Consider the following 55496-nt stretch of genomic DNA (forward strand, 5'->3'; position numbering starts at 1 on the left):
CGGTCACCGGACACTCCGTTCGTTGATCACCCCTCCGCGCCAAGCTAACCAGGTCCGGCCCCTGCCGCACGGTTGCATCGGCGGGTCCGAGGAAGTTGGCTGAGGGGCGTGCGGCACAACGCAGAGGTCTCACCGACGGTGGTCGGCCGGGTGCTTGGCGTGCTCGATGCCTTCAGCGCAGAGCACCCCGCCCTCACGCTGTCCGAGCTGAGCCGCCGTGCGGGGCTGCCGCTGTCGACCACGCACCGGCTGGTGCGCGAGCTCACCGAGCGCGGCGCCCTCGAACGCGACGCCGACGGCCGCTACCGCATCGGCCTGTGGCTGTGGGAGGTCGCCTCGCTCGCCCCGCACGGCGCGGGCCTGCGGGAGAGCGCGATGCCGTTCCTGGAGGACCTGTACGAGGCCACCCACCAGCACGTGCAGCTCGCGGTGCTCGACGGGGCCGAGGTCGTGTACGTGGAGCGCATCTCCGGCCGCAACGCGGTCAGGATCCAATCGCGGGTCGGCGGCAGGCTGCCCGTGCACGCCACGGGCGTCGGGCTGGTGCTTCTCGCGTTCGCCGCGCCCGACTGGCAGGAACGGGTGCTCGCCTCGCCGCTCCAACGGTTCTCGCCGAGAACGATCGCGTCACCCGCCGAGCTGCGGCGCGCGCTCGCCAACGTCCGCCGCGACGGTTACGCGATCAGCGACGGCCAGATAGAGCCGGAGGTGCTGTCGGTCGCGGCTCCCGTCTACGGAGAGCACGACACCGTGGTGGCCGCGCTGTCGATCGTCGTGCCGTCGGAGGGCACCGATCCGCGCACGCTCGTGCCCGCGGTCCGCGCCGCCGCGCGGGGCATCTCGCGGGCGCTCGGGGCGCCGAGCGCGGTCCGGGTCTCGGACGGCGCGCATTGGCAGACCCTCTGAAAGGCTTCCGCTCAGTGGAAGCCCTGGTGGCTCCGAGCCGGGTGCACGGCGCACGCTTGGTCGCGGCAACGGCAATGACGACGTGGAGGCATCGGTGACGGACACGCAGGTGGGCATCATCGGAGCGGGACCGGCCGGCCTGGTCCTGTCATACCTGCTGCACCTCGAAGGCATCGACGCGGTGGTGCTCGAGGCACGCAGCCGCGAGTACGTGGAGAAGCGGGTGCGGGCAGGCGTGTGCGAGCAGCCGACCGTCGAACTGCTGCGGGAGATCGGCGTCGGCGAGCGCATGGCCGCGGAGGGTCTCCCGCACCACGGCCTTTCGCTGCGCTTCGACGGCGCCGACCACCGCATCGACCTCACCGCACTCACCGGCAAGGCGATCACCGTCTACGGCCAGCAGGAGATCGTCAAGGACCTCATCGCTGCACACGCGGGCAAAGGGTTGCCGATCGAGTTCGAAGTGTCCGATGTGGAACTGCACGACCTGGACACCGAGTCGCCGCGCGTGACCTACCGCGACGCCGAGGGCAACGCGCGCGAGCTCGACTGCGCGGTGATCGCCGGCTGCGACGGCTTCCACGGCGTGTCGAGGCCGTCGATCCCGGGCGTCGAACTGATCGCCTACGACCACCAGTACCCGTTCGCCTGGCTCGGCGTGCTCGCGCGGACGCCGCCCTCGCACGAGGAGCTGATCTACACCCACCACGAACGCGGGTTCGCGCTGCACAGCATGCGCTCGCCCGAGATCACGCGGCTCTACCTGCAGGTCGATCCTGCCGAGCGGATCGAGAACTGGTCCGACGACCGGATCTGGGCCGAGCTGGAACAGCGGCTGGAGACGAAGGAGGGCTTCTCGCTGCGCGAGGGTCCGGTGCTGGAGAAGAGCATCACGCCGATGCGCAGCTTCGTGGTGGAGCCCATGCGGTACGGCAGGCTGTTCCTCGCGGGCGACGCCGCGCACATCGTGCCGCCGACCGGCGCCAAGGGCATGAACCTCGCGATCGCCGACGTCCGCAACCTCTCCCGCGCGCTCAAGGCACTGCTGCGGGACAAGGACGGCGAGCTCGCGGCGTCCTACTCGGACCGCTGCCTGCGCCGCGTGTGGCGGGCCGAGCACTTCTCCTGGTACATGACGTCGATGCTGCACACCGACCCGAACGCCGACGCGTTCCAGCGCCGGCTCCAGCTGTCGCAGCTGCGGTACACGGCGTCGTCCACCGCGGCCGCGACGAGCCTCGCCGAGAACTACGTCGGCCTGCCCTTCGAGTGAGCCCCGCCCTTTTTGCCCGGATGCAGTGAAGGCCACCATCACTGCGTTGAATCAACACAGCGGCGCGCAGCGTCTCCGTTTGGGTGGCGGTGGGAGACGGGTGGGCGCAGGCATGGTGGCCTTCACTGCATGTGTGGGGCCCCGGGTGGGGTGCGCCTCAGGCGGGGCGCTCCGCGCGGGCCTCGGTGGCCCACTCGGTGTGGAAGGAGCCCTCGCCGTCGACGCGGCGGTAGGTGTGCGCGCCGAAGTAGTCCCGCTGGCCCTGCACGAGCGCGGCGGGCAGGCGGTCGGCCCGCAGCCCGTCGTAGTAGGCGAGCGCCGTGGAGAAGCCCGGCGTCGGGATGCCGAGCCGCACCGCGGTCGAGACCACCGAGCGCCACGCGTCCTGCGCGTCCTCGACGGCCTTGCGGAAGTCGCCGCTCGTGAGCAGCGTCGGCAGCTCCGGCCCGGCCTCGAAGGCGGCGCGGATGTCGTCGAGGAACTTCGCGCGGATGATGCAGCCGCCACGCCAGAGCGAGGCGACCGAGCCGAGGTCGACGTTCCAGCCGTACTCGGCGCTGCCTGCCTGGATCTGGTTGAAGCCCTGCGCGTAGGCGACCACCTTCGACGCGTACAGCGCCTGCTCCACGTCGTCGGCGAAGCGCTCGGCCTCGCTGCCCGACAGCGGGGTGCGCGACGGCCCGCCGAGCCCCTTGGTCGCGGCGCGCAGGTTCGCGTGGCCGGAAAGGGAACGCGCGAAGGTCGCCTCCGCGATGCCCGTGATCGGGATGCCGAGGTCGAGTCCGATTTGGACCGTCCAACGGCCGGTGCCCTTCTGCTCCGCCTGGTCGAGCACCACGTCGACGAACGGCTTGCCGGTGGCGGCGTCGGTGTGGGCGAGCACCTCGGCGGTGATCTCGATGAGGTAGGAGTCGAGCCGCCCGGTGTTCCAGGTGCGGAAGATCTCGGCGATCCGCGCGGGCTCGTAGCCGAGCGCGCCGCGCAGGAGGTCGAAGGACTCGGCGATCAGCTGCATGTCGGCGTACTCGATGCCGTTGTGCACCATCTTCACGAAGTGCCCTGCGCCGTCGGGTCCGATGTGGGCGCAGCACGGCGTGCCGTCGACCTTCGCCGCGATGTCCTCCAGCAGCGGGCCCAGCGACTCGTAGGACTCCTTCGAACCGCCCGGCATGATGCTCGGCCCGTGCAGCGCGCCCTCCTCGCCGCCGGAGACGCCGGTGCCGACGAAGTGCAGCCCGCGCTCGCGCAGCGCCGCCTCGCGCCTGCGGGTGTCGGCGAAGTGCGCGTTGCCGGCGTCGACGATCACGTCGCCGGGCTCCAGCAGCTCCGCGAACTCGTCGATCACGGCGTCGGTGGGTGCGCCTGCCTTGACCATCACGACCACCTGGCGGGGCCGCTCCAGCGCGTTGACGAACTCCCTCGCCGAGTACGCCGGGATGAAGTCGCCCTCGGAGCCGAACTGTTCCGCCAGCTCACGGGTGCGTTGCTCCGAACGGTTGTGCAGCGCGACGGTGTGCCCGTGCCGGGCCAGGTTCCGCGCCAGGTTGCGGCCCATCACCGCGAGGCCGGTGACGCCGATGCTCGCCTTCTTCGTCATGACCTGCACCCTACGCCGGAGAGGCGATTTCGAGTTGAGCGCCGAAAACGGTAACGTCGAGGCGCCATGGCCAGTACCGTCACGTCCCGAAGAAAGCAGCTCGGCAACGAGCTGCGGCACGCGCGCAACTCCGCGGGCCTCACGCAGCAGCGCGTGGCCGAGATCCTCGGTTGTACCCAGGGCAAGGTCAACAAGATCGAGTCGGGCGCCGTGGGGGTCAAGCTCGGCGACGTCAGGGCGATGCTCGACGCGTTCGGCATCGAGGGCGAGGAGGCCGACACCCTGCTCAACCTGGCGCGGGCCGCGGCAGGGCAGCGTGGGCATTGGTCGGGTTACCGATCCGTTGTGCCGCACTGGTTCCGCACGTTCACGGACCTGGAGCCGGCAGCCGCGGAGATCATGACGTGGCACGGTGAGCGCATTCCGGGGCCGTTGCAGTCCGAGCACTACATGCTCAAGCAGTTCACCGAGTTCGGAGCGACGGACGTCACATCGCTGGTCCGCAACCGGCTCGACCGCAAAGCGGTCTTCGACCAGCAGCAGCCGCCGTACTACCGCTTCATCCTCAGCGAGTCGGCGTTGCGCAGGGCTCCCGGCGGGCGGTCACCGGCCGTGATGCTGGACCAGCTTGAGCACATGCTCGAGCTGGAGAAGCGGGCGAGGGTCTATCTGCACGTGCTGCCGTTCGACGCGAAGCTGGCCTCGGTCCCCAACGACTTCACGATCATGCGTTTTCCCGACCGCACCCGGGACTTCGTGTACATCGAGCACTCGGCGGGCGGGATCTATCTCGACGACGTCAAGGACTTCCAGATCTTCGTGGACTCGTGGGACCGCCTGCGCGGCGCGGCGCTGGAGCGGCAGGAGACGCGGCAGTTCTTCAAGGAGCTGGCCGAGCACTACCGCGAGGAGCTGAACCGTCAGACGCGGCAGTAGCGCACCGCGAAGTTCGGCTCGAGGAGCCGGAGCGGGCGCGGCGGCCACACCCGGACGAAGCCGAGATCGAAACGGCGGGCGGGCTGTTCGGTGGGCGGCAGGTCGTCGTCCGTCGCGGGACCGGTCCGCTCGACACCGCTCGGTTCCAGGTCCAGTCGTACCGCCATGTCGTGCTCCATCCCCAGTCTTGCCTGTGTTGCCGATCTCTCACGTGACGGCCCCCGGATTGCGCCGGGCGCGGCCCCTATGGATAGTAATAATCCTAGTCTCAGATTAATCACACTGTCGACCAGATCGGCCGAACATCGCACGAATGGCGGCACCGGCCGGTGGGGATCGACTCTGGGGCATCGGGAAGGTGTGACGTTGCGCACTCCTTCGCCGGTGTCCTTCGACCGGGCACGGAGGTAACGCCATGGCCGATTACGCCGCTCGAGCGGATTATTACGACCCTTCCACGGCCGTGAGCATGTTCGATGCCGCCGGCTGGCAGAAGTCGTTCGCGAGCGAGCCCAACGGCGGCAGCTGTGTCGAGGTCAACCTGGGAGCGGACAAGGTCGGGGTGCGGGACACCAAGCTCGCCGACAGTCCGGTGTTCGTGTTCAACACACGCGAGTGGGAGGCGTTCCTGATCGCCGTCAAGGCAGGCCAGTTCGACCTCCCCGCGTAGGAGCCGTCAGTTCGTCCCGCCGGGGCCGCCCTGCTGTCCCGGCGGTCGACCCTGCGGGCCGCCGGGGAAACCTCCCTCGCCACTCGTGATGCTCGTGGCCGTCGCGGTGTCCCCGGAGACCGTCGCGAGCACGGTCACCGTGTCACCCCGCTCCGCGGTGTCCCCAGCGCCCGCGCCGAGTTCGTAGGTCTGGGTGTAGCCGTCGTCGCTCTCGACGGTCAGTGAGTCGTCGTCGATCGCCGCGACCTCGCCGGTCTGCATGCGCTGCGTCTCGTAACCTCCGCTGCCGTCGGAGACCACGAAGTCGCCGTGCAGCGCGTTGAACAGGCCCGGCATCGCGCCCGCCGGACCGCCCATCCTGACGTTCTGCGACGGCTCGCCGCTCGTGCCCGCGTACACGACGGCTCCGCCCGCGACGGCGATGCCCGCCGCGATCGCGACCGCCACCGCGGTCCGGCGAGCGGTCCAGCGCGGCCTGTCCTGCCGCGGCGGTTGCGGATCGCCCCAGTTCTGCTCGGCCGCGGGGGCCGGGACTTCGGTGCTCATGCCGTGAGCGTCCCCGCCCGAGCTGTGTTCGCGCTGTGCGCCGCATGGGTCCGCGCTGTGTCCTCGCGCTTCACAGCCAACGCACAGGCAGGCCACAGCGAGCACCTACCCTCGCGCGCGACACTGCGATCATGACCAGCGCAAACACCGATCCCGGCCGGGTCGGGCCCCGGCGCGCCGACGGCTCGCCGGTCCGGGTGCTCGTCGTCGACGACGAGTCCAGCATCGCGGAGCTCGTGTCGCTGGCTTTGCGCATGGAGGGCTGGGAGATCCGCACGGCCGGCGACGGCGCGGGCGCCATCCGCGAGGCCCGAGGGTTCCGTCCTGACGCGGTCGTGCTGGACGTGATGCTGCCCGACCTCGACGGGCTCGAGGTGCTGCGCAGGTTGCGCGCCGACACCCCGTACCTGCCCGTGCTGCTGCTCACCGCGAAGGACGCCGTCGAGGACCGCATCGCCGGGCTCACCGCGGGTGGGGACGACTACGTGACCAAGCCGTTCAGCCTCGAGGAGCTAGCCCTGCGGCTGCGGGCATTGCTACGCAGGGCGAGGGTGGTGGCCGCCTCGGAGGGATCGACGCTCGTGGTCGGCGACCTGACGCTGGACGAGGAGAGCCGCGAGGTGCACCGGGGCGGCGAGCCGGTGTCGCTCACCGCGACCGAGTTCGAGCTGCTGCGCTACCTCATGCGCAACCCCAAGCGGGTGCTGTCGAAGGCCCAGATCCTCGACCGGGTGTGGAGCTACGACTTCGGTGGGCAGGCCAACATCGTCGAGCTCTACATTTCGTACCTGCGGAAGAAGATTGACGCGGACAGAAAGCCGATGATCCACACCATGCGTGGCGCGGGGTATGTCCTCAAACCCGCGTAGGCGTGCCTGGTCGCTGCGGGGCAAGCTCGTCGCGCAGCTCATCGGGTTGCTCGCCGTGGTGTGCGTGCTGGTCGGCGTGGTCACCGAGCTGGCGCTGGACGCGTTCCTGGTCGACAAGCTCGACGAGCAGCTCAGGCAGGCCAGCGACCGGGCGCTCGCGGTCAGCCGGGGTCCGGACCGCCCGCCGCCCGCTGGCGTGCCCACGGGCCCATTGGCCTCGCTCGAGGCGCCGGGGCAGGGCATCGACACGCTCAACGCCGTGCTCAGCGGCGGCGACGTGGTGCGGGCGGAGCGGCTCTCCGGACCGGAGGCCGAGCGCGAGCTGCTGCCCGCGAGTTCCTACGACATCCTCACGAGCCTGCCCGTCGACGGCCGCGCCTACAGCCGCGATCTCGGCGACTTCGGCGCCTACCGGCTCTCGGCCGTGCGCACCGACGACGGGCACGTGCTCGTCACCGGGCTCCCACTGTCGCAAGTGGACGACACGCTGTGGAGTGTCGGGCTGATCCTCGGCGGGGTCGCGCTCGGCGCCGTGACCATCACCGGGCTCGCCGGGGCGTGGACGGTCCGCCGCACGCTGCGCCCCCTCGACCGGCTCGCCGCCACCGCCGGCAGGGTCACCGAACTGCCGCTGGACAAGGGTGAGGTCGCGCTGCCGGTGCGCGTGCCCGAATCCGACACCGACACCCGCACCGAGGTCGGCAAGGTCGGCCTCGCGCTCAACCAGATGCTCGGCCACGTGGCCGACGCGCTCGACGCGCGGCAGCGCAGCGAGAGCAGGGTCCGCCGGTTCGTCGCCGACGCCAGCCACGAGCTGCGCACCCCGCTCGCGGCGATCAAGGGCTACGCGGAGCTGGTCGGCAGGCACGGTGACGCGGTGCCGCGGGACGTCCGGTTCGCCTTCTCCCGCGTGGAGTCGGAGTCGGCGCGGATGACCAACCTCGTCGAGGAGCTGCTGCTCCTCGCGCGGCTCGACTCCGGTCGCGCGCGGGTGCACGAGCCGGTGGACCTCTCGCGGCTCGTGGCCGACGCCGTCGCCGACGCCCACGTCGCAGGGCCAGGCCACCGGTGGGTGCTCGACGCGCCCGCGGAGCCGATCACCGTGCTCGGCGACGCCGAGCAGGTGCATCAGGTGGTCGCGAACCTGCTCGGCAACGCCCGCGCACACACCCCCGCGGGCACGCGCGTGGACGTGGTTCTCGGCGAGCGCGGGAACGAGGCGGTGCTGCGCGTGCGCGACGACGGCCCCGGCATTCCCGGCGACCTGCTGCCCGAGGTGTTCGAGCGGTTCGCGCGTGGCGACACCTCCCGCTCCCGCTCGGCGGGCAGCACCGGACTGGGGCTCGCGATCGTCGCCGCGGTGGTGGCCGCGCACCACGGGCATGTGGGCGTGACCAGCGAACCCGGAGCCACCGAGTTCACGGTGACACTCCCCGTGTCGGCGCCCGGCGGAGCCGTCGCCTAGACTGGGCGGCGGACCCCCGCGGCGTCCACCCTGTGAACCTCCCCAGGGCCGGAAGGCAGCAAGGATAAGCAGGCTCTGACGGGTGCGGGGGTCCCCTTTTGTCCCCGGACGGCCGGGAGGGGCCGGTGTCGGAGACTGCCGGTACCCTCGCCTCGTGGCTCTCGCGCTGTACCGAAAGTACCGGCCGTCAACCTTCGCCGAGGTGGTCGGGCAGGACCACGTCACCGAGCCCCTGCGCACCGCGCTCGCGGCGGGCCGGATCAACCACGCCTACCTGTTCTCGGGGCCGCGTGGCTGCGGCAAGACGTCCAGCGCGCGCATCATGGCGCGCTCGCTCAACTGCGTCGAGGGCCCCACGCCGGATCCGTGCGGCAAGTGCGGCCCGTGCCTCGCGCTCGCACCGGAGGGGCCGGGCAGCGTCGACGTCACCGAGCTCGACGCCGCCAGCCACGGTGGTGTGGACGACGCGCGTGAGCTGCGCGACCGCGCGTTCTACGCGCCCGCGGAGTCCCGCTACCGGGTGTTCATCATCGACGAGGCGCACATGGTCACCACGCAGGGCTTCAACGCCCTGCTGAAGATCGTGGAGGAGCCGCCGGAGCACCTGATCTTCATCTTCGCGACCACCGAGCCGGACAAGGTGCTGCCCACCATCCGCTCGCGGACGCACCACTACCCCTTCCGGCTGATCCCGCCGAGTTCCATGCGGGAGCTGCTGGAGCGCAACGTCGCGGCCGAGGGCGTGCAGGTGGAGCCCGCTGTCTACCCGCTGGTGATCAGGGCGGGCGGCGGCTCCGCTCGCGACACCCAGTCGGTGCTCGACCAGCTGCTGGCCGGTGCGGGCCCCGACGGTGTCACCTACGCGCGCGCGGTGTCGCTGCTCGGCGTCACCGACGTCGCGCTGATCGACGCGATGGTGGACGCGCTGTCGGCCGACGACCACAAGGCCGTGTTCGGCACAGTGGACCAGCTCGCCGAGGCGGGCCACGACCCGCGCCGATTCGCGACCGACCTGCTCGACCGGCTGCGTGACCTCATCCTGCTGCGCTCGGTGCCCGACGCGGCGAGCGCGGGCATGGTGTCGGCGCCAGAGGAGCAGCTGAACCGGATGGTCGCGCAGGCCGAACGCCTGCAGCCCGGCACGCTCACGCGGTACGCCGAGATCATCCACAATGGACTCCTCGAGATGCGCGGGGCCACGGCGCCCCGGCTGCTGCTCGAGCTGCTGTGCGCACGGATGCTGCTGCCGGAGGTGGCGGGCGACGAGGCCGCCACGCTTCAGCGGCTCGAACGGCTGGAGCGCCGGTTCACGGCGGGCGGTCCTGCCCCTGCCGCACCCGCTGCCGAGCCCGCGTCCGCCCCGGCGCCGGAGCGGACGTTCGAGCGGCCGTCGCAGCGTGCCGCGGCCCCCGCGGCTCCCGCGAAGAAGGAACCGGAGCCCGCGGCAGCCCCGGCGCCGAAGCCGGCTCCGGCGACGCCCCCACCTTCGCCGCCCGCGCCGCCCGCCGTGGCGGAACCGGTGGCCGAGGCGGCGCCCGTCGCCGGGTCGGAGCCGGGCCAGATCGACGCGGCCGCGCTGCGCCAGTACTGGCCGCAGCTGCTGGCTGCCGTCCGCAAGCTCAGCCGCAGCACGGAGGCCATGCTCACGAATGCCACCGTGCACAGCGTCGAGGGCTCGACCGTGGTGCTCACGCACTCCGCGGAGCCGCTCGCGCGGCGCCTGTCGGAGCCCCGCAACGCCGACTGCATCGCGACGGCGCTCGGTCAGGTGCTGTCGGGACAGTGGACGGTCCGCTGTGTTCACGCGGGCGCGGTGCAGGCGAGTGCGGCGGCCCCGGCGAGGCAGACGCAGGCCGCGCCCGCCCGCCAGGCTCCGCCGCAGCCCACCCGGCAGCAGCCGCCGTCGGCCGAGCAGCAACGGTCCTTCCAGCGGCCGTCGGCAACGGAGCCGCCGCGCCGGGCGGTGCCCACCACGACCGAGCCGGACATCCCGCTGCCCCCGGAACCCGAGGACGAGGACGACCCCTACCCGGCGGGCCCCGACGCCGGCGGTCCCGCTGCCGCGCCCGCTCCGGAGCCGGTCGACCCCGAGGCCATCGCCCACAAGCTCCTCTCCGACCACCTCGGCGCCCGTCCGATCGACTGACGCCAACCGCAGTGAAGGCCACCTTCACTGCGTTGAACGCAGGCAAGGTGGCCTTCACTGCGGTCGGTCACCGCGGTCGGGCGGCTACCTCCGCAGGTACGCCAGGATTCCCGCGCTGATCGCGTCGGCGTAGCGCTGACGGCCCTCCGGGGTCGACATCGCCGCCGCCTCGCGCGCGTTGCGCATGTTGCCGCATTCGACGAGCACGGCCGGGCGCTCGGAGAGGTTCAGCCCCGCCAGGTCGTCGCGGCCGGAGAGGCCGCCCTCGCCGATGTAGTCGGCCACCGGGAACTCCGCGGCCATGCTCGCCAGCATCGCGCCTGCCAGGCGTTGCGCCGGTTCGCCCTGCGCCTCGTTGAGCGGCGGATCCGAGTAGGCGACGTGGAAGCCGCTGCCCTGCGCCGAGGAGCCGTCCGCGTGGATCGACACCACGGCGTCCGCGAGCGCCTCGTTGCCGATCGCCGCGCGCCGGTCGACGCAGGGGCCGACGCCGTCGTCGCTTTCGCGCGTGTAGACCACGCGCACGGCCTGCGCCGCGAGCACGTCGCCCACCCGCCTCGCGACGTCGAGGTTGAACGCGTGCTCGGGGTAGCCCGCGTCGGTGGCGGTGCCGGTGGTGTTGCACGGCTTCATCCGCCCGCGTCCTGCCGGTACCTGCCGGTTGATCTCGGCGAGTGCGGTCGCGTTGCCGCCGTTGTGGCCGGGGTCGAGCACCACCACCGGGGCCTCGGCCTGGCGGGTGGTCGTCGCAGGTGCGGGGGGACGGCTCTGTGAGGTCTCCGGGCCTGCCGAGGGCCGGGGAGACGCGACGGTACCCCCACCGTCCCCGCAGGCGCTCAGCACCAGGCCCACCACCAGCAGCACGACACCGCGACAACGCACGGCTCACACGGTGCCACAGCCGCTGCGACTAGGCTGGAGAGCACGTCACGCAAGCTACGAAAGCGGGAATCCGAATCATGGTGCAGCCCGGCGGCGGAATGCCCGACATGCAGCAGATCCTGCAGCAGGCCCAGAAGATGCAGGAACAGCTGGTCACGGCTCAGCAGGAACTGGCGGCGGCCGAGGTCACCGGCACCTCCGGTGGTGGCCTGGTGACGGCCACGGTCACCGGCGGCATGGAACTCAAGAACCTCGTGATCGACCCGAAGATCGTGGATCCCGAGGACACGGAGACCCTCGCGGACCTGGTGGTCGCCGCGGTGCGCGACGCGACCCACAACGCTCAGCGGCTCACCGAGGAGAAGCTCGGCCCGCTCGCCGGCGGCTTCGGCGGTGGCGGCGGCATGCCCGACCTCGGCGGTCTCGGCAACCTCGGCCTGCCCGGACAGTAACTTTGTACGAAGGCGTAGTTCAGGACCTCATCGACGAGCTGGGCCGCCTGCCCGGCATCGGTCCCAAGAGCGCGCAGCGCATCGCCTTCCACCTGCTCGCCTGCGATCCCGTCGACATCGGCAGGCTGCAGGACGTGCTGGGCAAGGTCAAGGAAGGCGTGCGGTTCTGCGACGTCTGCGGCAACGTCTCCGAGGAGGAGCGCTGCCGCATCTGCCGGGACGCCCGGCGCGACCCGGCGCTGATCTGTGTGGTCGAGGAGCCCAAGGACGTACTCGCCGTGGAGCGCACGCGGGAGTTCCGCGGCCGCTACCACGTGCTCGGCGGCGCGCTCGACCCGCTCTCCGGCATCGGCCCCGACCAGCTCCGCATCAAGGAGCTGCTCGCCAGGATCGGTGCGGAGGAGGTGACCGAGGTGATCATCGCGACCGACCCCAACACCGAGGGGGAGGCCACGGCGACCTACCTCGTCCGCATGCTGCGTGACTTCCCCGGCCTCACCGTCACCCGGCTCGCCTCCGGCCTGCCGATGGGCGGCGACCTGGAGTTCGCCGACGAGCTGACGCTCGGCCGGGCCCTCTCCGGCCGCCGCGCGCTCTGACGGCCACCGTGCACGACGTCGGGGAGCTGGGGCGGGTCGTCGCGGAGCGGGTGCTGCGCGCCGAGCCGAGGCTCGGCGACGTGCGGGTGCTCGCGATCGACGGCCCCTCCGGCTCCGGAAAGTCGACCCTCGCCGCGGCCGTTGTCGCCGCCCTGCGCGAGCGCGGCGTGCCGACGGCGCTCGTCAGCACCGACGACTTCGCCACGTGGGACGACCCGGTTTCGTGGTGGCCACGCCTGCGGGAGGGCGTCCTCGACCGGCTGGCCCTCGGCCTGCCCGGCCACTACCGCCGCATGGACTGGACCACCGGGCGGCCGGAACCCGGCCCCTTGGTGGACGTGCCCGTGCCGGATGTGCTCGTGCTCGAAGGGGTGTCGGCGGGCCGAGCGTCGGTGCGGCCGAGGCTGTCGTACCTCTGCTGGGTGGAGGATCCGGATCCCGCGGCCCGCCTCGAACGGGCCGTCGCTCGCGATGGCGAGACGTCCAGACCACGCCTGATCGCCTGGCAGCGCTTCGAGTACGGGTGGTTCTCGGCCGACCGCACACAGCCGCACGCCGATGCGTCGGTCGGTCTAACAGGAGCCGACCAAAGCAGGTAGCGCGTAGTCGATCGATCACCCAGCGTGGTGATTTCGCGACTGTTCGGGACTTTTTCACCTTCTGCGTAGCCCGATCGTAACCTCAGGTCCTTAAGTAACCGGCCTCACACCCGCTAGGGTCAGCGACCATCGCGGACGCGAAATTCGTGCCCGCGAACCGAACTGATGTTTCCTCAAGGGGTGCCAAAATGCTCCAACTGCGGGTGGCCCGAACGCGACGCACGGCCCTGATCGGGCTGGCAGCCGCGCTCGCGGTGTCCTTGACCGCCTGTGCCGAGTCCGAACGCGAGAGCGGCGGTGGCCAGGAAGGAGGCACGCTGGTCTTCGGGGCCACCGGAGCCCCGTCGAACTTCGACCCGTTCTACGCGTCCGACGGCGAGACCTTCCGGGTGACGCGGCAGCTGTTCGAGAACCTCGTCGGCATCAAGCCCGGTACCGCCGAGCTGGAACCCGAGCTCGCCACCAAATGGGAGTCGAGCCCCGACGGCAAGACCTGGACGTTCACCCTTCGCGAGGGCGTGAACTTCCACGACGGCACTCCGTTCAACGCCGACGCCGTGTGCAAGAACTTCGAGCGCATGTACGGCCAGACCGGCGCGGGCGCCACCGCGGCTCTCTCCTACTACTGGATCGAGAACTTCGGCGGCTTCAGCGACGGGGCCAACCCCTCGCTCTACAAGTCCTGCTCCGCCGAGAACCCCACCACCGCCAAGCTGGAGCTGACTCGCTTCACCGCGACGTTCCCGACGATGCTGTCCCAGGACTCCTTCGCCATGCAGAGCCCGAAGGCGATGGACGAATTCCAGGCCAACAACGTCAAGGCGCAGGGCGACAGCTTCGTCTTCTCCGAGTACGCACGCCTCCACCCGACGGGCACCGGGCCGTTCAAGTTCACCTCCTACGACGAGGCGAACGGCACCATCGAGCTCGCCCGCAACGACCAGTACTGGGGCGACAAGGCCAAGCTCAACAAGCTGATCTTCCGGGTGATCGAGGACGAGACCGCCCGCAAGCAGGCGCTCGAGGCAGGCGACATCGACGGCTACGACTTCCCGGCCCCCGCCGACTGGGACTCGCTGAAGGCCGACGGCTTCAACCTGCAGATCCGGGACCCGTTCAACATCCTGTACCTGGGCATCACGCAGAAGAACAACCCGGCGCTCAAGAACCTCAAGGTGCGTCAGGCGCTGGCCTACGCGATCGACCGCGAGAGCCTCGTCAAGTCGGTCATGCCGGAGAACTCCGAGGTCGCGACACAGTTCTACCCGGCGTCGGTCGACGGCTACGCCGACGACGTGCAGAAGTACTCCTACGACCCGGAGCGCGCCAAGCAGCTGCTGCGCGAGGCCGGGCAGCCGAACCTCACGGTCGAGCTGTGGTGGCCGAGCCAGGTCACGCGGCCCTACATGCCGAACCCGCAGGCGATCTTCGGTGCCATCAAGGAGGACCTCGAGGGCGCCGGCATCATCGTGAAGCCGATCAGCAAGCCGTGGGCCGGCGGGTACCTCGACCAGGTCGAGGTCGCCGACGCGCAGCTGTTCCTGCTCGGCTGGACGGGTGACTACAACTCGCCGGAGAACTTCATCGGCACCTTCTTCGGCACCACGGAAAACCAGTTCTGGACCTCGGGCTCGCCGTGGGGCCAGCAGCTGGCCACCGCGATCGAGGACGCCGACTCCACAGTGGACGCCGCCGAGCGCGAGGCGAAGTACCAGCAGATCAACCGAGACCTGATGTCGAAGTACCTCCCGGCGATCCCGCTGTCGCACTCCCCGCCCGCGATCGTCGTCTCCCCCGAGGTGCAGGGGCTGGTGCCGAGCCCGCTGACCAAGGAAGAGTTCGCTGCGGTCTCGGTCTCGTCACCCGAATAAGCGAGAACCGTGCTCCGATACACGATTCGGCGCGTGCTGCAACTCGCACTCGTCGTGGTAGTGCTCTCGGTGCTGATCTTCGGCTGGCTGCGGATGCTCCCGGGAGGGCCGGTCTCGGCCCTCCTGGGGGACCGCGGCACAGCCGAGAGCCGCGCCGAACTGACCGAGGCCCTCGGGCTGAACGATCCGATCTTCGTCCAGTACTTCGCGTTCCTCGGCCGGGCGATCACCGGTGACTTCGGTACCTCCACCGGGGTCTCGCCGGGCAAGCCCGCGATGGAACTGTTCCTCGAACGGTTCCCCGCGACCATCGAGCTCAGCATCGCGGCGATCCTCATCGCCCTGATCGGTGCGATCCCGCTCGGTTACCTGGCGGCCCGTCGCCGGGGCGGCTGGCTGGACAACGCCGGCGTGGTCGGCTCGATGATCGGCATCTCGATCCCGATCTTCTTCCTCGCGTTCCTGCTCAAGTACTTCCTGTCGATCAAGCTCGGCTGGCTGCCGACCGGCGGCAGGCAGAGCCCGGACATCGACGCCACGCGCGTCACCGGGTTCTTCGTGCTCGACGGCCTGCTGACGCGGGAATGGGACGCGGCGTGGGACGCGCTGAAGCATCTGCTGCTCCCGGCGCTGGCGCTGGCGTCGATCCCGTTCGCGGTGATCTTCCGGATCACCAGGGCCTCGGTGCTCGACGTCATGGACGAGGACTACGTGCGCACGGCGCGTTCGAAGGGGCTGACCCGGCGGATCATCCGGGACCGGCACATCCTCCGCAACGCGATGCTGCCGGTGGTGACGACGGTCGGTCTGCAGACCGGCGCGCTGTTGTCGGGTGCCGTGCTCACCGAGACCGTGTTCTCGTGGCAGGGCGTCGGGCAGGCGCTGGCGATCGGGTTCGAGCGCAAGGACTTCCCCGTGCTGCAGGTGGTGATCATCGCGGCCGCGATGGCCTACGTACTGGTCAACCTCCTGGTCGACCTCTCGTATGCGGTGATCGACCCCCGCATCCGCACGGCGCAGAAAGTGAGCTAGCTATGACGTCGTCTCGTGCGACGAAGATCGACCGGCTCGCCAGTGTGGCCGCGCGGGGCCCGGAGTACGAGGTCGGTCCCGAGGGCCGGGGTTCGGAGAACGGCCACGACGCCGGGGTCAGCCTCGCCGCGTCGGCGTGGCGACGGCTGCGGCGCAACCCGGTGTTCATCGTCGGCGCCGTGGTGATCGGGCTGTTCGTGCTGCTGGCCGTGCTGGCGCCGTTCATCGCGCCGCACGACCCGGCGCTGCGGCTGCTCGAGGACCAGGTCTCCCGGGCCAACAACGAGATCCCGCCACCACAGGACGGCTACCCGCTCGGCGGCGACCAGTACGGCCGCGACCTGTTCTCGCGAATGCTGCTCGGCTCGCAGCAGACGCTGCTGGTGGCCGCGCTGGCGACGGTGATCGGGCTCGGCGGGGGGCTCGTGCTCGGCACGCTGGCCGGTGCGTTCGGCGGCTGGGTCGACTCGGTCGTCATGCGGATCGTGGACGTGCTGCTCTCGATCCCGTCGCTGCTGCTGGCGGTGTCGATCGGCGCGCTGTTCGCGGATCAGTCGCAGTTCACGGTGATCCTCGCGGTGGCGATCGTGCAGATCCCGATCTTCGCGCGGCTGTTGCGCGGAACGATGCTGAGCGTGCGCGAGAGCGATCACGTGCTCGCCGCGAAGGCGCTCGGCGTGAAGAGAAGGGCCATCGTGTTCCGGCACATCCTGCCGAACTCGCTCGGCCCGGTGATCGTGCAGTCGACGCTCGTGCTCGCCATCGCGGTGCTCGACGCGGCCGCACTGTCGTTCCTCGGCCTCGGCGCCGCGGACGACTCGACTCCGGAATGGGGCCAGATGCTCGGCAACGCACAGGACTTCTTCGACAGCCAGCCGCACCTCGCGTTCTGGCCCGCCGGGTGCATCATCGTGGTGGCACTGGGCTTCACGCTCGTCGGCGAGTCGATGCGTGAGGCGCTCGACCCACGGCAGCGGCGGTGATGGGAATGGCTCTGCTGGAAGTGCGTGACCTCTCGGTGGTGTTCCGCCGCAGGGGCGAGGAGCCGACCATCGCGGTCGACAACATCAGCTTCGACGTCGAGCCGGGCCAGACGGTGGGCCTGGTCGGCGAGTCGGGCTGCGGCAAGTCGGTGACGTCGCTGGCGATCATGGGCCTGCTGCCGTCGCGGGGCGCCGAGGTGTCGGGCTCGGTGACGTTCGAGGGCAAGGAGCTGCTCGGCCTGTCCCAGCGGCAGCTCGACGAGCGGCGGGGGCGGGACCTCGGCATGGTCTTCCAGGACCCGCTGTCGTCGCTCAACCCCGTGGTTCCCATCGGCGTGCAGATCGCGGAAGTGCTGGAGCGGCACCGGAAGCTGTCGCGCAAGGACGCCAATGCGGAGGCCGCGGAGCTGCTCAACCGGGTCGGCATTCCCGACCCGAACCGGCGGCTCGACGAGTACCCGCACCAGCTCTCCGGCGGCATGCGCCAGCGTGCGCTGATCGCCATCGCACTCGCGTGCAGGCCGAGGCTGCTCATCGCGGACGAGCCGACGACCGCGCTCGACGTGACCATCCAGGCCCAGATCCTGAGCCTGCTCGCGGAGCTGGTGTCGGGCACCGACACGGCGCTCATCATGATCACGCACGACCTCGGCGTGGTCGCCGGGCTCTGCGACGAGGTGAACGTGATGTACGGCGGCCGGATCGTGGAGCGCGCGCAGCGGCACGCGCTCTTCGCTGAGCCGAGGCACCCGTACACGCACGGTCTGCTGGCCTCCATTCCGCGGCTCGATGCGCCGCGCGGCGAGAAGCTCGTGCCGATCCGGGGGTCCGTTGTGGACAACATCGCGTGGTCGCGCGGGTGCGCGTTCGCCCCGAGGTGTCCCAACCAGCTGGAGCAGTGCTGGACCGATCCGCCGGAGCTGGTCGAGGACCGTGGCGGCATGCTGCGCTGCCACAACCCGGTGGAGGTCGCGCCGCTGGCCGCGGAGGGAGCACGATGAGCGACGCGCTGGTCACGATCGAGGACCTCAAGATCCACTTCCCGATCAAGCGGGGGATCGTGCTCGACCGCACCATCGGCTACGTCTACGCCGTCGACGGCGTGGACCTGCGGATCGAACGGGGCGCGACCTACGGCCTCGTCGGCGAGTCAGGGTGCGGCAAGACCACGCTCGGGCGGGGCCTGCTGCGGCTCGTGGAGCCAACGGGCGGGCGGGTCGTGTTCGACGGCACCGACCTCTCCACGCTCAAGGGCGAGCAGCTGCGGACCATACGCCGTCGGATGCAGATGGTGTTCCAGGACCCGCTGTCCAGTTTGGACCCGCGGCAGTCGGTGGAGTCGCTGCTCGTCGAGGGCATGCGCGCACACGGACTCGACAAGGGCAAGCAACAGACCCACCAGCGGCTCAAGGAGCTGCTCGCCGCGGTGGGCCTGCCCGAGAACGCGCTGCGCAAGTACCCGCACGAGTTCTCCGGCGGGCAGCGCCAGCGCATCGGCATCGCGAGGGCGCTCGCGGTGGAGCCGGACCTGATCGTGGCCGACGAGCCGGTGTCGGCGCTAGACGTCTCGGTGCAGGCGCAGGTGCTCAACCTGCTGGAGGAACTGCAGGACGAGTTCGGCCTCACCTACCTCGTGATCGCCCACGACCTCGCGGTGGTGCGGCACATCTCCGACCGGATCGGCGTGATGTACCTCGGCTCGCTGGTCGAGGAGGCGAGCTCCGACGAGCTGTACCAGGAGCCGCTGCACCCGTACACGAAGGCGTTGCTCTCGGCGATCCCGGTGCCGGACCCGGTGGTGGAGGACAACCGCGAGCAGATCCTGCTCGCCGGCGACCTGCCCTCACCCGCCGCGCCGCCGAGTGGGTGCCGGTTCCACACGCGCTGCCCGTGGCGGCAGGAGACGCTGTGCGACACCGACCGGCCCGCGCTGCGGGAGATCGGCGAGGGCCACCGCGTCGCCTGCCACTACGCGGAGGACATCCTCGCCGGGCGGATCTCGCCGCACGAGGTGGAACCCGAGGTGGTGCAGCCCGACATCGTCGTGTCCTGACGCCTGCGGCGGCGTACCGAGCCGAGCAGGACGCCGCCGACCACCACGGCGCTCGCGACGATCTCGACCACGGTCGGGCGCTCATCGAGCAGCAGGAACGCGAGCGTCAGCCCGACGACGGGCACGAGCATGGAGAACGGCGCGACCGTGCTGGCCGGGTTGCGGCGCATGAGGGCGCTCCAGATGCCGGAGCCCACTACGGTGCCGAGCACGGCGGTATAGGCCATCCCGGCCAGCGCGGGCAGGTGGAACGTGCTCAGGCTCTGCCACTGCGCGGCGGGTCCCTCGAAGATCAGCGAAAGACCCCACATGGGCAGCGGCGGCACCACCGACATCCACAGCGTGAAGCGCAGCGGGTGCTGCGGCTCGGCCTTGCGCAGGCACAGGTTCCCGCAGGCCCAGCTCAGTGCACCGAGCAGGGTGAGCAGCAGCGGCAGGAGCGCGGCGTACTCGGCGCGCTGCCAGCCGATGGCGCTCATCCCGGCGACGGCGAGCACGATCCCGGCGACCTGCCACGCGGTGAGGCGCTCCCGCAGGAAGACGGCGCTGAGCAGCACCGTGAACGGCGCCGAAGCCTGGAGCACCAGCGACGCGAGGCCGGTCGGCATACCCGCCTTCATGCCCACGAAGAGGAACGCGAACTGGAGGGTGCCGAAGCCGATGCCGTAGCCGATCAGCCAGCGCAACTTCACCTTCGGCCACGGTACGAGCAGCATCGTCGGGATCGCGATCACCACGAACCGCAGTGCGCCGGCGAACAGCGGCGGGAAGTGCGTGAGGGTGGCGTGGATCGCGAGGAAGTTGCAGCCCCAGAGCAGGGCGGTGAACGCGGCGAGAAAGCGGTCACGACCAGGCACTCTCCAAGCTTGCGCCTGCTAACAATGAAGGACCAGCGAGTTTGTGTTCAATGACCTTGTAGCTGTGCTTCACTAAGGTGGTGGACCTGGGCAGACTGCGGACACTGCGGGAGTTCGCCGACCGGGGCAGTGTGACCGCGGCCGCACGCGCGCTGCACTGCACGCCGTCGGCGGTGTCGCAGCAGCTGCGGGCGCTGCAGGCGGAGGTGGGGCTCGCGCTGACCGAGCCCGCGGGGCGGGGGCTGCGGCTCACCGACGCCGGCAGGGCGCTCGTGGCGAGGGCCGACGAGGTGCTCTCCGCGCTGGACCGCGCGGAGGCCGAGCTGGACGCCTACCGGCGCTCGCCGAGGGGCCGCGTGCGGCTGGCGATCTTCCCTTCGGCGGGGCTGCTGTTGCTGCCGGGGCTGCTGCCGCGGTTCGCCGCGCGCGACGGCCTCGACGTGGACGTTCGCGACGTCGACATGACGCCTCCGGAGGTGCCGGGGCTGCTCGCCGACCATGACGTGGTGGTGACCCATCGTGACGAGCACGCGCCGCCGTTCGCCGGTGAGCGCATCGACGTGGTGCCGCTGCTGAGGGAGCCCCTCGACGTGGCGCTGCCGCCGGGGCATCCGCTCGGCGACCGGGCGCACGTCGAGCTGACCGATCTGGCGACGGAGCGGTGGATCAGCGTCGACGTGGGGTTCCCCGTCGACGACGTCCTGCTCTCGCTGGCGACGCGAACGGGCGTCCGACCGCGAGTGGCCCACCGCTTCAACGACTTCCGCATCACCGAGGCCCTCGTCGCCTCCGGCCACGGCATAGCCCTGTTGCCGAGGTACACGATGGACACCCGCCGGGTGCTGCGCAGGCCCTTGGCGGGGATCCGCGCCGCGCGGGTGGTGGAGGCGGTGTTGCGAGCGGGCACCCGGCGTCCCGCCGTGACGGCGGTCCTCGACGCCCTGCGCGCCGAAGCCGCCCAGGTGGGAGCCGACCCACCCACCTGACGCGAGTCGTGCGTTCCCGCTCGCGAGTCGTGCGTTCCCGACGCTGAGTTGTGCGTTCCCGACGCTGAGTTGTGCGTTCCGGACAGGGAAGTCTCCGACCGGAGCGGGGGACTCGCGTGCCTGAGGGCACGACTCGCGTGCTGGAGCGTACGACTCGCGGCCCTGGGCGTACGACTCGCGCGCCTGAGTGCACGACTCGCGTGCCCGAGTGCACAACTCGCGTGCTGGAGCGTACGACTCGCGGCCCTGGGCGTACGACTCGCGCACAAAGCGGGTCCAACCATGACGGGAACTGACAGGGTTCGGCGGCATCGTCGGATGCATGGGTAACGAACTGGCAGGGAAGGTGGCCGTCGTCGCGGGAGGAACCCGCGGGGCGAGCAGGGGGATCGCGATCGAGCTGGGCAGGCGCGGTGCGTTCGTCTACGTCACGGGGAGGACGTCGGGACAGGAGCGGTCCGAAGTGGACCGGCCGGAGACCATCGAGGGCACCGTCGGGAAGATCGCCGACGCGGGCGGCGAAGGGGCCGCCGTGCGGGTGGACCACCTCGACTCAGCGCAGGTCGCCGCGCTCGCCGAGCGCATCGACCGCGAGCACGGCCGGATCGACATCCTGGTGGACGGCATCTGGGGCGGCGACGAGTACATCGGGTGGGGCAAGCCGGTGTGGGAGCTGCCGCTCGACGGCACCCTGCGCATGATCCGCCTCGGCATCGACGCACACGTGATCACCAGCCACCACCTCCTCCCGCTGGTGATCCGCCGGCCGGGCGGCCTGGTGGTGGAGATGACCGACGGCACGGCGGAGTACAACGCCAAGTTCCGGGTGGGCACGTCGCTCGGGTTCTACGTCGCGAAGGCCGCCGCTCACCACGTCGCGCTGGCCGAGGCGCACGAGCTGCGTGAGCACGGCTGCACCGCGGTCGCCATGACGCCGGGCTGGTTGCGGTCGGAGGCCATGCTCGAGCACTACGGCGTCACCGAGGAGAACTGGCGGGACGCACTGGTGAGGGAGCCGCATTTCTGCATCTCCGAGTCGCCCGTCTTCGTCGGCCGGGCGGTCGCCGAGCTGGCCGCCGACCCGGACCGGCACCGTTTCACGGGGCAGACGCTCAACAGCGGGCAGCTCGCGAAGATCTACGACGTCGACGACGTCGACGGCAGCAGGCCCGACGCCTGGCGCTACATCGACGAGGTGCAGGACCCCGGCAAGGCCGCGGACGCCACCAGCTACCGGTGACGGTCGGCCATCCGCTGTGCGGCGTCGGCGAACGCCGCCCGCACGGCGGGTGGTTCCAGCACCTCCACCCCGGTACCGAGGCCGAGCAGCTGCCCGGCCGCGATGTCGCCCTCCTCCAGCGGAAGCTCCACCTCGGTCCAGCCGTCGGCGTCGGGAGGCCCCGCGGCCTCCAGCGCGGTGAGGGCTACATCGGGCTCGACGCACCGCGGCAGCGCGCGCCGCCCACCCCTGCTCAACCGCACCCGCACGCGTTGCCGCCGCAGCGAACGCTCGAACTCCGCTGACGACCGCTGCCACCAGCCGGCGAGGTCGAAGTCGGCAGGCCGCTCGAACTTCTCGTCCAGCGGCTCCGACTCGGCCACCCGGCTGACGCGGTAGGTGCGGACGGCGTCGCCGACCCTGGCGACGAGGTACCAGACGCCCGCCTTGAGCACGAGGCCGAGCGGGTCCAGCACCCGTTCGATCACCTCGTCGCCGCGCCGGTAACTGACTCTGGTCCTGCGCTGTTCCCACACGGCCTGCGCGATCGTCGCGAGGTGCTCGGCGTCGTCCTCCTCGCGGAACCAGCCCGGTGCGTCGAGGTGGAACCGCTGTGCGAGGTGCTGGGCCTGTTCCCGCAGCGGGGCGGGCAGTGTCGCCGACACCTTCGCGTGCGCCGCCGAGACGGCGGTGCCGAGGCCGAGTTCGGCGAGCGCTCGGGGCACGCCCATCGCGAAGATCGCCGCCGCTTCGCGGGAGGTGAGGCCGTCGAGCCTGGTCCGCCAGCCCTCGACGAGGCGCACCCCGCCGTAGCGGCCGGGCTCGGTCCACAGCGGAACCCCCGACGCCTGCAGCGTGGCGATGTCGCGGTGCATGGTTCGTTCGGAGACGCCGAGTGCCTCGGCGAGTTCGGCGACGGTGGCGCTACGCCTGCTCTGCAGGGTGAACAGCAGGGCCACCAGACGTTCCGCGCGCATAGTCCAGATCATGCCCGGTCCGGCGCCGCCACACCGTGGCGACCAGTGCGGCGAGCACGACGGCGACGCCGAGCGACAGCAGCAGGCTCACGAACGACTCGTCGACCATCGTGCCGCCGAGGTAGCCGAGCAGGACGGCGTAGGTGGACCAGAGGGTCACGCCGATGAGGGACGCGGCGAGAAACACCGCGCGCGGCCAGCGCAGCGATCCGGCGAGCAGCGAGCCCGCCGTGCCGCCCGCGGGCAGCCAGCGCGCGATCACGAGCACGGCGACGGGCCGCCGTTCCAGCCGGGTCGTGAGCCAGCGGACGGTCGCGTCGGCGCTGCGCCGCCTGCGCACGCGGGCCAGCGCGCGCGACCCACCCCGCCTGCCGGTGACGTAGAGCAGGTAGTCGCAGAGCAGGCAGCCCGCGGAGGCGACGAGGATGATCGGCGCGATCGGACCGTCCTGCGCCGCGGCGACGACGCCCATGCCGATCAGCGTCACCTCGGTCGGGGCCAGCGGCACCGCCGCGATGACGAACAGCGCGAGCAGCGAGAGCGTCGAGACGTCCACGTACCGCTCAACGCAGGTCAGTCTGAGAACCCCTCAGCGTTGCCTCCAGAGGTGAGCAAGGGAGCTTTACTCCCGCAAAACGAGAGCAAAGCTCCCTTGCTCCCCTGTTGCCGGATGCACCGAAGGCCACCTTTGCTGCGTTGAGCGCAACAAAGGTGGCCTTGGGGGCCGGTGGCCGAAAAGGTCAGCGGTGCGCTCGGTTCACCGCGGAGACGACGGCACGCAGGGAGGCGGTGACGATCGACGGGTCGATGCCGACGCCCCAGTACACCTTGTCGTCGATGGCGCACTCGATGTACGAGGCGGCCTTCGCGTCGTCGCCCGGCGTGAGCGTGTGCTCGCTGTAGTCCATGAGCCGCAGGTCGTAGCCCACCGTGCTCAGCGCGTCGAAGAACGCCGCGATCGGGCCGTTGCCACGCCCGGTGATCTCCTGCTCCTCGCCGTCGACGCGGACCGTGGCGGTGAGGTCGTACTCACCGTTGGCGGTCACGTGCTGGCGCACCAGCTCCAGCGGCGTCTTCGGCTCGAGGTACTCGGCGGAGAACGCGCTCCACATCGTCTCCGGGTCCACCTCGCCGCCCTCGGAGTCGGTGTGCCGCTGGATGGTCTGCGAGAACTCGATCTGCAGCCTGCGTGGCAGGTCCAGCTGGTGCTCGGTCTTCATGATGTAGGCGATGCCGCCCTTGCCGGACTGCGAGTTCACGCGGATCACGGCCTCGTAGGTGCGGCCGATGTCCTTCGGGTCGATCGGCAGGTACGGGACTTCCCACGGGAAGTCCTCCACCGGCACGCCCGCCTTGCCCGCCGCGGCGTTCAGCGCGTCGAAGCCCTTGTTGATCGCGTCCTGATGGGAGCCGGAGAACGCGGTGAACACCAGATCGCCCGCCCACGGGCTGCGCTCGGGCACCGGCAGCTGGTTGCAGTACTCGACGGTCCGCTTGATCTCGTCCATGTCGGAGAAGTCGATCTGCGGGTCGATGCCCTGGCTGAACAGGTTCATGCCCAGCGCCACCAGGTCGACGTTGCCGGTGCGCTCACCGTTGCCGAACAGGCAGCCCTCGATGCGGTCGGCGCCGGCCTGGTAGCCGAGCTCGGCGGCGGCGATGCCGGTGCCCCGGTCGTTGTGCGGGTGCAGCGAGAGGATCACGCCGTCGCGGCGGTCCAGGTTGCGGTTCATCCACTCGATGGAGTCGGCGTAGACGTTCGGGGTCGCCATCTCCACGGTCGCGGGCAGGTTCATGATCACCGGCCGCTCCGGCGTCGGCTGCCAGATGTCGGAGACGGCGTTGCACACCTCGGCCGCGTAGGACAGCTCCGTGCCGGTGTACGACTCGGGCGAGTACTGGAACCGGAAGTCGGTGTCGGAGTACTTCGAGGCGTACTCGACCACCAGGTCGGCGGCCTGCAGCGCGATCTTCTTGATGCCCTCGCGCTCCTCGCGGAACACGACCCGGCGCTGCAGGATCGACGTCGAGTTGTAGATGTGCACGATCGCCCTCGGCGCGCCCTCCAGCGAGGCGAAGGTGCGCTCGATCAGCTCGGGGCGGCACTGCGTCAGCACCTGGATGCGGACGTCGTCCGGGATCGCGCCGTCCTCGATGATCTCGCGGACGAAGTCGAAGTCGGTCTGGCTCGCGGCGGGGAAGCCGACCTCGATCTCCTTGAAGCCCATGCGCACCAGCAGGTCGAAGAACTTGCGTTTGCGGGCGGGCGACATCGGGTCGATCAGGGCCTGGTTGCCGTCGCGCAGGTCGACGGCGCACCACAGCGGGGCGCGTTCGATGCGCTTGTCCGGCCACGTGCGGTCGGGCAGCTGGATGTCCTCGACCAGGCGGTACCACGGCTGGTAGCGGTGGACCGGCATCGACGAGCCGCGCTGGGTGTTCCACACCGGCTGGTCACCGGGCGCGGGCCGGGACGGGGTGCGGATGCGGCTGGCGGGCGTTACCGAAGGTTCGGGGGTGCTCATGTCTGGAAATGCTCCTGCTCGGTTGTGGGCTCGGTTACGACCGGCGGCACCACGGAGCCCCGCGACGGGGAGCCGGTCTGATCAGGCCCCGTCGCGGCAGCGAAGCAGGAGAGCACGTGCCACGTCGGCCAGCTTAACCACGGCGTGATCGCGTTGAAAAGGCGGGGCGAGGCCGAACCGTTATCGCCCGTCCCCTTCCAGTGGGTTACTGGCGCGTAGCTTTTCGCCGGGAGCCGTGGGAAACTGCGGGGCATGGCTGAGCACGCCGAGAGGAAAGAGCAGGGCAGTGACGCCGATGCGACGCAGGCGCTCCCGCCCAGCCCTTCCGTGTCGACCTTCCGCAACTCCGCCGACGAGCAGGAGCCTGCGCCGAAGCGCAAGACGGACTGGAAGGCGGTCCGCGACCAGGTCGTCGGCCTACTGGCCGGCGTGGTCCGCTGGGTCGGCCTGCTGTTCGCGCTCGTACTCGTCCTGCACGTGATCTTCGTGATCGGCGAGGCCAACCCGGACAACGGCATCGTGTCGTGGGTCGCCGACTGGTCCGAGGGACTCTCCCTGGGCTTCAAGGACCTCTTCACGCCAGACGACCCGAAGCTCGCGGTGCTGGTGAACTACGGCATCGCCGCGATCTTCTGGCTCGTGGTGTCCTCGATCGTGGCCCGCATCATCCGCAGGGTGGGCGGCGCCTCCTGAGTGAAAGGCCGGTCCGAGCCCGCGTGGCTTTGTCATAATCGGGCGGCGCATTCGCCCGAATGACGCCGAGCCGCGCCGCACGGGGGTAATCGATGTCCGCCCACATGGATCAGCTGATCGCCCAGTTCGAGAGTTTCCGGAGCAAGATCCGGCAGGCGGAGGCCGACTTCGCCGGCGTAGGCGAGATGCAGGAGCGCATCGCGGAGATCGAGAGCACCGCGACCTCACCGGACGGCACCGTCACCGTGGTCGCCGGCGCCGGCGGGACCGTCACCGACCTGCGGCTCACCCCCGGCGCCTTGCGGCAGGACGCCGGGCAGCTCTCGGCGACGATCATGAGCACGATGCGCCAGGCGGTCGCGGGTGCCGTCCGGCGGCAGGCCGGCATCGTGGACGACGCGTTCGGGGACACGTTCGGCGTCAACACCTCGGAGCAGGTCCGGCAGGCACAGGCCGAGGCGTTCGGAACCCCGGAGGAAGAACCTGCGTCGCAGCAACAGTCGCCGCGGCAGGAGCCGCCGTCGACGCGGCGGTCCGGTCCGGCGGACGACGACAACGACGACTACTTCGACCAAGGCTCGATCCTGCGCTGACCGATCCCGACCGAGGGGGCCCGATGCCCGACGGCATACAGACCAACATCGAGGCGATCTCCGCCTACGCCCGGCAGCTCCCGCACTACGAGGGCGAGGCCGACAAGTTCGGCAACCTCATCGACGCCGCCGACGTGACCAACGAGGCCTGGGGCGTCATCGGGATCTTCGCCAAGCAGGGCTACACCGACCGCCTCGCCGAGCTGCGCTCGCTGCTGGACGACATGAAGGACGGCGTGGACGGCTTCATCACCAAGCTGAACAAGGCCGCGGAGATGTACCAGGACGCCGAGGACGCCGGGAAGATCACCTTCGGCCGGCACCAGGCGCAGATCGACGCGGCGGGAGGGCAGGGCTCGTGACCGAACGCGAGAGCATCGCCGACACGCTGAACGTCCAGGCGTACGACGAGAGCACGGGCGCGAACATCGACCGCGCGGTGGGGCACGTGCCGGTGGTCGGCACCGTCTACGACTCCGGCAAGTCGATCGCCGCGCACGCCCAGCAGGCGGCACAGGCGGACAACCCGCAGGAGCTGGCCTCCGCGGGAGCGGCGCTCGTCGGCGACGGCGCGGCCTTCGTCGGCGCCGCGGCCGGCGACATCGTCACCTTCGCCATGGACCCCATCGGCTGGCTGGTCGGCCACGGGCTCAACATGCTGCTCGAGCTGGTCCAGCCGCTTCAGGACGCGCTGCACCAGGTCACCGGCGACGGCCCGGCCATCGGGCACGCGTCCGACAATTTCGTCACCATCGCGCAGGGCTTCGTCGCGCTCGCCGACGACTTCGAGCAGGCGGGCGACACCGCGCTGGCCGAGTGGGTGGACGAGGCGGGCAACGCCGCGAAGGAGGCGCTCGGCGACTTCTCCTCCGGCATCCGAGGCATCGGCTCGGCGGCCGGCTCGGTCGCCGAGGTGCTGCAGATGTGGTCGATGGTCATGCAGGTCATCGAAGAGGTGATCAAGGCGATCATCACCGAGCTCGTGTCGTGGCTGATCACCATCTGGCTGCCCGCGCTGGCCGCGTCGGTGATCAGCTTCGGCAGCTCGGTCGCCGCCGCGATGACCGCCTCCATCGCCAAGGCCGCCAGCGTGCTCAAGAAGGTCACCGGCTACCTCGGCAAGTTCGGCAAGCTGCTCGACACCTTCATCGACTTCCTGGCGAAGTACTCGACGAAGGTCATGGAGATGACCAGGAAGTTCCGCATCGGCCGCTTCGCGGGTGAGTCGAGGTTCGGCCTCGACGTGCTGGAGGACACGGCCGGCGCCGCGCTCACCCCGAGCAACCGGGTGCTCTCCACGATGTTCGGAACCTCTGTCGGGGCTGGTCCCCTGCTCGCCGGTGCCGGAGCCAAAGCCGGTGTCGCGGCGGGCCGGACGGCCTACGGCGAGGGCACGGAAGACGTCAGCGTTGGAGGGGACGAGCCGTGGTTCGACAAGAGCGAGATCGGCGGGGATCAGAGCGCGCAGGAGACCCGAGGGAACCTGGACATCTAACCGGCACGCCGGAGGAGCTGATCGCCCAGACACCCACCGAGGCGAGGCGGGGGGCGGCGGAGAAAATCTTCGCTCACGAGGAGCGGCTCGACGCGAAGCGCGACAGGACGCTGGTCCGCCCCGGTTTCCGCGAACGGATCGAGGAGCTGCTTCGCGGGCAGTGGGGTGAGCCGGTGATCGTGCTGCGGCTGAGCGACAACACGCTCGCGTTCGACGTTCCCGGCAGGCGCCTGGATGGCACGGTCAAGGGCAAGAAGCTGATCCGGCGCTTCTTCTGGAACATCGTGCGCGGCATCGGCACCGCGGTGGGCTACGTCCTCTACCTGGCGCACAACTCGGCGGGTGGCAAGGCCTCGACCGAGCGCGTCGCGCAGGTGAAGGGTCCCGAGAACGCGATGGTGCTCGACCTGGTGGACCGGCTCCGCGGGGCGAAGGGACCGTGGCTGGCCTGTTCGCCCTCGTCGCTGGCGATCGTGGACACCGGATCGACCTTCACCGATCCCGCCGACGCGCCGCCGCCGCGGATCCTGTGGCAGGCCCGGCGGCCGCAGGCGCCGGAGGTCGACCTCCGTGGGCGGACCATCACCTGGCCCGACGGATCGACGTTCGAGTTCCCCCTGCACGGTCGCACCGAGGACCGGCACCTCCGGACGTTTCTCGGGCCGCAGGGCACGATCAACTGGACCTAGAACGCGGGGGTGCCCCAGCTGCCCGTGAAGGCGAAGTCCTCGAGGGGCACGCGTTTGCGCGGGGCGCTCTCCCTGGCGATGTCGCGCTCCTCGCCGAGCACCTCGGGCTCGGCGAGACCACCGACGGCGATGGCGACGAGCGGGCGGACGTCGCCGGGCAGCTCGAACTCGCGGCTCACGGCCTCGTGGTCGAAGCCCGCCATCTGGTGCGCGACGAGCCCCTCGGCCACGGCCTGCAGCACGAGGTTCTCCGCCGAGAGTCCGGCGCCGTACTCGGCGTAGGGGATCTCACCCTTCTCGTTGCGGGTCAGCGCGAGCACCACGAGCAGCGCGCCCGCGCGGTGCGCCCAGGACTGGTTGCGGTGCGTGAGCGTGCCGAGGATGCGGTCGTAGGTGTCCTCGCCCCGCCTGCCGACGAGGAACCTCGCCGGCTGGGTGTTGCCGAACGACGGCGCCCACCGCGCGGCCTCCAGCAGCGCCCGGAGTTGGTCGGCTGTGACATCGGCCATGTCGTCGAGCGCCCTCGGGCTCCAGCGGCGCGCGATCAGCTCGTGCACCGGGGCGCTCGTCTCGGCTTCCTTGTCACTCATGGGCTCACTGTAGGTCAGCGCCGTAGCACGCGCGGCGCCCGGCGAGTGGCCGGGGCCACAAAGCGAGATGTCCTCGGTGCACACCCCCGGTACGCTGTCCCGAAGGTATGGAGCGGGCCCTTCGCAACAGAACCGTGAGGTGTGCTCGCTCCGGCGAGGAGGTTCGGCAAGTGGCGCTCGTGGTCCAGAAGTACGGCGGTTCGTCGTTGGAGAGCGCAGACCGGATCAAGCGCGTTGCCGAGCGGATCGTTGCCACCAAGAAGGCGGGCAACGAGGTCGTGGTGGTGTGCTCGGCGATGGGTGACACCACCGACGAACTGCTCGATCTCGCGGAACAGGTGAACCCGGTTCCCCCGGAACGCGAGATGGACATGCTGCTCACGGCGGGAGAGCGGATCTCCAACGCGCTTGTCGCGATGGCGATCTCGGCGCACGGCGCCGAGGCGTGGTCGTTCACCGGTTCGCAGGCGGGTGTCGTCACCACGTCGGTGCACGGCAACGCACGCATCATCGATGTCACGCCCAGTCGCGTGACGGACGCGCTGGAGCAGGGCTACATCGCACTGGTGGCCGGGTTCCAGGGCGTCTCCCAGGACACCAAGGACATCACCACGCTCGGTCGGGGTGGCTCGGACACCACCGCGGTGGCGCTCGCCGCCGCGCTGAACGCCGACGTGTGCGAGATCTACTCCGATGTGGACGGTGTGTACACCGCCGACCCGCGGATCGTGCCGAACGCACGCAAGCTCGACACGGTGCCGTACGAGGAGATGCTCGAGCTCGCCGCGAGCGGCTCGAAGATCCTGCATCTGCGCTCGGTGGAGTACGCCCGCCGCTACGGCGTGCCGATCCGGGTCCGTTCTTCCTACAGTGACAAGCCGGGCACGACCGTGGCCGGTTCGATTGAGGAGCTCCCCGTGGAACAAGCGTTGATCACCGGTGTGGCCCACGACCGCTCGGAGGCCAAGATCACGGTCACCGGGGTCCCGGACCACGCGGGTGCGGCGGCGAGGATCTTCCGCACCGTTGCGGACGCGGAGATCGACATCGACATGGTGCTGCAGAACATCTCCAACACCACCGGCCGCACGGACATCACCTTCACGCTGTCGAAGGCGAACGGCCCGAAGGCCGTGAGCGAGCTCGAGAAGATCAAGGCGGAGCTGGACTTCTCGGCCGTGCTCTACGACGACCACGTCGGCAAGGTCTCGCTCGTCGGCGCGGGCATGCGCTCGCACCCCGGTGTCACGGCGACGTTCTGCGAGGCGCTCGCCAAGTCGGGCGTCAACATCGAGATCATCAACACCTCGGAGATCCGGATCTCGGTGTTGATCAGGGACGCGCAGCTCGACGACGCGGTGCGCGCGATTCACGAGGCATTCGAGCTCGGCGGCGACGAAGAGGCCGTCGTTTACGCAGGGAGTGGACGCTAGATGACTGCACAGGGCCCCACGCTGGCTCTGGTCGGCGCGACCGGAGCGGTCGGCACTGTCATGATCGACATCATCAACGGGCGCGAGAGCGTGCCGTGGGGTGAGATCCGGCTGATCGCCTCCGCGCGGTCGGCGGGCAAGAAGATCGTGGTGCGCGGTGAGGAGCTGACGGTCGTCGAGCTGAAGCCCGAGGCGTTCGACGGCGTCGACGTCGCGATGTTCGACGTGCCCGACGAGGTCTCCGCGGAATGGGCCCCGGTGGCCGCCGCGCGCGGCGCCGTGGCGGTGGACAACTCCGGCGCGTTCCGCATGGACGACGAGGTGCCGCTCGTGGTGCCCGAGGTCAACGCGGACAAGGTCGCCCAGCGGCCCAAGGGGATCATCGCCAACCCCAACTGCACCACGCTGTCGATGATGGCCGCGCTGGGTGCGCTGCACCGCGAGTTCGGGCTCACCGAGCTGGTGGTCGCGTCGTACCAGGCCGCGTCGGGCGCGGGCCAGGGCGGCATCGACCGGCTCTACGCCGAGCTGGAGGCCGTCGCGGGCAAGGGCCTCGGTTCGAAGGCGGGCGACGTCCGCGCGGCGCTCGAGTCCGCTGGACTGTCCCTGTCGGACACCCCGTTCGCCGGAACCCCGTTGGCGCTCAACGTGATCCCGTCCGCGGGCTCGTACAAGGGCGACGGCTGGTTCTCCGAGGAGCTGAAGGTGCGCAACGAGTCGCGCAAAATCCTCGGCATCCCGGACCTGAAGGTGTCGGCGACGTGCGTGCGTGTGCCCGTGGTGACCACGCATTCGCTGGCGGTGCACGCCACGTTCTCCCGTGAGGTCACCGTCGAGGCCGCGCACAAGGTGTTCGAGCAGCAGCCCTCGATCGTGCTCGTCGACGACCCGGAGAAGGGCCAGTTCCCGTCGCCCGCCGACGTGGTGGGCGGCGACCCGACCTACGTCGGCCGGGTTCGGCAGGCGCTGGACTTCCCGAACACGCTCGACTTCTTCGTGTGCGGCGACAACCTGCGCAAGGGTGCCGCCCTGAACACGTACGAGATCGCCGAGGAGCTGGCGCAGACCCTCGCCTGAGCCACCCTCGCCTACTGCAGTGAAGGCCACCTTGCCTGCGTTCAACGCAGGCAAGGTGGCCTTCACTGCGGTCGGGTCATGAGTGGAAGTCGGACTTGCGGATCAGGCCGTGGATGCCGGTGGTGATGTCGACGACCTGGGATACCTGGAAGTCCGCCGCCGCGCTCAGGTAGGCATAGGCGACCGGCTCCGGCATGCCTCGCTCCTCGGTGAGAAACCGCAGCGCGCTGCGCACGGCCCGCTTCATGGCGACGTCGAGGCTCGTCTCCTGGCCGTTCTCCGGTCCGTCCGCATCGGACAGTCCGATCGGGATCCAGTGCTCGGCGTTCTCCGCGAACGGTTCGTCGAACGCGAGTTTCGGTGCCCGCCCGGCCGGCGGGATCGTGGTGAGGCGCACCGTGGCGCGCAGCGAGCCCTCCATCGCGGTGAGCGCCACCTCTCCGTCGCCCTGTGCCATGTGCGGGTCGCCGGTGAAGAACATCCCGCCGGCCACGCGCACCGGCAGGTACAGGGTGCTGCCCACCCGCAGGTCGTTGATGTCGATGTTGCCGCCCGCGTCGGTGGGCGGCACGGAGTTGACCAGTGCCGAGGTGTCGCGAGCCACGCCCATGAGCCCGAGGAACGGCGCGAGCGGGAACCTCGCCGCACCGCCGGGCAGCACGCCCACGAGGTCGCGGCCCCTACGGGCGACCCCGGTGAACACGCTGATGTTGCCGCCGGAGTTGAAGTACTTCGCGAGCTCGGGCCTGTCCTTCCACCGCTCCGGGTACTCGCCGGGGAGCGCGCCCTTGCCGTGCCGGTTCGACACCACGCCGTAGGGCACGCGCAGCTGAAGGTCGAGCACCTCGATCTTCAGCGTGTGCCCCGGCTCGGCGCCGCGCACCGCGATCGGCCCCGTCACGACGTGCGGGCCCGGTCCGTCGTGCTCGACCTTCGCCGCGACGTCGATCGCGTCGGTGAGCACCTGGGAGGGCCGCATGCCGTGGTCGGTGAAGTACGCCAGCGGGTCCTTGCCCTGGTCCTCCAGCAGGCCCTCGTGGGAGATCGTGTCGATGGTGAGCACCGAACCCGAGTCCACCACGAGCGCGGGCCGGGTGTCGCGGTTGGGCAGCCTGCCCCACGACACGGTGTCTGGCGTCGCGGGTAGGTACCGCCCCCGCGTGCGACCGGTGTGCGGCTGGAGGACGACGGCCCCGCCGAGTTGCCCTGCGAGCGCCGGTGCTCCCGGCAACGCCGTCGTCGCTGCGACGGCGGTGATGCCCGTCGCGGCCTGCAAGAGCCTCCTGCGTCCGATGCCCGAGATCGTCATGGCCGGCAACCTTTCACCGTGCCGTGACGACGGAATTGCCGCGCGGTTAGGGCGCTGTTGCGTCGACGCGCTCGCGGGATCGTTGCGGCGCCTGATAAGCCCAGTGCCACACCTGCTCCAGCGGGCCACGCGAGAACCGGGACAGCCACCACGACGCCAGGAGCAGCAGCAGCGCGCACACGCAGGCGAAGAGCGCGACGATCCACCACGGGCGGGCGTCGGCGAACGCGGCCGCAAGGCCGAATCCCCAGCCATAGCACAGAATCGAGCACACGAGGTTCTGCCCGACGTAGCATGACAGCGCCGAGCGCCCCACAGCCGTCAGCCCACACCGCAGCGGTCCGGCCTCCTCCCGCATCCGATGCAACAGCCACGGCACCAGGCCGAGGAGGCCGAACGCGACGAGCGGAGCCGCGAGGTAGCGGTCGGCCAGGAACCACTCCTGCCCGGCGAACGAGGTGAGCAGGTTCAGCGGGACGCCGATTCCGAGGCCGATCCGCATCAGGCGTACCTGCGCCACGCGCCCCGCCGCCGTGAGCGCGCCCGCCCGCCACAGCCGCACCCCGGCCAGGAACAGGACCGTGCTGAGCGGGATCGCGAACAACGCCTCGGCGCGGTACGCGCCGAACTCGGTGAGCCGGGTGCCCACCTGCTCCCGCCAGCTGTCGGTGCTCGCGGCGGCACCGCCGGAGACCGTCGCGTCGGAGAGCACGAGAACCGCCGTGAGCAGGCCGACGACGGTGACGTGCAGTGCGGCCGCCCCGATGAGCCAGCCGCGCTGCACCCGCTCGCTGCGGCCGACGAGAAACGCCACGAGCACCGACACCACCGCGTAGTACATGAGGACGTCGAACTCGAAGATGAGGACGTAGTGCAGGAGACCCTCGACGAGCAGCAGGGCCGAACGCCACAGGTACCAGCCGGGCCAGCGCCTGCCGCGCCGCACGGCGGCGCGGTACTGCAGTTCGAGCCCGATCCCGAACAGCAGCGACAGCAGTGCCAGGAACTTGCCGTTGGTGAGAAAGCGCAGCACGGTCTCGGCGAACCCGGCGACCGAGTCCGGCGCCGGGGTGGTGAGAAACCCCGCCGCCCCCAGTGGATCGGTGAAGATCCAGATGTTTGTGCCCAGTGTGCCGAGTATCGCGATGCCCCGGATCACGTCCAGCGCGGCGACGCGCCTGCTACCTGCCATGATTCCCTCCATAAGCTTGTTGATGTTCAGAACGGGATGTTCTGGATGCCCAGGGCGGCGGGGTGTGGCTGATGATTCCTTGCCATTGGGTGGCTTTCGAGGAGTGGCCGCCCCGTCGTTCTGGACGCTCTGGCCGCTGATTGAGATCTGCGCGTAGTCGCTGTTTATGGAGCTGCTGGCTGGTCGTCCACGGGGTTGAGCTGCGGGAAGGGGAGGACGGGGCAGGTGGCGGTGCGCAAGATGTGGGTCGGGATCGATGTCGGCAAGGGCTTTCATCACGCGTGCGCGGTGGATGAGAACGGCAAGGTGGTGTTTTCGAGGAAGGTGGCCAACGGCCAGGCCGCGATTGAGCAGCTGATCGCCCGCACCGCTGGCAAGGCGACCGAGGTGGTGTGGGCGGTGGACATGACCTCCGGTGCCGCGGGCCTGCTGCTGACGCTGCTTTGGGCCACCGGGGCGCCGGTGCTGTATGTGCCGGGCCGCCTGGTCAATCGCATGGCCGGCGCGTTCCCCGGCGAGGGCAAAACCGACGCCAAAGACGCCAAGACCATCGCCGAAACCGCGCGCCTGCGCGGCGATCTGACCCCGGTGACCAGCCCGGATGAGGTCGTGGCCGACCTGAAGGTCCTCACTGCCCGGCGGGAGGATCTGATGGCCGACTGGGTGCGCGGGGTCAACCGGCTGCGCGAGCTGCTCGCCGGGATCTTCCCCGGCCTGGAACGCGCTTTCGACTACTCGACTCGCTCGGCGCTGATCTTGCTGACTGGCTACTGCACCCCCGCCGCTATCCGCGATGCGGACGCACCCGGTCTGACCCACTACCTGCGCGAGAACGGCGCCTGGCCCAAGGCCATTCCGTCCATGGTGGACAAGGCGCTGGCCGCCGCGAACGAGCAAACCGTCGCCCTTCCCGGGGAAGCCATCACCGCGCCCCTGATCACCAGGCTCGCCGCGCAACTGCTTGAGCTGGATCGAGAGATCAAAGACCTCGACAAACAGATCACCGAGCGCTTCGGCGAGCACCCGGCCGCCGGGCCGATCACCAGCGTCGACGGGTTCGGCCCCATCCTCGGCGCCCAACTTCTGGCCGACACCGGCGGCGACCTGCGCACGGCGTTCGGCAACTCCGGACGGTTGGCCGCCTACGCTGGCCTGGCCCCGGTACCCCGCGACTCCGGGCGCGTCCGGGGCAACCTGCACCGCCCCAAGCGCTACCACCGCGGCCTGCGCCGCGTGTTCTACCTCGCCGCGCTGTCCGCGATCAAAGTCAAAGACGGCCCCTCCCGCGCCTTCTACCAGAAGAAACGCAGCGAAGGAAAGATCCACACCCAAGCCCTGATCGCGCTGGCTCGACGCCTGGTCGACCTCATCTGGGCGCTGCTCCGCGACGGCCGCGAGTTCCACAACTCACCACCGCTCACGGCAAACGCGGCTTGACACGATCATTGAAACTCCCCGCGACAAAGCTAGGGCCGCGCGGGATCCGCCGGCGTCGTCCCAAAGTCGGACGCCGGGTGGGCACAAGGGAGGAACCCGGTAGGTTCGGCCGCATGCTGAAAAGGTGCGCGCCGGTCGCGCTGGGACTGTTGCTGCTCACGGGCTGTTCCGAGGTGAACGACGCCGTCGACCAGGTGAACTCGGCGACGAGCAAGGCGAGTGCGTGCAGCCGGGCGCTGGGCATCGTCGACCTGAACCCGAACGTCGATCCGCAGGAGGTGCAGGCGAACGCCGAGGAGAAGGCGAACCAGCTGCGGGACCTGGCCAACCAGGTCGCCGAGCAGGACGTCAAGCAGACGCTCGGCGCGATGGCCGACGGCTACCTCGAGCTGGAGCAGCAGAAGTTGGACAACATGAACGCGTTCAACCAGTGGCTGCAACGGAATCTGAACAACCTGGAGCAGCTGCGCCAGGTCTGCCTGTAACCGAGGGCCGCGCTGGGCGGCGCTGCAGCCACCAGCCCGCGAGGGCGAACAGCAGCCCGCCCAGCCCCGCGGCCACGAATCCCCAGCCCGGCTGGGAATGATCCATCACGAAGCCCACCACCGGGGAGCCCAGCGCCATCCCGATCCGGGTCGCGGAGTCCTGCAGGCCCATCGCCTCGCCGCGTACCGACACCGGTGCGAGCCTGCTCACCGACTCGGTCGTCGCGGCCATCGTCGGCGCGCACGCCAGGTTCATCGGCACGAGTGCGAGCGCCAACAGCCACCACGGCTCCGTGACGAAGACGACCGGAATCACCAGCACGGCGAGCAGCACCATCAGTGGTAGCTGGGAGAGCGACCTCGGCACCGCGCCGTGGATCAGCCCGCCCGTCAGCGACGCCACGCACATCACGGCGATCACCACACCCGTCCAGCTGACCTCGCCGGACTCACGCAGTGCCGCGAGTGCCGCGAGCTCCGTGCCGATGAGCACGAACAGCGCGCCCATCGCGATGAGCAGTGTGCCGATCAGCGGCGCCCCGAGCCACGCGCGCATCCTCGGCCGCGTGCCCGGTGCCTCGCCTCGCTCCTCCTCGGTGCGGATGGGCGGGTTCACCACGTACAGCGCCGCGGCGCACAGCCCGAACACGACGCCGATGCCCATGAGCGCCACCGTCGACGAGAGCTGCGTGCTCACCGCGATGCCGAGCGCGGGGCCGATCATGAACGTGGTCTCGAGCGAGATGGTGTCGAGCGAGTAGGCCGCTCGCCGCCGTGGCTCGGGCACGAGCGCGGTGATCACCTGGCGGGCGATCGAACCCGCCGGCAGCACGAGCGCGCCGGCGGGCAGCGCCACGACGAGGAGCACCGGGTAGGGCAGGTACGGCACGCTCACCCAGAACGCCGTGGACGCGAGTCCGCACGCGGCGACCACCGGCCGCAGTCCGTGCCGGTCGATCAGCCTGCCGACGAGGGGCGCCGCGAGCGCCGTGCCGGCCGTGGTCGCCGTGCCGACGAGCCCGGCCGCGCCGTAGCCGTGCCCGAGCTCGCTGACGACGTGGAGCGTCAGCGTGATGCCCATCGCGGTCATCGGCAGCCGGGCCAGGGCCATCAGCAGGAAGGACGTTCTGGTCCCTGGCAGGCGGAGGACCTCGAGGTACGGCTGCAACGGCACGACGTCCAGACAACCGCAACCTGGTACGGCCGTGCAACTTCCTTTTCATCGTCGCCAGGAGAAAAAACGACAGCTACTATCAAAAGATAGTTACTGTCGAAAGATCGTTGCCATGACTGCTCCCGACCCGCGCCGCTGGTGGGCGCTCGGTGCGCTGGTGTTCGCGGTGCTCGCGTTCGGGCTGGACGTCACGGTGCTCAACGTCGCCCTGCCGACGCTGGCCGTGGACCTGCACGCCACGACGAGCGAGCTGCAGTGGTTCGCGAACTCGTACACGCTCGTGCTCGCCGCCGGGCTCCTTCCGGCGGGTCTGCTCGGCGACCGGTTCGGGCCCAAACGGCTGCTGGTCGCGGGGCTCGTCGTCTTCGGCGTCGCGTCGGTGGCGTGTGCCTACGCGGGCACGCCCGAGCTGCTGATCGCCGCGCGAGCCCTGCTCGGAGTCGGCGGTGCCCTGCTGGTGCCGCTCTCGATGTCGGTGCTGACCGTGCTGTTCCCCGGCGAGGAGCGGGCCCGGGCTATCGGTGTGTGGTCGGCGGCGATCGCGCTCGGCATTCCGCTCGGCCCGGTGGTCGGCGGCTGGCTGCTCGACAACTTCTGGTGGGGTTCCGTCTTCCTGGTCAACGTGCCGTTCGTCGTGGTCGGCGTGGTCGCGGTCGCGTTCCTCGTGCCGAACCTGCCGGGCAGGCCGGGCCAGGGCATCGACGTCGTCGGCATCGCGCTCTCCAGCGCCGGCCTCGTGGCCCTCACCTACGGCCTGACCGAGGCGGGTGAGCGGGGCTGGGGCGCCGCCGTCGCGCTCGTCCCGCTGCTCGGCGGCGGCGTGCTGCTCGTGGCGTTCGCGCTGTGGCTGCGGCGAGCGGCACACCCGCTGGTCGACCGTGCGCTGTTCCGCTCGCGGGGGTTCACGTGGGGCGCGGTGCTGGCGACGCTCGCGTCGTTCGCGCTCATGGGCGCGATGTTCGTGCTTCCCCAGTTGTTTCAGGCCGTGAACGGCGCCGGCGCGCTCGGCACCGGGCTGCGGCTGCTGCCGATCGTCGGCGGCCTGCTGGCCGGCGTGCAGGTGGCGGAGCGGCTGCGCAACCGGTTCGGCGCGAAGGTGGTGGTCGCCACGGGCTTCGCGATCATGGCCGTGGGCGGCGTGCTCGGCACCACGACCGGCGCCACCGACGGCTACGGCTTCATCGCGGCCTGGATCACCGTGCTCGGGCTCGGCCTCGGGTTCGCGCTGCCGCCCGCGATGGACATCGCGATGGGCTCGCTGGACACCGAGCGCAGCGGCGTCGGGTCGGGGCTGCTCCAGGCGATGCGCCAGGTCGGCGGCACGCTCGGCGTCGCGGTCCTCGGGACCGTGCTGAACGCGGGCTACACCTCCGCGGTCGACGTCACTGGCCTGCCACCGGCCGCGGCCGACGCCGTGCGCGACAGCGCCGCCGCCGGGGTGCAGGCCGCCCGTGACCTGCCGGGCCTGCTTGGCTCCGTGCACGAGGCGTTCGTCACCGGCATGACTGCGACGCTGTGGGTGAGCGTGGCGTTCGCGGTGGCCGGTGTGGCGCTCACGCTGAGGTTCCTGCCGAGGCGGCCCGAGGATGTCGTGCGGGCAGAATCAGGCCATGACTACGTCGCCAGCTGACAAGCCGGTCGGGCTCAGGGAACGCAAGAAGGCAAGGACGCGCGCGGCGATCCAGGACCACGCGCTCCGGCTGTTCACCGAGCAGGGCTACGCGGCGACGACCGTCGAGCAGATCGCGGAGGCCGCCGAGGTCTCGCAGAGCACCTTCTTCCGCTACTTCCCGACCAAGGAGGACACGGTGCTCTACGACCGGCTCGACCCGGTCCTGATCGAGCACTTCCTGAACCAGCCGGCCGACGTGGGACCGGTCGCCGCGATCAGGGCGGCGGTGCACGAGGTCTTCCGTGGTCTCGACGAGGAGCAGGCCGAGCTGGAGGCGGCGCGGCAGCGGCTCGTGCTCTCGGTGCCCGACCTGCGGGCCAAGCTCTTCGAGCAGTTCACGGAGGGCATGCGGATGCTGCACGACGCGATTCTGCGGCGGCTCGGGCGTGAGCGTGACGACTTCGCGGTGCGGATGTGGACGGGCGCGCTCACGGGCGTGGTGCTGGCCGCCTACGTCACGTCCATCGAGGAGGGTGGCGATTTCCTCGAGTACATCGACCGCGGTCTGACCCAGTTCGAGCAGGGCCTGCCGCTGTAGGTGAGGGCCGTTCGTGTGTGTCCGTTAGACCCTCCGTGGTCCACGCGACACGCGCGCACCACGGGGTGATGGGTGAGTGGGGCACCCGAATACGCCCGCATGGATGACCTCTCGGCGCGAGCGGGTGAGGTGACTGCGGAGCGTGGTTTTCATGCTGATCTTCCGGATGAAGCGCAACAGTTCACGGTTCATCAATTGCGGGCGGACTATCGCTCAACGAATTCGGCACGTGAGGGTTGGAAACTGTCGTGTCCTCGGATCGGCTGGTGGATCACCAACCCGGTTGGTATCCATGTCCCGTCGGGCTTTCAGGAGGGCCGGGAGGTTTACGAAATGAAAAACAAATTCGCTCGCGTGGTGGCCGCCGTCGCGACAGGTGCGATGCTCGCGCTGACCACGGCAGGGGTGGCCGCGGCGAGCAACTCCGGCGGGGGCAAGGGCGCCACGTCGACCGAGGCGGCCGGTGCGCAGGTGCTCGAACTTCGGGACCAGCTCGCCAAGGTGGCCTACTCCGGGGACGTGCAGGGCACGCAGGACACGCTCGCGGACCTCGATCCGCTGCTCGCCGACCTCGCGGCAGGCCAGATCTACACGATCCAGGCCGACGCGCAGAATCAGGCCGGCACCGCGAAGTCGCAGAACAGCGAGGTCAGCGAGGTGCTGGCCGACCCGGCCGCCGAGCCGAGGGTCTACACCCAGCAGGTGCCGGGGCTGCCGCCGCTCCCCGACCCGCTGAGCATGATCAACGGCCTGCTGCAGGGCCTGCTGGACAGCCTGCAGTCGCTGCTGGGCTCGCTGCTCGGGTCGGTTCCGCCGCTGCCTGCGGTTCCGGCGGTTCCGGAGGTCCCCGGGGTGCCCGTGCCGGTGCCATGATCCTCATCAAATGAGGGGGACCGGAATCCGGCGTGGAATTGCTTCCACGCCGGATTCCGCTATTTCGGGGTGAAAACCGTCACGGCTTGAGGCTGAGTCCCATTCGCAGCGCGCCCGCCGCTTCCGCCGTCGCCTCGCGGAATCGCTTGCCGACGCCGAGGAAATTGACGTAACCGTGAATGAGGTCGGCCTGCCTGCTGAGTGCGACGGGCACGCCCGCGGCGGACAGCCTGGCGGCGTACGCCTCGCCCTCGTCCCGCAGCGGGTCGAACCCGGCGGTCGCGATGTAGGCGGGCGGCAGCCCGGCGAGGTCCTCGGTGAGCATCGGCGAGAGTTTCGGGTCGGTGCGGTCGACGCCCTCGGGCGCGTAGTGGTCGAGGAACCACGTCATGTGCTCGTCGGTGAGGAAGAAGCCGTCGCCGAACAGCTCACGCGAGCGGCGGCGCACGCTCGCGTCGAGGCCGGGATAGAGCAGCAGCTGGAACGCGGGCGCCGGGCCTCCGCGCCGGGTGGTGACCTGTGCCGTGACGGCCGAGAGGTTGCCGCCCGCGCTGTCGCCACCCACCGCGATGCGGTCAGGGTCGGCGCCGAGGTCGGCGGCCCTGGCGTGAGCGAAGTCGAACGCCGTGAGCGCGTCCTGCTGTGCGGCGGGAAACGGGTGCTCCGGCGCTAGCCGGTACTCCACCGACAGCACGCGCACGCCGGCGTGCTTGGCGAAGAACCGTGCGGTGTTGTCGTGGCTCGCGCGCGTGCCGATCACCCAGCCGCCGCCGTGGTAGAAGACCAGCAGCCCGGAGCCGGGGGCGAGACCCTCGGGCGTGTAGAGGGTCGCGGGCAGCTCGCCGTGCTCGGCGGGGATCGAGACGTCGCGCGTGGCGACGGGCTGGATGGGCTTGCCGCTGACGAGGTGGCGTGAGACGTCCAGCGCCGCCCTCGACTGCTCGACGGTGGCGTCCCTGCTGACCAGCGCCGCTCCGGAGAGCTGCTGCATGCGGAGCAGGAGCTGGGCGTCGAGCGCGAGCTCCTGGCCGTCGAGCCGGATGGGCCTGCCTGCGGCGGCCCGCCGCAGCGGGCGGGGAAGCGCGTAGAGCAGCTGTGCGACCGCGGCCTGCACCCGGATCTGGAGCGGTATCGCCATTCTTCCTCCCGTCTGCGATGACGGGACCGAGGCTACTGATCGGTAGCTTGAGGCGCCAGATGTGACCGATGTCCCGGCCCTTCGGGCTGGCCCTCGACCTAAGTCGAAGGTCTAGCCTCGGAGGCGTGACTTCCACGCGTGCGATCAAGGTGCTCGGTATCGGTGGCTCTCTCCGGGATGGCTCCCAGTCCGAACGCGCCTTACGCATCGCGCTCGCCGGGGCGGAGGAGGCAGGCGCCGAGGTCTCGGCCATCACGGGCAGTGCGCTGTTGCTGCCGTTCTACGACGCGGGCATCGACGAGCGCGCGCCCGAGGCGTTGCAGCTGGTGGAGGCGGTGCGCGCCGCCGACGGCATCGTCGTGGTGTCGCCCGGCTATCACGGCGCGCTGTCCGGCCTGGTGAAAAACGCCCTCGACTACGTGGAGGACCTGCGCTCGGACACCCGCCCGTACCTCGACGGCCGTGGCGTTGGTCTCATCGCGGTCGCCTACGGCTGGCAGGCGGCCGTGACCACGCTCGACCAGCTCCGCACCATCGCCCACGCGCTGCGTGGCTGGCCCACCCCGCTGGGCGGCGCCGTGAACACCGCGGAGGTCAAGTTCGACGAGGCGGGCGGGGCGTCGGAGGAGAGGGTGGTCGCCAACCTGCGCCTGATCGGGCGGCAAGTCGCCGAGTTCGGCGTGGCCCGGCGCACACTGGGGTAGGGGTTTCGCCCTGACCTGGAACGGGTAAGCGTCAGCAGGACGCAGTGCGCCATGTTGACGCTCCCACCACAGTGCGTAGAGAGGACATGAAGATGGCCAACTCGCCGGTCACGAGCCCGCTCAAAGAGAGCGACAAGGAGCATACGGCGAACGCTCTGCAATCCACTCTGGTCGACCTCATCGACCTTTCGCTGATCGCCAAGCAGGCGCACTGGAACGTCGTCGGTCAGCACTTCCGCAGCGTGCATCTCCAGCTCGACGAGCTGGTCGACGCCGCGCGCGGGTTCACCGACGACGTCGCCGAGCGCGCCAACGCGATCGGGGTCTCGCCCAACGGCAAGGCCAGGACCGTGGTCGAGAGCTCGGGGCTGCCCGAGTACCCGGACAACTGGCAGACGACCGAGGCCACGATCAACGCGATCGTGGAGGCCCTCGGCAAGATCATCGAGCGCCTGCGGGCGCGCATCGACGAGACCGACAAGAGCGACCTGGTGACCCAGGACCTGCTGATCGAGATCGCCGCCGAGCTGGAGAAGCAGCACTGGATGTGGCAGGCCCAGCAGGCCTCCTGACCCACCGCGCCGAGCCTACAAACCGGGAGCAAGGGAGCTTTACTACCGGAAAACGGTAGTAAAGCTCCCTTGCTCCCTTGTCACGTCAGGTTCAGGGCGCGGCGGGCGAAGTCGACCTCGATGGCGACCTGCTTGATCGTCTCCGCGATCACGAGCGAGCCGTGGCCGGCGTCGTAGCGGTAGAACTCGTACGGCACCTCGCGCGCGGCGAGACGGTCGAGGTAGTTCTCGATCTGCCGGATCGGGCAGCGCGGGTCGTTGTCGCCCGCCAGCACCAGCACCGGGACGTCGACGTTCTCGATGTAGGTGATCGGCGAGCACTCGTCGTAGACCGCGGGCACGTCGGTGGGTGACCCGCCGAACAGAGCGCGGTCGAACGCCCGCAGCTGTTCCATCTCGTCCTCGTAGGCGGCCACGTAGTCGGCCACCGGCACGCCCGCGACGCCCGCTGCCCAGCGTCCCGGCTGCGTTCCGAGCGCGAGCAGCGTGAGGTAGCCGCCCCAGGAGGCGCCCGTCACCACGCACTTCGCCGGATCCGACAGTCCACTGCGGACCGCCCAGTCGTGCACCGCGGCGACGTCTTCCAGCTCGGTCAGCCCCGGGCGGCCCTCGATGGCGTCGCGCCACGCCGAGCCGTAGCCCGTCGAGCCCCGGTAGTTCACCTCCACCACCGCGAACCCGGCGTCGAGCCACACCGCGCGATAGGCGGAGAACCGGTCCTCGTCGGCGGCGTGCGGCCCGCCGTGCAGCAGGAACACCGTCGGCTGCGGGCCCTCGCCGGCTGACGGGCGAGAGACGAGCGCGTGGATGCGGCCGCCGGGGCCGTCGACGAACGCGTCGGTCACGGGCTCCGAACCGGGCGCCTTCTCGCCGGGTGGTTCGAGCAGCACGGTGTCCGAGCCGTCGGTGGCGCGCACCCGCACCACGGGCGGCTCCGCCGCGCTCGACCACGAGTACTCGACCGTGCCGTCGGGCCGCACGCCCGCACCGCCGATGCGTCCCGGAGGCGTCTCCACCGCCGTCAGCTCACCTGAGGCGAGGTCGTAGCGGTGCAGGGAGCTGCGGCCCTCGTGGAAGTGCACGATCAGCAGCGCGCTCGCGTCCGGGTACCAGTCGCCGACGACCTCGCCGGGCAGCCCCAGGTCGATCTCGTGCTCGGTGCCGGCCTCGACGTCCCAGATCAGGAGCTCCTCGCGGCCGTGCCGTTCGTGCAGCAGGAGCAGCCGGGTGTCGCCGTGCTTCGGCGAGAACGCCAGCGCGGACAGCCCCTTGCCCTCGCCGTCCCACTTGTCGGCAACGGTGGTGAAGCCGTCGCTCGCGAGCACGCGCACGGCGGGATGCCGCGAGTCGCCGTGCTCGGAGTGCGAGATCGCCAGCAACCGCTCGTCCCGGGACAGAGCGGACACGCCGGCGTCGTCCTCGCTGGTGTAGAAGCGCACCGTCTCGCCGTCGCGGTGGGCGTAGAGGGCGGAGCCGTCGTCGGTCGAGACGCCGACGGCCACCAGCCGGTGACCGATCTCCAGTCCCGCGGGGTAGCCGTCGGGCACGTCGGCGAGCGCCTTGGCCGCCGCGCCGCTGCCCGCGTACGGCTCCCTGACCCAGGAGCCGAACTCGTCGCCGTCGGTGTCGTCGAACCACCAGATCCACCGGCCGTCGGGCGAGGTCGTCGCGTGCAGGGTGCCGTTGGGGCGGTCGGTGACCTGGCGGTGGGTGTCCGCCGCGCGGTCCCACGCGTAGACCTCCCAGACACCGCTCGCGTTCGACACGTACAGGCTGGCGTCCGGGGCGTCGAGGGCCCAGTCGGGCACCGACACCCTCGGCGCCTTGAACCGCGCGCGCCACCGTTCCTCCGCCACCGGGTCGGTGAAGAGCTTATCGGGGACCTGAGCTGCCGGATGCTGTGTGGTCACACGTGAGATCCTGCCAGGTCCGTACTGTTGTGGGCGTGCTGGAGGGTTACGCGGGCTTCGCCCTGCCCAGGCTGGAGCCGGGCATGCGGGTGGTCGACGTCGGCTGCGGGCGTGGCGCGATCACGCTGAGTCTCGGCACGGCTGCGCATCCGATACACGTGCTCGGCATCGCCGCCGACGTCGCCGAGGTGGCGCTGGCCCGCAAGTCGGCCGATCGGGCGCGGGTATCCACAGTGGACTTCGTCGCCGCGCATCCCGGCCGGCTGCCCCTTCCACCATCCTCAGTGGACCTGGTCTTCTCGCATGCGCTGCTCGAGCACGTGCCGGATCCCCAGGCCGTGCTCGCCGAGTGTGCGCGCGTGCTGCGTCCCGGGGGCACGCTCGCGGTGTCCACTCCGGACTGGAGTAAGGCGAAGCTGCGGCCGAAGACGGCGAACGTCGACGCGGCGCTGCGTGGACGGCACCTGCTGCACCGCAGGGCGGGTGGCGACCCGTTCGCAGGCAGGCACGTGGCCGACTGGGTGGCACGCGCCGGTTTCCGCGACGTCCGGGCGAAGGCGCGGTTCCATGCGGGGATCGGCTACCGCGAGCTGGCCGAGCGCGTGGAGGCCGAACTGGCCGAGGCCATCCGCGTGCGGCAGGACCAGCAGCTCGCGAGCGCGGCTCGCTCGGCGTGGATGTGGGTCCGCAACGGCAACGGCGAGTTCGCCCAGTGCTGGATCGAAGTCCTCGCCACCAGGTGACCCCACCCGTAGTGAAGGCCACCATGCCTGCACTGGCAGCCGGGCAGACGTGCGCGATGGGTCCGCCGCCGGATGGGTCGGTCGCCGGCTACGGCGGTGAGTCGCTGGAGATCGCCAGCATGTGTAGACACATCTCGTCAACACATGGCCGACACTCTTCGTGTCAATCTCGTAACTCGTCGGTTCTGGAATGGGGCCGCGCTGGGCGGCTTGTGATCGCACGGTCATCCGCATGTTCCAGTTCTCGCGAGGGCCGTGGCTGCGTGCGCGTTTCGGTTGTTCTCCCGCAGCCAGCGGTTCTCATCGGTGAACCTCACCGATCCGACCGTCACGACCTGCTCGCCCGTCCTCGCCCGCGCCGTTTCAGCTGTCACCCGTACTTCGCGGACCAAGGCGTGGCGAACCTTCGCCTGCCGCTGCGCGAGATGTCGGATGCACCAACTGTCGGACCGCGGCACCGATCTGCTCGACGTTTGTCCCGTTCCCATCCACGACGCCGCACCTCAAGCTGCTAACCAGCTTCGACGTCGCCGGATATGGCGCCCGGGCTTCGCCGCTAACAGGAGGTACTTATGTCCGCACGCATAGCACCCGCCACCGCCGCTCCTGCGCGCATCGTCGACCTCGTCACCCACGACTCCGTCGAGATTCCCGCGGAGTCGGCGGTGATCGGGCCGTTCCTGCTCGACACGGATAGCTGGAAGCAGGGCGCGAAGCCGGTCCGGGAGTCCGGCGAACCGAACGCCGCCGGGGAGGTCCGGGTCGCCCGCGGGGTGGTCGACGGCGTCGAGTACATGCTGACTGTCGATGCGGAGGTGCCCGTCCGATGAGCAACGAGACTGTGGTGAGCGGCCTGCCGGTGGCGCAGGGCCGCGCACGATCGGTGAGCGTGTTGCTGATCGGCTGTGTGCTCGTCTACGGCCTGCTCGAGGCGATGATCCTGCCCGCATTGTCGCTCATTCAGCAGGGGATTGGCGCCACGCCGGCGCAAGCCGGGTGGATCATCTCGGCGATGGCGCTCGCCGGCGGGGTCGCTACCCCGGTCGTCGGCAGGCTTGCCGACGTCCGCGACCGGCGGGTCGTCTTCCTCGGCGTCCTCGCGATCGTCTGTGCGGGGATCGCGCTCGCAGGGCTGGCCTCCTCGGTCGCGGTGTTCGCGGTCGGCCAGGGCCTGCAAGGCGTCGGGATCGGCCTCGTGCCTCTGGCCGTCGGCATCGTCCGCGACACCGAGCCACCCGAGAAGCTGCGGAGGACCAACGGCCTACTCGTCGGTGGAATGGCCGTCGCCAATGCGGGTGGTGTGCTGCTGGCGGGGCCGATCCTCGCCGTGCTCTCGTACCCGTGGCTGTACTGGATCGCCCTGATGGTGCTTGTACCACTGATGGTGCTCGCTGTCCTCGTGATGCCGTCCTATCCGCCTGCAGTGCGGGGCAGGGTCGACTGGACAGGCGCCGTCCTGCTGGGCATCGGCCTGGTCGCGCTCCTGCTGGGCGTCACGTTCGTCGCGTCGACCGGGTGGACGTCGGCTCCCGTGCTCGGACTGGGAGCGGTGGCCGTCGTCGCGCTGGCCGTGTTCGTCGCCGTCGAGCGGCGGGTCGTGGAACCCCTTGTCGACCTGCGGCTGGGCGGCCGGACGGTGACGATCGTCCACGTGACCGCGTTCGCCGCGGGTGTGGCCTCCACGGTGCTGATGATCGCTGTCCCGACGATCGTGGCGGCACCGGCAGCGACCGGGTACGGGCTGGGCTCGACTCCGGTCGTCACCGGGCTCATCATGTTCCCGCTAGGCGTGCTCGGTGCGATCGTCTCCCCGCTGGCCGGCCGATTGGAGAGGCTGGTGGGGTCGCGCACGGTCATGGTGCTCTCCGGGGTGCTGTTTCTCGTCGCAGGGCTGGTCATGGTGGCCGGCCGGTCCGATGCTGTCGTGCTGGCCGTCGGCGCTGGCCTGGTCGGCGTGGGGGTGGGCCTCGGCCTCACCCAGGGTGTCAACATCATCGCGCTCACGCTTCCCGCGGACCGCGTCGCGAGCGTCTCCGGGGTCGCCTACGTCCTGCGTGCGGTGGGCCAAGCGGTCGGTGCTCAGGTGGCCGCCACCGTCATGGCCCTCGAGTTGACGCCGGGTATGCAGCTGCCGAGCTGGAACGCCATCACCTGGGCGTTCCTCGGAGCGAGCGCCGTGGGTGCCGTCGTGGCGGCGGCGTCTTTCGGGCTTCCCGCCCGACTGGCCAGTTCACGCTGACCCGTGTGCGATTGACCGACAAAGGAGCCGATCATGGCGTTGACCATCCGAGCCCTCGCCGACCGCGTGTGGGACCACGTCCTGCGTACCGAGCCGCACTATGCACTGCGCAACGGGCAACCCGTCGAGCGACTGCCGTGCGGGTCGCACGAGGAGACGGAAGAAAGAGTCGCGGTGGGCCGGTCCGTGCGCGAGGCGCTCATCGGGATCGACGTTGCCGCGCTCGAGCAGGACGAGCGGAATACAGCCGCTCTGCTCCGCTTCGTCGCCGACGACTGGGCGCGCGCCGACGAGTCATGGTGGTGGCACTTCCCGGTGGCGCCCTACCAGATGTTCGAGTTCAGCCACACGGCGCCGCAGGCGTTCGACGTGATCACCTTCGCCGACTCGACGGCCGACGTCGAGCGTTTCCATGCCCTTGCCGCAGACCTCGCGCGACGGGTACGCGTGGCGGAAGCGAAGCTTCGCGCGCAGGCCGAGCGTGGCTGGGGGATACCGCGCGCGGCGTTGCCGGGGTTCGTGTCCACGGTCGAGGGTATGCGCGTCGCGATGCGACGGTGGCTCACCCTCGACGACTCCCGCCTCGAACCCCTGTCACCGGCCCTGCGGGGCAGGCTGCAGGACGGGCTGCGGCGGGTTGAGGAGAACGACATACTGCCGGCGGTCGACTCGCTCCTGCGCTACCTCGACGGCACGGGGCGTGACACCGCGGCCAGCGGGGTCGGGCTCGGCCAGTACCCCGGAGGCGAGCGGGCGTACCGGGAACTGGTGCGTCAGTACGCCTCGTTCGACATCTCGCCGGAGGAGGTGCACGAGCTCGGGCTCGCCCAGGTCGCCGAGCTGACCGAGCAGATGGCGAAGCTCCGCGCCGAGGTGGGTTTCGACGGCGACGAAGCCGCGTACCGGAGAGTGCTCGAAGCGGACGAGCGGTTCCACGCACGCGGCGCCGACGACGTCGCCGCGACCTACCGGCGGCACATCGCCGCCATCGAGCCACTGGTCGGGCAGTGGTTCTCGGTACTACCCGAAGCAGGCTACGAGGTCGAACGCCTCGATCCCGAGCTCGAAGCCGGGCTGTCCTACGGCTACTACGAGCAGCCAGGCCCGACAAAACCCGCCGGCCGCTACCGCTACAACGGGTCCGGCCTCGACACGAGGTCCCAGATCGACGCGGCGACCCTGATCTACCACGAACTTGTCCCCGGCCACCATTTCCACCTCGCCCGCCAGGAGGAAGACGCCGCGCTGCACCCGGTCCGCGGCGTGCTCGCCCCCGAGCTGCTCGGTGCCTACACGGAGGGTTGGGCCGAGTACGCCGCGTCGCTCGGGACGGAGATGGGCCTCTACACCGACCCATGGGATCGCTACGGCCACTACGTCCACCAGCGTTTCACCGCGCAACGGCTCGTCGTCGACACCGGGCTCAACGCGCTCGGCTGGTCCCTCGAGGAGGCGGCCAGGTACATGGCGTCGACGACCATGGAGTCGCCGGGGCAGATCCGTACCGAAACGCTGCGCTACTCGACCGACATGCCCGGTCAGGCGCTCGGCTACCGCCTCGGCTTCCTCAAGTTCTGGGAGCTGCGCAGCCGCGCCGCGGAGGCGCTCGGGCCCGCGTTCGACGTCCGCGACTTCCACGAGATCGTTCTCGGCGCCGGCGCCCTACCGCTCACCGCCGTCGCCGAGAACGTGGCGAGCTTCGTGGCGGAGCGGACCACCTGAAAATGCTTGTCCGACCCGCGGCACGCCAGCTCGCGTCCATTCGGAAAAGCTCTCCAACAGTGCCCGCACGACCGAAGGCACCGAGGCGTGCACGCCCGGTTCGCCGGGGATTCCCGTGACCGGCGGGGTGCTGAGTTCTTGCATCAGCTGCTCGAGCACGTCCGGCAGGTAGCTCTCCGGGAACTCCGTCCGCGTCATCTGTCGCACGGCAGGGGGCAAGACACGACATCTGTCGCTCGCAATTCGGGGGATGCTGATGCATAGTTGATCCACGCCACTACCACGGGAGGTGTGCGCGATGGCCGATGACCTGCAGGACATCGTCGACAACCTGGCCGAGCGGCTGCAGCGGTCCGTGGCGATCGATGACCCGCACATCCGGTTGCTGGCGGCGAGTCGCCATTTCGGTGACGAGGACGCAACGCGAGTGTCGTCGGTGCTCAACCGCTCGGTCGCCCCGCAGCTGTGCGAGCAAATCCTCGCGCAAGGCATTGCGCAGTGGACAACGCCGGGCCGGGTGATCGTGCCACTGGAGGGCACCCTGCCGCGGCTGTGCATCCCGATCCGCTGCGCCGGGTTGCTACTGGGCTACCTGTGGCTCATCGACCCCGACTCCACCCTCGGCGATCGGGAGCAGGACGTTGCCCGGGAAGCGGCCGAGCGCGCCGGTGTGGTTTTGTATCGACAGCTCATCGTGCACGAACGCAGCAGGGCACGGCATGAGGCGATCCTGCGGGAACTCGTGGCCACCGATCGTGCCATCCGCTCCCAGGCCGTGGACGACCTTCGGGCCGAGCAACTGTTCCCGACCACCGGCATGTACTTCCAGGTCCTCGGCATGCAGCACCAAGGGCCAGATGGCGTCGCTGCCCCGCAGACCGTCGCCTTGGAAGCCGCCGTCGAAGACGCTCAGAGCTGGATGTCGCAGCGCTCGGCAGCGCCCGCCTGCGCCCTGATGGCCACCAACAAGTCTCGAGCATGGTTGATGCTCGCCCAGCCCCAACCGCCGTCTCGCCGGGAGCTGGACACGATCTGCAGCAGACTCACCGCGCGGTTCGACCGGCTCACCCAGGACGGCGTCCAGCTCGTGCTGGGCATCGGAGGCCTCGCCCACCGCATCGAGGACATTGTCGAGTCCTATCGCCAGGCCTTCCTCGCGGTGCGCGCGGCACAGCTCGTGCCCTCTATCGGACCAGTGGCCCGTTGGGGCGCACTCGGTCCCTACCAGCTGTTGCTGAGGATGCCTACCGAGGACCTGCTCGCCGCCGCGCAGGTGCCCGCGCTCGTCGCGCTGGACAAAGAAGACGGTCATCGTGGGCTCGTCGCCACGCTGGAGGCGTTCCTCGACAACGCCGGCGACGTCGCCCGTACCGCGCGACTCCTGAATGTCCACCGCGCGACGCTGTACCACCGGCTCAAGCGAATCGAACAGCTCACCGGCTGCGAGCTGAGCCAGGGAGACGACCGGTTGACCCTGCACCTGGGATTGAAGCTGCGCGCCCTCGCCGCTGCCCACCGCCACGAGGCAACACCGACCACGGCCGAAGACAGGCCGACAAGAATTCGCTCGGTATCCTGACACCGGGTGTCAACCTCCCGGCAGGAGTTGGGGCGTGTCTCGTGCACAAAAACACCGCCGGACGCGACACATTCCGCGACGGCTCTCGGAATGCCCGGGGTCCCGTCATCGATAATCGTTCTCAGCCGAGGACCGTGCCTGAGTTCTCCGCGTTGTAGGGGCGTTTGCGGGAGAACGCGGACAGGTCGATCTCCAGTCCGGTGTGCTCGCCGACGAACCGCGCCGGTCGTTCATCATGGTCCACACCGTTCTCGGTCTGCTCGATGATCGTCGTGAGGAACTTGCCGATGACTGGCGCGTTCTTGAACTGGTTGCCGCTGGTGCCCATGGCGACGTAGAACCCTTCTAGTTCCGTACGGTCGTAGATGGGTGTCCAGTCGCCGGCGACGTCGTAGACGCCCACGACCCCGCGGGCGCGGTTGGGTATCTCCAACTCCGGCAGTCGTCGCGCGGCGCGCGTGACTTGTGCCTCGAACACCGGCATCGTCGGATGCATGGTGACCGCATCCGGGTCATCCACCCACTGCAGGGGATCACACTCCGGTTCCGTACCGCCGACCAGCAGGCCCCCTCCGACCTCGCCGCGCAGGTACGTCCCCAGGTCCATGTCCGCGATGGAAATCCCGACCCCATCACCGGCGCGGTAACCCGCAGGAGCCGCCACATGCGCGACCTCCTGCCGCAATGGCCGGCAAGCCACCGTGAAATCCGCGCCGACGCCGGCGAGCTTGTTGATCCGCGACGACCACGGCCCCGCGGCGTTGACCACGACGCCACACGGGATCCTGCTGCCGTCGGCACACGTGACGGCCGTTACCCGGCCGTTGGCCCGCTCGACTCTGTGCACGGTCGCGTGGAATCGGAACTCGGCACCATGGGCTTTCGCGGCAACGGCCAGATTCTGCGCTGCCAGCGCGGGATCGCTCACGAAACCCGCGTCGGGCGTGTAGACCGCGCCCAGTGTGGTCTCAGCGTTGGCCCAAAAACGGTCGTCGTCAATGCGCTTTGGGGGCCAGTACCGGCCGACATCGATACCAGGTATCCGCTCCCTCAGATCCGCACTCGTCCACTCCTCGAACGGGACGCCGACCTCCTTGAACAGTGGCAGGTACATCGACCGCGGTGCGGCCGGGACATCCAGCATCGCCAACCCGCATCGCTCGAACCGGGCAAGGCCCCCGACGTCGCTGCCAAGGTGCTCCGCCCACGACCGCCAGGCGAAGTGCGCCTCCCACGCCGCTGAGACGCTGGCCAAGGTGGAAAAGTTGAACCGCACCACCGCGCTCGACGCGCCCGTGGAGCCATGTCCCGCGCCTCCGGCCTTGTCGACAACCGTCACCCGCCAGCCGCGCCGAGCAAGTTCCAGCGCGATCGACGCGCCGACGACACCCGACCCGATCACCACGACATCCGTGGCCATAGACCCACTCCCTCGCGTTACAGCATGCGCGACGCGGACAACGCACGATGACACCCATTGTCGAGACGCATGGAGCCACGCAGCATCAAGCGTTTGTCGGACCTCTCTTGGCCAAACGACGTCATCCGTCGAAGACGTGGACCGACCCTGCGAAAGCGCTGTATCTGATCTGCAGCGCCTGCGGTCAGCCAGCACGACGGAGCGTGGCCCACCGGCTCGTGCCGTGTCGGTGCCCGATGGGAGAGCTCTGCGACGTCTTCCTCGGCGTTCTTCCGGCATGCCGACGAGTCCGTCGGTGGACTTCTGCCCCGGCGCTTGCCGCGTCGTGGGGCTCAAACTATGGTAGGTCCATGGTCTTCGGTTTGATCATTATGTGCGGCGCAGGCTGACGGATCACCGCCTGCGCCTACCTCTCGTGCCATTCGCACGGGAGGTTTTTTGTTGGTCCAGCAACCCGCCCTGCTGAGACGGGGCAGTGTTGTCCGATGCCGCCGGCACCCTTCCGGCGGATCGTCCACTCCCACAAGGAGCCAAGAATGCCTGGTGTTGTCGAATCCACCGAACATGAACAGGTCGTGTCCTGCCGCGATCAAGCCAGCGGACTGCACGCGATCATCGCTATCCATTCCACCGTGCTCGGGCCCGCCCTCGGCGGAACCCGGTTCTACCCGTACGGCTCCGAAGAGGACGCGCTCAGCGACGTTCTCCGGCTCTCGCGCGCGATGACCCACAAGGCGGCGTGCGCGGGCCTGGATCTGGGTGGCGGCAAGGCGGTCATCATCGGCGATCCTGTCGAGCTGAAGACGGAGCCGCTGTTGCGTGCCTACGGCAGGTTCGTGGAATCCCTGGCAGGCCGCTATTACACGGCCTGCGACGTCGGCACGTTTCCCGACGACATGGACGTGATCGCCCGGGAAAGCCGCTTCGTGACAGGCAGGACGCGCGCACACGGCGGTGCAGGCGACTCCTCGGAACTGACCGCGTTCGGCGTCTTCATGGCGATGCGCGCGGCCGCCGCGCACACCTGGGCAACCCCGTCCTTGCGTGGCAGGCGGGTGGGGGTCGCGGGCGCGGGCAAAGTCGGTCGCAGACTGGTCGAACACCTCCTCGCCGATGGCGCATCGATCGTCGTAGCCGACGTGGCGAGCGCCGCCGTAGACCAACTCCGCAGCCACCACCCGGAGGTCGAGGCCGAGGACCCGCAGAAACTCCTCGCCCGAGACCTGGACGTCTACGCGCCCTGCGCACTCGGCGGAGTGCTCAACGACGAGACCGTCCCCGCGCTGCAGGCAGAGATCGTGTGCGGAGGTGCGAACAACCAGCTTGCCCACGCTGGGATCGCCACGCTACTGCGTGAGTACGGCGTCCTCTACCTGCCGGACTATGTGGTCAACGCCGGAGGACTGATCCAGGTCGCCGACGAGATCGCCGGCTTCAATGAACAGCGCGCCCGCGCGCGCGCTGAAAAGATCTTCGACACCTGCCAGCGCATCCTCGCCATGGCAACCGACCACGACATCTCGCCGGCTCAGGCGGCCGACCACCTCGCCGAACAGCGCATCGCCGACATCGCCCGCCCGCGTGGCAGCTGGAGGCTGGACCAGGCCACCGCGCCGCGCGAGGTCGCGCCGTGACGAGAGTCGACTCCGAGCGCGGCACGACGACGGAGGACGCGTTCGTTCGGCAACGCCTCGGCATGCACGTCGCCGGATTCGACGGGGTCCTGCGCGTCATCAGCCTGCTGCACCAACGGCGTTACGCAGTGCGCTCACTCCGCATGGAACCCACCGGTGTCCAGACCTGGATGCTCCACCTCGTCGTCGACACCACCCCACCCGATGCAACGACGAACCTGCTCGTCAAAAGACTCAACCGGCTGCCAAGCACGCTCAAAGTCCGCCCCAAGGCAACCAAGGCGATCAGTTCAATCTGGGACTAGCCGTACCGCCCGGCAGACTGCGTCTGGCCCGGTGCGCGGTGAAGGAACGCCGACCACTGCGCCGAGCACCGGAGCGCTTCCAGTCCCGGTCTCCACCGCGCAGCGCCGGGCCCGCATCAAAGTCCGGGTGCTGCGCCGGTGGGGCCCGGCGCGGACGGCGTTCTTCCTGGGATTGAACCCATCCACGGTGCACCGGGTGCAGGTCCGCTCCGGGCTCGCCTGCTGTGCGGAGCGGCGATCGCGCAGCGACCGGAGCTCTGGCGAGTGGTCGTACCGAGAGCGCCGAACCTCGACCCGATCGGTGCGGGCCGCCCCGCGATCGAGGGCTGCCTGCTGTTCGCAGCGTCGTGGCGTCCTCTCAGACGCTGGGGAGCGCCGGCGTGTTCCGGTCCGCGTCCGCGTGAAGGCGGGCGGCAAACTTGCGTGCGTGCCAAGGTGGGCAGCGTGGGTCGGCAAAGGAAGCTCGACTAGGGACGAGGACGTTTCACACCTCGGGGATGCGGCTGTCCACAGTGGCGATCGGTCGTGCGAGTTCGACCACCTCCTGCAGCCTGGCCATCATCGCGGCGTCCCCCGACACCTGTGCGTCGGGCACGGGTATCTCGCGACCCTCCCGCTCGGCTCGGGCCGAGCGCATCATCGTGGTCCAGTCGACGCTCACCGTGGCATCCGGCGTGGTCGCCGGGGGTCCCAGCAGGAACCGTGCTCCCGTTGCGGAGATCTCGAAGGTCCAGTACTCCACGCCGCTCGGCGCCCCGTCGAGGCGGTACGTCAGCGAGTGCGTACCGCCGAAGGCCGCGGCGGCCTTCTTCACTGCCACCGAGTCGGCGAGCAGTC

At 70.0% G+C, this 55496-nt stretch carries 55 protein-coding genes, 1 other RNA gene and 1 pseudogene (2 of these 57 cut by a window edge); 40 read left to right on the plus strand and 17 right to left on the minus strand.

Going from position 1 to position 55496, the window contains the following annotated elements:
- A protein-coding gene (locus BA062_RS24960) for a TrkH family potassium uptake protein (RefSeq protein ID WP_342768952.1) crosses the window boundary here: on the minus strand, positions 1-7 show its start. The gene continues 1370 nt to the left of window position 1, outside the view; 7 of the gene's 1377 nt are visible here — the first part of the coding sequence; its start codon is at positions 5-7; its stop codon lies off the left edge, out of view.
- Positions 8-108: 101 nt separating this feature from the next.
- Between BA062_RS24960 and BA062_RS24965 the strand changes: the two genes are divergently transcribed.
- Positions 109-906: an IclR family transcriptional regulator gene (locus BA062_RS24965; protein ID WP_110340812.1), complete on the plus strand. Its 798-nt coding sequence runs from the start codon at positions 109-111 to the stop codon at positions 904-906.
- A 94-nt stretch (positions 907-1000) separates the two neighbouring features.
- Positions 1001-2179: a 4-hydroxybenzoate 3-monooxygenase gene (locus BA062_RS24970; protein WP_110340814.1), complete on the plus strand. Its 1179-nt coding sequence runs from the start codon at positions 1001-1003 to the stop codon at positions 2177-2179.
- Between the two features lie 157 nt (positions 2180-2336).
- On the opposite strand, the gene gndA is transcribed toward BA062_RS24970, so the two are convergent.
- Complete coding sequence (gndA, locus tag BA062_RS24975; protein ID WP_110340816.1) at positions 2337-3776, minus strand: NADP-dependent phosphogluconate dehydrogenase; 1440 nt, start codon at positions 3774-3776, stop codon at positions 2337-2339.
- 66 nt (positions 3777-3842) lie between these two features.
- Here gndA and BA062_RS24980 point away from each other — a divergent pair, with 66 nt between their 5' ends.
- Entirely contained in the window at positions 3843-4712 is an 870-nt protein-coding gene (locus BA062_RS24980) for a helix-turn-helix domain-containing protein (RefSeq protein WP_110340818.1), read from the plus strand.
- Here BA062_RS24980 and BA062_RS24985 read toward each other — a convergent pair.
- A complete protein-coding gene (locus BA062_RS24985; protein WP_110340820.1) occupies positions 4697-4879 on the minus strand; it encodes a hypothetical protein in 183 nt (60 codons plus the stop codon). The genes BA062_RS24980 and BA062_RS24985 overlap by 16 nt on opposite strands.
- A gap of 248 nt (positions 4880-5127) precedes the next feature.
- Here BA062_RS24985 and BA062_RS24990 point away from each other — a divergent pair, with 248 nt between their 5' ends.
- Positions 5128-5382: a DUF397 domain-containing protein gene (locus BA062_RS24990; protein WP_110340822.1), complete on the plus strand. Its 255-nt coding sequence runs from the start codon at positions 5128-5130 to the stop codon at positions 5380-5382.
- A 6-nt stretch (positions 5383-5388) separates the two neighbouring features.
- Here the strand turns inward: BA062_RS24990 and BA062_RS24995 are convergent, their stop codons facing one another.
- A complete protein-coding gene (locus tag BA062_RS24995) occupies positions 5389-5928 on the minus strand; it encodes a hypothetical protein (protein ID WP_110340824.1) in 540 nt (179 codons plus the stop codon).
- A 131-nt stretch (positions 5929-6059) separates the two neighbouring features.
- On the opposite strand from BA062_RS24995, the gene BA062_RS25000 reads away from it, so the two are divergent.
- From BA062_RS25000 to BA062_RS25015, 4 genes are all read left to right on the plus strand, one after another.
- Positions 6060-6797: a response regulator transcription factor gene (locus BA062_RS25000; RefSeq protein ID WP_110340826.1), complete on the plus strand. Its 738-nt coding sequence runs from the start codon at positions 6060-6062 to the stop codon at positions 6795-6797.
- A complete protein-coding gene (locus tag BA062_RS25005) occupies positions 6778-8262 on the plus strand; it encodes a sensor histidine kinase (RefSeq protein ID WP_110340828.1) in 1485 nt (494 codons plus the stop codon). The genes BA062_RS25000 and BA062_RS25005 overlap by 20 nt, the downstream gene beginning before the upstream one ends.
- A 5-nt stretch (positions 8263-8267) precedes the next feature.
- Positions 8268-8364: signal recognition particle sRNA small type (ffs, locus tag BA062_RS25010), an RNA gene on the plus strand.
- Positions 8365-8416: 52 nt separating this feature from the next.
- Positions 8417-10408 (plus strand): DNA polymerase III subunit gamma and tau, encoded by a 1992-nt coding sequence (locus tag BA062_RS25015; RefSeq protein ID WP_110340830.1) that lies wholly within the window; start codon positions 8417-8419, stop codon positions 10406-10408.
- Between the two features lie 84 nt (positions 10409-10492).
- Here the strand turns inward: BA062_RS25015 and BA062_RS25020 are convergent, their stop codons facing one another.
- A complete protein-coding gene (locus BA062_RS25020) occupies positions 10493-11290 on the minus strand; it encodes an N-acetylmuramoyl-L-alanine amidase (protein ID WP_245959990.1) in 798 nt (265 codons plus the stop codon).
- Positions 11291-11367: 77 nt separating this feature from the next.
- On the opposite strand from BA062_RS25020, the gene BA062_RS25025 reads away from it, so the two are divergent.
- The 8 genes from BA062_RS25025 (at position 11368) to BA062_RS25060 (ending at position 18879) form a co-directional block, all read left to right on the plus strand.
- Positions 11368-11742 carry a YbaB/EbfC family nucleoid-associated protein gene (locus tag BA062_RS25025; protein WP_110340832.1) on the plus strand — a complete coding sequence of 125 codons (375 nt, stop codon included), beginning with the start codon at positions 11368-11370 and terminating at the stop codon, positions 11740-11742.
- A 2-nt stretch (positions 11743-11744) separates the two neighbouring features.
- Positions 11745-12341, plus strand: a complete 597-nt coding sequence (gene recR, locus BA062_RS25030) for a recombination mediator RecR (protein WP_110340834.1) — start codon at positions 11745-11747, stop codon at positions 12339-12341.
- A gap of 8 nt (positions 12342-12349) precedes the next feature.
- Positions 12350-12940: a uridine kinase family protein gene (locus BA062_RS25035; RefSeq protein WP_245959991.1), complete on the plus strand. Its 591-nt coding sequence runs from the start codon at positions 12350-12352 to the stop codon at positions 12938-12940.
- Between the two features lie 188 nt (positions 12941-13128).
- Complete coding sequence (locus BA062_RS25040; protein ID WP_110340836.1) at positions 13129-14811, plus strand: ABC transporter substrate-binding protein; 1683 nt, start codon at positions 13129-13131, stop codon at positions 14809-14811.
- Positions 14812-14820: 9 nt separating this feature from the next.
- Positions 14821-15843 (plus strand): ABC transporter permease, encoded by a 1023-nt coding sequence (locus BA062_RS25045; RefSeq protein ID WP_110340838.1) that lies wholly within the window; start codon positions 14821-14823, stop codon positions 15841-15843.
- A 2-nt stretch (positions 15844-15845) separates the two neighbouring features.
- Positions 15846-16826 (plus strand): ABC transporter permease, encoded by a 981-nt coding sequence (locus BA062_RS25050; RefSeq protein ID WP_110340840.1) that lies wholly within the window; start codon positions 15846-15848, stop codon positions 16824-16826.
- Positions 16827-16831: 5 nt separating this feature from the next.
- Positions 16832-17827: an ABC transporter ATP-binding protein gene (locus BA062_RS25055; protein WP_110340842.1), complete on the plus strand. Its 996-nt coding sequence runs from the start codon at positions 16832-16834 to the stop codon at positions 17825-17827.
- Positions 17824-18879: an ABC transporter ATP-binding protein gene (locus tag BA062_RS25060; protein ID WP_110340844.1), complete on the plus strand. Its 1056-nt coding sequence runs from the start codon at positions 17824-17826 to the stop codon at positions 18877-18879. Before BA062_RS25055 ends, BA062_RS25060 begins: the two co-directional genes overlap by 4 nt.
- Here the strand turns inward: BA062_RS25060 and BA062_RS25065 are convergent.
- Entirely contained in the window at positions 18795-19736 is a 942-nt protein-coding gene (locus tag BA062_RS25065) for an EamA family transporter (protein WP_110340846.1), read from the minus strand. The two genes, BA062_RS25060 and BA062_RS25065, sit on opposite strands and share 85 nt — an antisense overlap.
- An 80-nt stretch (positions 19737-19816) precedes the next feature.
- Here BA062_RS25065 and BA062_RS25070 point away from each other — a divergent pair, with 80 nt between their 5' ends.
- Complete coding sequence (locus BA062_RS25070; RefSeq protein WP_110340848.1) at positions 19817-20722, plus strand: LysR family transcriptional regulator; 906 nt, start codon at positions 19817-19819, stop codon at positions 20720-20722.
- Between the two features lie 322 nt (positions 20723-21044).
- Positions 21045-21962, plus strand: coding sequence for an SDR family oxidoreductase (locus BA062_RS25075; RefSeq protein WP_110340849.1), 918 nt, complete (start codon positions 21045-21047; stop codon positions 21960-21962).
- On the opposite strand, the gene BA062_RS25080 is transcribed toward BA062_RS25075, so the two are convergent.
- From BA062_RS25080 to leuA, 3 genes are all read right to left on the minus strand, one after another.
- Positions 21953-22918, minus strand: a complete 966-nt coding sequence (locus tag BA062_RS25080) for a helix-turn-helix transcriptional regulator (protein WP_110340851.1) — start codon at positions 22916-22918, stop codon at positions 21953-21955. The genes BA062_RS25075 and BA062_RS25080 overlap by 10 nt on opposite strands.
- Positions 22866-23474: a DedA family protein gene (locus BA062_RS25085; RefSeq protein WP_110340853.1), complete on the minus strand. Its 609-nt coding sequence runs from the start codon at positions 23472-23474 to the stop codon at positions 22866-22868. The genes BA062_RS25080 and BA062_RS25085 overlap by 53 nt, the downstream gene beginning before the upstream one ends.
- 184 nt (positions 23475-23658) lie before the next feature.
- Complete coding sequence (gene leuA / locus BA062_RS25090) at positions 23659-25443, minus strand: 2-isopropylmalate synthase (protein ID WP_110340855.1); 1785 nt, start codon at positions 25441-25443, stop codon at positions 23659-23661.
- Positions 25444-25695: 252 nt separating this feature from the next.
- On the opposite strand from leuA, the gene BA062_RS25095 reads away from it, so the two are divergent.
- The 5 genes from BA062_RS25095 (at position 25696) to BA062_RS25115 (ending at position 28913) form a co-directional block, all read left to right on the plus strand.
- Complete coding sequence (locus BA062_RS25095) at positions 25696-26136, plus strand: hypothetical protein (RefSeq protein WP_210406986.1); 441 nt, start codon at positions 25696-25698, stop codon at positions 26134-26136.
- A 92-nt stretch (positions 26137-26228) separates the two neighbouring features.
- A complete protein-coding gene (locus tag BA062_RS25100; protein WP_110340857.1) occupies positions 26229-26729 on the plus strand; it encodes a YbaB/EbfC family nucleoid-associated protein in 501 nt (166 codons plus the stop codon).
- A gap of 23 nt (positions 26730-26752) precedes the next feature.
- A complete protein-coding gene (locus BA062_RS25105) occupies positions 26753-27091 on the plus strand; it encodes a hypothetical protein (RefSeq protein ID WP_110340859.1) in 339 nt (112 codons plus the stop codon).
- Positions 27088-28224 carry a hypothetical protein gene (locus BA062_RS25110; RefSeq protein ID WP_110340861.1) on the plus strand — a complete coding sequence of 379 codons (1137 nt, stop codon included), beginning with the start codon at positions 27088-27090 and terminating at the stop codon, positions 28222-28224. Before BA062_RS25105 ends, BA062_RS25110 begins: the two co-directional genes overlap by 4 nt.
- Complete coding sequence (locus BA062_RS25115) at positions 28155-28913, plus strand: hypothetical protein (RefSeq protein WP_342768953.1); 759 nt, start codon at positions 28155-28157, stop codon at positions 28911-28913. Before BA062_RS25110 ends, BA062_RS25115 begins: the two co-directional genes overlap by 70 nt.
- Here BA062_RS25115 and BA062_RS25120 read toward each other — a convergent pair.
- Positions 28910-29503: a nitroreductase family protein gene (locus BA062_RS25120; protein ID WP_110340863.1), complete on the minus strand. Its 594-nt coding sequence runs from the start codon at positions 29501-29503 to the stop codon at positions 28910-28912. The two genes, BA062_RS25115 and BA062_RS25120, sit on opposite strands and share 4 nt — an antisense overlap.
- Before the next feature lie 170 nt (positions 29504-29673).
- Here BA062_RS25120 and BA062_RS25125 point away from each other — a divergent pair, with 170 nt between their 5' ends.
- Both BA062_RS25125 and BA062_RS25130 read left to right on the plus strand, forming a co-directional pair.
- The gene (locus BA062_RS25125) at positions 29674-30936 is read left to right on the plus strand and encodes an aspartate kinase (RefSeq protein WP_110340865.1); all 1263 of its coding nucleotides are present in this window, start codon (positions 29674-29676) and stop codon (positions 30934-30936) included.
- Entirely contained in the window at positions 30937-32013 is a 1077-nt protein-coding gene (locus BA062_RS25130; RefSeq protein WP_110340867.1) for an aspartate-semialdehyde dehydrogenase, read from the plus strand.
- 76 nt (positions 32014-32089) lie between these two features.
- On the opposite strand, the gene BA062_RS25135 is transcribed toward BA062_RS25130, so the two are convergent.
- Positions 32090-33322, minus strand: coding sequence for an acetamidase/formamidase family protein (locus tag BA062_RS25135; protein WP_110340869.1), 1233 nt, complete (start codon positions 33320-33322; stop codon positions 32090-32092).
- A 46-nt stretch (positions 33323-33368) separates the two neighbouring features.
- Positions 33369-34514 (minus strand): DUF418 domain-containing protein, encoded by a 1146-nt coding sequence (locus tag BA062_RS25140; RefSeq protein ID WP_110340871.1) that lies wholly within the window; start codon positions 34512-34514, stop codon positions 33369-33371.
- 240 nt (positions 34515-34754) lie between these two features.
- On the opposite strand from BA062_RS25140, the gene BA062_RS25145 reads away from it, so the two are divergent.
- Both BA062_RS25145 and BA062_RS25150 read left to right on the plus strand, forming a co-directional pair.
- A complete protein-coding gene (locus tag BA062_RS25145) occupies positions 34755-35951 on the plus strand; it encodes an IS110 family RNA-guided transposase (protein ID WP_110341022.1) in 1197 nt (398 codons plus the stop codon).
- Positions 35952-36064: 113 nt separating this feature from the next.
- Complete coding sequence (locus BA062_RS25150) at positions 36065-36436, plus strand: hypothetical protein (RefSeq protein WP_110340873.1); 372 nt, start codon at positions 36065-36067, stop codon at positions 36434-36436.
- Here the strand turns inward: BA062_RS25150 and BA062_RS25155 are convergent.
- On the minus strand, positions 36375-37610 hold the full coding sequence (locus BA062_RS25155; RefSeq protein ID WP_110340875.1) for an MFS transporter: 1236 nt from the start codon (positions 37608-37610) through the stop codon (positions 36375-36377). The two genes, BA062_RS25150 and BA062_RS25155, sit on opposite strands and share 62 nt — an antisense overlap.
- A gap of 112 nt (positions 37611-37722) precedes the next feature.
- Here BA062_RS25155 and BA062_RS25160 point away from each other — a divergent pair, with 112 nt between their 5' ends.
- From BA062_RS25160 to BA062_RS25170, 3 genes are all read left to right on the plus strand, one after another.
- Positions 37723-39240, plus strand: coding sequence for an MFS transporter (locus BA062_RS25160; RefSeq protein ID WP_110340877.1), 1518 nt, complete (start codon positions 37723-37725; stop codon positions 39238-39240).
- On the plus strand, positions 39221-39820 hold the full coding sequence (locus tag BA062_RS25165) for an acyl-CoA-like ligand-binding transcription factor (RefSeq protein ID WP_110340879.1): 600 nt from the start codon (positions 39221-39223) through the stop codon (positions 39818-39820). Before BA062_RS25160 ends, BA062_RS25165 begins: the two co-directional genes overlap by 20 nt.
- A gap of 333 nt (positions 39821-40153) precedes the next feature.
- The gene (locus tag BA062_RS25170; protein WP_110340881.1) at positions 40154-40693 is read left to right on the plus strand and encodes a hypothetical protein; all 540 of its coding nucleotides are present in this window, start codon (positions 40154-40156) and stop codon (positions 40691-40693) included.
- A gap of 79 nt (positions 40694-40772) precedes the next feature.
- On the opposite strand, the gene BA062_RS25175 is transcribed toward BA062_RS25170, so the two are convergent.
- Positions 40773-41831, minus strand: a complete 1059-nt coding sequence (locus BA062_RS25175; protein WP_110340883.1) for an alpha/beta hydrolase — start codon at positions 41829-41831, stop codon at positions 40773-40775.
- 125 nt (positions 41832-41956) lie between these two features.
- Here BA062_RS25175 and BA062_RS25180 point away from each other — a divergent pair, with 125 nt between their 5' ends.
- Positions 41957-42535 (plus strand): NADPH-dependent FMN reductase, encoded by a 579-nt coding sequence (locus BA062_RS25180; protein ID WP_110340885.1) that lies wholly within the window; start codon positions 41957-41959, stop codon positions 42533-42535.
- Between the two features lie 92 nt (positions 42536-42627).
- Positions 42628-43107: a Dps family protein gene (locus BA062_RS25185; protein WP_110341024.1), complete on the plus strand. Its 480-nt coding sequence runs from the start codon at positions 42628-42630 to the stop codon at positions 43105-43107.
- Positions 43108-43187: 80 nt separating this feature from the next.
- Here the strand turns inward: BA062_RS25185 and BA062_RS25190 are convergent, their stop codons facing one another.
- Positions 43188-45017 carry a S9 family peptidase gene (locus tag BA062_RS25190; RefSeq protein WP_110340887.1) on the minus strand — a complete coding sequence of 610 codons (1830 nt, stop codon included), beginning with the start codon at positions 45015-45017 and terminating at the stop codon, positions 43188-43190.
- Between the two features lie 35 nt (positions 45018-45052).
- On the opposite strand from BA062_RS25190, the gene BA062_RS25195 reads away from it, so the two are divergent.
- From BA062_RS25195 to BA062_RS25215, 5 genes are all read left to right on the plus strand, one after another.
- Positions 45053-45760, plus strand: a complete 708-nt coding sequence (locus BA062_RS25195; RefSeq protein ID WP_110341026.1) for a class I SAM-dependent methyltransferase — start codon at positions 45053-45055, stop codon at positions 45758-45760.
- 572 nt (positions 45761-46332) lie between these two features.
- Positions 46333-46590 (plus strand): hypothetical protein, encoded by a 258-nt coding sequence (locus BA062_RS25200; RefSeq protein ID WP_110340889.1) that lies wholly within the window; start codon positions 46333-46335, stop codon positions 46588-46590.
- On the plus strand, positions 46587-47999 hold the full coding sequence (locus BA062_RS25205; RefSeq protein WP_110340891.1) for an MFS transporter: 1413 nt from the start codon (positions 46587-46589) through the stop codon (positions 47997-47999). The genes BA062_RS25200 and BA062_RS25205 overlap by 4 nt, the downstream gene beginning before the upstream one ends.
- 33 nt (positions 48000-48032) lie before the next feature.
- Positions 48033-49721: a DUF885 domain-containing protein gene (locus tag BA062_RS25210; protein WP_110340893.1), complete on the plus strand. Its 1689-nt coding sequence runs from the start codon at positions 48033-48035 to the stop codon at positions 49719-49721.
- Between the two features lie 298 nt (positions 49722-50019).
- Entirely contained in the window at positions 50020-51300 is a 1281-nt protein-coding gene (locus BA062_RS25215) for a PucR family transcriptional regulator (protein WP_110340895.1), read from the plus strand.
- A gap of 121 nt (positions 51301-51421) precedes the next feature.
- On the opposite strand, the gene BA062_RS25220 is transcribed toward BA062_RS25215, so the two are convergent.
- Entirely contained in the window at positions 51422-52720 is a 1299-nt protein-coding gene (locus BA062_RS25220; RefSeq protein WP_110340897.1) for an NAD(P)/FAD-dependent oxidoreductase, read from the minus strand.
- 536 nt (positions 52721-53256) lie between these two features.
- On the opposite strand from BA062_RS25220, the gene BA062_RS25225 reads away from it, so the two are divergent.
- The 3 genes and pseudogenes from BA062_RS25225 to BA062_RS25235 all read left to right on the plus strand — a co-directional run.
- Entirely contained in the window at positions 53257-54354 is a 1098-nt protein-coding gene (locus BA062_RS25225) for a Glu/Leu/Phe/Val family dehydrogenase (protein ID WP_110340899.1), read from the plus strand.
- Positions 54351-54659, plus strand: a complete 309-nt coding sequence (locus tag BA062_RS39940; protein ID WP_110340901.1) for an ACT domain-containing protein — start codon at positions 54351-54353, stop codon at positions 54657-54659. Before BA062_RS25225 ends, BA062_RS39940 begins: the two co-directional genes overlap by 4 nt.
- Positions 54650-54879: pseudogene (locus BA062_RS25235) on the plus strand (IS481 family transposase); the annotation flags it as partial. The gene BA062_RS39940 and the pseudogene BA062_RS25235, both read left to right, overlap by 10 nt.
- Positions 54880-55143: 264 nt before the next feature.
- Here BA062_RS25235 and BA062_RS39945 read toward each other — a convergent pair.
- Positions 55144-55496, minus strand: the 3' portion of a protein-coding gene (locus BA062_RS39945; RefSeq protein WP_110340903.1) for a hypothetical protein. 49 nt of this gene lie beyond the right edge of the window; the window shows 353 of its 402 coding nt (coding positions 50-402); its start codon lies off the right edge, out of view; its stop codon occupies positions 55144-55146.

The sequence above is a fragment of the Prauserella flavalba genome, assembly GCF_003202235.1.
Taxonomy (GTDB): Bacteria; Actinomycetota; Actinomycetes; order Mycobacteriales; family Pseudonocardiaceae; genus Prauserella_A; species Prauserella_A flavalba.

Excerpts from the sequence above, each read along its gene's own strand:
- gndA (WP_110340816.1), bottom strand. The coding sequence starts at position 3,776 with ATGACGAAGAAGGCGAGCATCGGCGTCACCGGCCTCGCGGTGATGGGC.
- BA062_RS24980 (WP_110340818.1), top strand. The coding sequence starts at position 3,843 with ATGGCCAGTACCGTCACGTCCCGAAGAAAGCAGCTCGGCAACGAGCTG.
- BA062_RS24985 (WP_110340820.1), bottom strand. The coding sequence starts at position 4,879 with ATGGCGGTACGACTGGACCTGGAACCGAGCGGTGTCGAGCGGACCGGT.
- BA062_RS24990 (WP_110340822.1), top strand. The coding sequence starts at position 5,128 with ATGGCCGATTACGCCGCTCGAGCGGATTATTACGACCCTTCCACGGCC.
- BA062_RS24995 (WP_110340824.1), bottom strand. The coding sequence starts at position 5,928 with ATGAGCACCGAAGTCCCGGCCCCCGCGGCCGAGCAGAACTGGGGCGAT.
- BA062_RS25000 (WP_110340826.1), top strand. The coding sequence starts at position 6,060 with ATGACCAGCGCAAACACCGATCCCGGCCGGGTCGGGCCCCGGCGCGCC.
- BA062_RS25005 (WP_110340828.1), top strand. The coding sequence starts at position 6,778 with ATGTCCTCAAACCCGCGTAGGCGTGCCTGGTCGCTGCGGGGCAAGCTC.
- BA062_RS25025 (WP_110340832.1), top strand. The coding sequence starts at position 11,368 with ATGGTGCAGCCCGGCGGCGGAATGCCCGACATGCAGCAGATCCTGCAG.
- BA062_RS25040 (WP_110340836.1), top strand. The coding sequence starts at position 13,129 with ATGCTCCAACTGCGGGTGGCCCGAACGCGACGCACGGCCCTGATCGGG.
- BA062_RS25050 (WP_110340840.1), top strand. The coding sequence starts at position 15,846 with ATGACGTCGTCTCGTGCGACGAAGATCGACCGGCTCGCCAGTGTGGCC.
- BA062_RS25055 (WP_110340842.1), top strand. The coding sequence starts at position 16,832 with ATGGCTCTGCTGGAAGTGCGTGACCTCTCGGTGGTGTTCCGCCGCAGG.
- BA062_RS25060 (WP_110340844.1), top strand. The coding sequence starts at position 17,824 with ATGAGCGACGCGCTGGTCACGATCGAGGACCTCAAGATCCACTTCCCG.
- BA062_RS25075 (WP_110340849.1), top strand. The coding sequence starts at position 21,045 with ATGGGTAACGAACTGGCAGGGAAGGTGGCCGTCGTCGCGGGAGGAACC.
- BA062_RS25080 (WP_110340851.1), bottom strand. The coding sequence starts at position 22,918 with ATGCGCGCGGAACGTCTGGTGGCCCTGCTGTTCACCCTGCAGAGCAGG.
- leuA (WP_110340855.1), bottom strand. The coding sequence starts at position 25,443 with ATGAGCACCCCCGAACCTTCGGTAACGCCCGCCAGCCGCATCCGCACC.
- BA062_RS25095 (WP_210406986.1), top strand. The coding sequence starts at position 25,696 with ATGGCTGAGCACGCCGAGAGGAAAGAGCAGGGCAGTGACGCCGATGCG.
- BA062_RS25100 (WP_110340857.1), top strand. The coding sequence starts at position 26,229 with ATGTCCGCCCACATGGATCAGCTGATCGCCCAGTTCGAGAGTTTCCGG.
- BA062_RS25105 (WP_110340859.1), top strand. The coding sequence starts at position 26,753 with ATGCCCGACGGCATACAGACCAACATCGAGGCGATCTCCGCCTACGCC.
- BA062_RS25120 (WP_110340863.1), bottom strand. The coding sequence starts at position 29,503 with ATGAGTGACAAGGAAGCCGAGACGAGCGCCCCGGTGCACGAGCTGATC.
- BA062_RS25130 (WP_110340867.1), top strand. The coding sequence starts at position 30,937 with ATGACTGCACAGGGCCCCACGCTGGCTCTGGTCGGCGCGACCGGAGCG.
- BA062_RS25135 (WP_110340869.1), bottom strand. The coding sequence starts at position 33,322 with ATGACGATCTCGGGCATCGGACGCAGGAGGCTCTTGCAGGCCGCGACG.
- BA062_RS25140 (WP_110340871.1), bottom strand. The coding sequence starts at position 34,514 with ATGGCAGGTAGCAGGCGCGTCGCCGCGCTGGACGTGATCCGGGGCATC.
- BA062_RS25145 (WP_110341022.1), top strand. The coding sequence starts at position 34,755 with ATGTGGGTCGGGATCGATGTCGGCAAGGGCTTTCATCACGCGTGCGCG.
- BA062_RS25150 (WP_110340873.1), top strand. The coding sequence starts at position 36,065 with ATGCTGAAAAGGTGCGCGCCGGTCGCGCTGGGACTGTTGCTGCTCACG.
- BA062_RS25160 (WP_110340877.1), top strand. The coding sequence starts at position 37,723 with ATGACTGCTCCCGACCCGCGCCGCTGGTGGGCGCTCGGTGCGCTGGTG.
- BA062_RS25165 (WP_110340879.1), top strand. The coding sequence starts at position 39,221 with ATGACTACGTCGCCAGCTGACAAGCCGGTCGGGCTCAGGGAACGCAAG.
- BA062_RS25170 (WP_110340881.1), top strand. The coding sequence starts at position 40,154 with ATGAAAAACAAATTCGCTCGCGTGGTGGCCGCCGTCGCGACAGGTGCG.
- BA062_RS25175 (WP_110340883.1), bottom strand. The coding sequence starts at position 41,831 with ATGGCGATACCGCTCCAGATCCGGGTGCAGGCCGCGGTCGCACAGCTG.
- BA062_RS25185 (WP_110341024.1), top strand. The coding sequence starts at position 42,628 with ATGGCCAACTCGCCGGTCACGAGCCCGCTCAAAGAGAGCGACAAGGAG.
- BA062_RS25200 (WP_110340889.1), top strand. The coding sequence starts at position 46,333 with ATGTCCGCACGCATAGCACCCGCCACCGCCGCTCCTGCGCGCATCGTC.
- BA062_RS25205 (WP_110340891.1), top strand. The coding sequence starts at position 46,587 with ATGAGCAACGAGACTGTGGTGAGCGGCCTGCCGGTGGCGCAGGGCCGC.
- BA062_RS25210 (WP_110340893.1), top strand. The coding sequence starts at position 48,033 with ATGGCGTTGACCATCCGAGCCCTCGCCGACCGCGTGTGGGACCACGTC.
- BA062_RS25215 (WP_110340895.1), top strand. The coding sequence starts at position 50,020 with ATGGCCGATGACCTGCAGGACATCGTCGACAACCTGGCCGAGCGGCTG.
- BA062_RS25220 (WP_110340897.1), bottom strand. The coding sequence starts at position 52,720 with ATGGCCACGGATGTCGTGGTGATCGGGTCGGGTGTCGTCGGCGCGTCG.
- BA062_RS25225 (WP_110340899.1), top strand. The coding sequence starts at position 53,257 with ATGCCTGGTGTTGTCGAATCCACCGAACATGAACAGGTCGTGTCCTGC.